Here is a 57,671-nt window from a genome sequence, read left to right as displayed (position 1 = left end):
AAAGGAATGATAAATTCATGGTCTCCTATATGGACTATACCTCACCATCCACACAATACTTTTTCGATATTAATAAAAGCAATTTAATGAAAAAAGACAATCAAAACTATATCAATGTATTAGGTATCAAACAATTGAACACACTCGAAAATGTTTCATTATTAGATATTTACCTTAGTACAGACAATGTCGTAGAACCGCATTATCACCAAAATGCAGCAGAGCTCGTGTATTGCATTTCTGGAGCGGCAACCGTTTCATTACTGAATCCTTTTACAAAACAAATACAAAATTATCCCATTAAACCCGGTCAAGTAGCCAATGTCCCACAAGGTTGGTGGCATTATGAAGTGGCTAATACGGATAATACTCATTTGCTTGCCATTTTTAATGCACCAACACCTGAGGTGATCCTCGGTTCAGATATCTTGAAATTGACGCCGGCAAATATTATGGCACATACTTATTGCATGGATGAAAACCAATGGAAAAAAGCAATTGCACCGGTTCAGCCATCAACATTCATCGGTCCGCCAGTCAACTGCCATCGAGCCGATGAAGAGATGCAGCAATATCCTCAATATATTAATCACTATGATAACCAACTATATACTGCCCCGGCATACAACTATCAATACCAGCCCAATCCCCCATATTATTATTGAAGATAGATGTTGGGAACATGATTAACGCTGTTCAAGGCCTATACACCCTTCATGGATGACGTCTAAGGGAGAACCTCTCATTACATAAGGGTTCTCCATTGCTTTTTATTACATGACCCGTTTAAAATGTCGAATTCATTTTACTGAGCAACATCTTATATTATGGTGTCCACCCAATGTGGTTTATGGGTATTTAAAAATCCATAACACGCTTGGATACAATTATCCGTTATATAATCCCCATATATTCTACCGAGTTTCTTCTTATAATATAAGAGATTCATATTGAATCCCCTCTATAACAACAAAGCATTCACTTCAATTTTGCGGTTGCCCAGAACTTTTAAAGGAACCTCCCCATATCAAAGTGTTCTATCCTAAATCTTTGTATCTTTCTGGAATTTTGTTTTTTTATATTTTCATAAGTCCTTTAAACTTCATCAGCTGACCGATTTGCAATGGTATTAACTATTTAGTTTTTTTGAAGTGGAGTGACCAAGACCAATACTTGATTCGGTCCGGTACGCTTTAATACAAAATATCCTTTCTCCGCTTTTGTTGCGACTCCATCATCATTTGGCCAGCAATATCCATGAGTTTCACATGTTCCATCATCTCGAACCCGTATTTGACCAATTAGCCCTACAGCCACCCATTCTTGTCGGTTTACACGAGAAACGTATTCTTGGTTAGGGTTCCAATCCGGATTAAGGATGGGTTGCTTTACTGTACTTTCTGGAATAATCACATTCCCTTTTTTGTCTTTTTGGGGTGGAAGAGTGACATCATGGTATTTTTTTCTTCCCCATTCATCGATTTGATATTTCCCTTGCCAGCGCAAACCTCCACTATTCCCCAATACACCAGGTGTTGCACTAGTAATGCCCAAAATAAAAGGGGCGGTTGAAGTGGCTTTCTGAATTTTGTCTTCATTTGATGCTACAACAAAGTAGCCAACATCAATTGGGTTTCCATCAGCAGTTTCAAACATCTCTGCGTAATCACCCGCCGGAGTGCCATATGCCCCATCAATGAACATATTACCGTTATTCAGAAGTTTTCCAACTAGTCCTGTAGTGTCATACGGCTCTGCTCCGAAAGCTACATTCCACGAAAAAGTTGGGTCACCATCTAAATCGTTAACAGCTCCGTTTCTTCCCATAATATGGGCTCCTTCAAAACCATTTGTTGAGGTAAAGTTACCTTCAGCATGGGAGGTATCACCACTGGCGATTGTTCCTACTCCCTCTGCATGTGAAGTAAGGCCGCTGGAGAATGTTGCAACGCCTTCTGCGTGGGAAAAGTTTCCGCTTGCTACCGGTCCTGGTAAAAAGGTTATGTCTGGAGTTCCCCCTTCCGCATGAGACGCAAATCCACTTGCTGTTGTACCAACTCCTTCCGCGTGAGCACTATTCCCACTGGCCAACGTCGGGGCTGGATTACCTACTTGATCAATTGCTCCACCCTCAGCGTGTGAGGCCCTTCCACTAGCCGTTGTACCTTCCCCTTCGGCATGGGCATTCAACCCCAGTGTCGGATCATTCGCATTTCCCGTAGTGGTTTGGAATCCTTCTGCATGCGAATTTTCCCCAAATGCTCTTGTTTCTCTCCCTTCAGCATGGGAAGCTGTTCCACTGGAGTTTGTAGTAATCCCCTCGGAATGAGAAGCTTCTCCACTGGCAGATGTACTTTGCCCTTCCGCGTGAGATCGTAGCCCACTGGAGATAGAGCCCTCCCCTTGGGCATGAGAAGAATTTCCACTGGCAATTGTGCCTAACCCTTCGGCATGAGCAGCAAATCCACTAGCAGTTGTATTTACTCCTTCCGCATGGGAAGCAACAATTCCACTGGAGATTGTACCAACTCCTTCGGCATGGGCAACAGAACCACTTGCAGATGTATTGAATCCTTCTGCGTGTGCAGCAGGTCCACTAGCTGTTGTCCCTATGCCTTCTGCGTGAGCACCATCCCCGCTTGCTAAGGTGGGAACTGGATTACCCATTTGATCTACTCCGCCTCCTTCCGCATGGGAGGCCCTGCCGCTTGCTGTATTTCCTTCTCCTTCCGCATGTGCGTTAACACCGCTGATTGTTGTTTGCGTATTCAAACCTTCTGTATGTGAATTAGCTCCGGCTGCTGTTGTATTGTTACCTTCTGCATGCGAATTATCTCCACTTGCATTCGTTGCAAAACCTTCCGCATGTGAGGCAACTCCGCTTGCTGTCGTAGTAGTTCCCTCTGCGTGTGCCGTATTAGCTGTGGCCGTTGTCCGAAACCCTTCCGCATGGGAGGAGTTTCCCGTCGCAATTGTTTCACTTCCTTCCGCATGGGAAGTATTTGCACTAGCGGTAGTCAGATATCCCTCCGCGTGGGAAGCTACCCCGCTTGCTGTCGTAGTAGTTCCCTCTGCGTGTGCCGTATCAGCTGTTGTTTCGGTATCATACCCTTCTGTGTGTGCAGCATTACCACCTGAAGTTGTGGTACTTCCTTCCGCATGAGAAGCAGTCCCGTTAACAATTGTATTCATTCCTTCAGCATGAGAGGCTGTCCCATTAGCAGTTGTATTGATTCCTTCAGCATGAGAGGCTGTCCCATTAGCAGTTGTATTGATTCCTTCCGCTTCCGAACAAGTCCCTATCGGATTTTGGTTACATCCATTTGCCATTATCGTTCTCCATTCTTATAAAATTTTTTCATATTAAAAAATCTATATTATGTTATGCATATTTCAAAAAATGGTATAGACAAGCTTCATTTACTAAATAGCCCATATAAGATTCTGACTTGATAATTGCGTTGTTGTAATAATTAGTGGTCTATCACGGAGATTATATCTTGAATACAGGACTCTTCAGCAGAAAGCTTTTCAAACGCTTTGTTTTAAAGATTATGACCCATAAATGTAATCATTTAACGAAAAAAGCAAGGAGAACCCTATTACTTTAATGTTTATCTATTGCTTTTAATTACATGATCCGTTTTTTACTTCGCCACATCCTTACATTTGGTGTCCACCCAATGTGGTTTATGGGTATTTAAAAATCCATAACACGCTTGGATACAATTATCCGTTATATAATCTAAATATATTCTACCGAGTTTCTTCTTATAATATAAGGAATTCTCAATTTCTCCCCCTAATACAGCAACAGATTATTCAGTTTGCGGTTGGCTCAGAACTACTCCTATCTTTAAAAGAACCTCCCCCTATCAAAATGCTTAGTTCTATAAAATTTAATCATCTGTGTCTTAATAGTGCATCACAGGTTCTATCTAAAAAGGAATTATTGAAATTTTTTAAAATGCAAATAAATTAAAACATTTTTTTGGATAAATATGAGAAATCACCTTACAATTGAAAAAGCCTATAAATAGTTGAGATTTTACTGTTGGATGATTTATTTGAGAAGAATGAAACTAAGTAATATGGAGAGTGTGATATTTGGAGTCTATTTTTGAAGAATTCGAAGATATGGATTTTGATGAATATAACCTAAATGAATTAACAGCAGGAGATATCCTTGATGCTGAAACAAATTTAAACATTAATCTCCCAAAAGAATATATTGAACTATTAAAAATCCAAAATGGGGGATATTTAAAATACAATGCTTTACCAGTTAGTTTTAAAAATTCCTACGCTGATGATCATATTGCTGTAGACTTTCTGTTTGGAATTAAAGAGAATGAAGGAATTTATAAATCAAAATACCTTCTTAATGAATGGGGAATTAAAGAAAAAGATTTTGTAACAATCTCCGGAGATGGACACACGTGGCTTGTATTAGATTATAGAAAAAATAAAGGTGAACCAGAAATCACTTTTATAGACACTGAAGAGAACAAAATTTCCGTTATCTTTAAGACTTTTAAAGAAATGATTGAAAATTTATATGAACCCCCAACGGAAGATTTGTCCGCATACATTGGTGGATATGAGTTATCCGTTGAACGTGCAAAAGAGTTGTGTAAAAGTATAGATACTGAGGACATTTTAGATGGTATAAGCATATGGGCATGTAGTTATAAAGATTTAACAGAACTCGCATCTACACTGATTATGTTCCTTAAAACTAACTCAGATATATATATTCAAGAAAGCGCATCTCAAAATTTAGTTGAATTAATCAGCGATGAGTTTGTAACTGATGAAATCATAATAAAAAAAGCGTTGCATATTTTAGGCTCTGTAGAAGATAGTGAAATCAATAGTGATATAAAGTATTCACACAAGTTATTACTTGACTTTATAAACAGGAACTAACTCAGTTACTTAGAATATACAGGTCTCTTATGCTGAAAACGTTTCAAAAGCACTAGAAAAAAGAGCATGGACCAATAAATGTGGTCATTTAACTAAAAAAGCAATGGAGAATCCCATTACATAAGGGTTCTCCATTGCTTTTAATTACATGATCCGCTTGAACATTTTCTCCATTTCATAAATGGAATAAGAGATGATGATAGGCCTTCCATGAGGGCATGTGAAGGGATCGGTTGTGCGCCTTAGTTCATCCAAAAGTGCTTGGATTTCATCATTGCGCAGATGACGGTTTGCCTTTATGGAGGCTTTACAGCTCATCATGATAGCTGCTTCTTCACGCAATTTCTTGATGTCGACCTTTTTCATCGAGAGCAATTGTTCAATCATTTCTTCAAGGATTTCCTGTTCAATTCCTTTAGGGAACCATTGTGGATGCGATCGGACAATATAGGCGTTGTAGCCAAACTCCTCTAAATAGACGCCGACTTTTTCCAACTCATGCCGATATTCATTTATCCGAATACATTGGTCTGTTGAAAATTCAAGGGTGATGGGAACCAGCATGTCCTGCAGCTCGTTTTCAACACGTCCGACCTTCTCTTTAAAATATTCGTATTTGATCCGTTCCTGGGCAGCATGCTGGTCTATGATATATAAACCTTTTTCGTTTTGAGCGAAAATATATGTTCCATGCATTTGCCCAATCGGGTACATGGGAGGGATGCGGTTAGCCTGTTCATCCGCCTCGATTTCTTCCTCTTGTTCGACAGTGTAGGTTGTATACTTTTCAGCTGACTCGAAATATGGTTTGCTTTCAGCATCTTGTAAGACCGGTACATAGACATCTTCCATTTGCTGCTGTTCATTGCTATAGATTATTTCCTTTATTGGTTCAAAATTGAAATCTTCATGCTCCACATAACTCTTTTGTTCCTGCTTTTCCCGAATCAAGGTATCCTTCAAGAGTGAAGCTTCTTTCTTGGCTTCTTCAAGGACCCGCTTGCCGCTTTCCACAACATGGTCCAATTCCAGCGTAGTTTGCTCACTTTTCGCCTGTTCCGGCTTTGGTGTAGGTGTATATCCACTTGGAATTAGAGACATCTTTTTAAACGAAGATTTAATCGTTTCCGATACAAGACTGAACAATTCCTGTTCCTTGCTTAGTCTTACCTCCATTTTGGACGGATGTACATTGACATCGACAAGAATCGGGTCCATTTCAATATTCAACAAAGCAATTGGAAAACGCCCAATTGGTAGAAGTGTATGGTAACCATCCAGGATTGCTTTCACGAGCGCATAGTTTTTAATGAAGCGGCCGTTTATCATGGTCGAAATATAATTCCTTGAAGCCCGGGTGACTTCGGGCATGACGATATATCCGGATAATTTGAAGTCCAGGGAGCTTGCCTGAACCGGAATCATCTTTTTGGCAATATTCGTCCCATAGATAGCGGCTAGCACCTGCCTGACATCGCCGTTACCATTCGTGTGCAGGATACGCTTCTCATTGTGTGTTAACCGTATTGAAACATCCGGGTGCGAAAGTGCGAGCCTGTTAGCGACATCCGTAATATTTCCTAACTCGGTATGAATGGTTTTCATATATTTCAACCTTGCAGGAGTATTGTAAAACAAATCGGAAACAAGGATATCCGTTCCTTTACGGCTGGATGAAGCCTCGAGTTCCTTAACCATGCCGCCTTCAAGAAGTATGCGCGTTCCTACACCTTCGCCAGTGCTGCTTTTCATTTCAAAACGGGAAACTGAAGCAATACTGGGCATTGCTTCACCGCGGAAGCCGAGTGTTCGGATTCGGAAGAGATCATTTTCATCTTTTATTTTACTTGTGGCGTGACGTTTAAATGCCGCCTCTATGTCATCAGCCAAAATCCCATCGCCATTATCCACGATCCTGATGGAACCAAGTCCAGCCTCCACCAATTCAATCTCTATAATGGTACTGTTTGCATCTATTGCGTTTTCCACAAGTTCCTTAACGACTGAGGCTGGGCGTTCAACAACTTCGCCAGCTGCGATTTTATTAGATAAAGCCTCGTCGAGCTGTTTGATTTTCCCCATTTTTATCGCCTCGCTTTATTATCTCATTTAAGTTTCTTTTGTAATTTATAAAGGGTATTCATCGCCTCAAGCGGCGTCATTTCAAGGATATCCAGTGATTTTATGTCATCGAGCACCTTTTTTTCCTTAGGCGAGGAATTCACTTTTCCTTTAGGAGCCTCTTCCCCAAAGAAGGAAAGCTGTGCCTCATTGACGGATGTCACCGGGGCTACTCCGGCAATAGGTGTTTTTACAGCAGCAGCCTGTTCAGGCATCGCCTTTGCCTGTCCATTTTCATTTTCCAGCTGCGCTAAAATGGCGGCCGCCCGATCTATTAACTGCTCCGGTAATTCAGCTAGCTTTGCCACGTGAATTCCATAGCTTTTATCTGCTGGACCTTCTTTAATTTTATGAAGGAAAACGACATTTCCATTTTGCTCAATGGCACTGACATGGATATTGTTCAATTTTGGCAGTTCCGCTGCCAGCACTGTCAATTCGTGATAATGAGTCGAAAAGAGAGTCTTTGCCCCAATTTCCTCATGAATATATTCAATTATGGCCTGGGCAAGCGCCATCCCATCGTAAGTTGATGTTCCCCGCCCGATCTCATCAAATAATATCAAACTGTTTTCTGTCGCATTCATTATGGCATTTCTTGCTTCAAGCATCTCGACCATGAATGTACTTTGACCGGAAATCAAATCATCTGCCGCGCCTATCCTAGTAAATACCTTATCAAAAATAGGCAATTCAGCTATACTTGCGGATACGAAGCATCCAATTTGCGCTAGAATCGATGTTAGCGCTATCTGACGCATATACGTACTTTTACCCGACATATTGGGCCCTGTGATCAAGAGTAACTCCCGGTCTCCATCCATGAAGCAGTCATTGGGGACATACTCCTGTGATTGAAGGACTTTCTCGACCACTGGATGTCGGCCTTCCTTCAGTACGATTCTTCGATCATCAGAAAAGACAGGCTTCACATAATGGCGTTCTTCGCTAATCGTCGCAAAGCACTGCAAGACATCCAGTTCACTGACACCTTTCGCTAAATCCTGTAAGCGCGGGATATAGCTTTTGACTTCTTCACGAAGATTGAGGAATAGGTCATATTCCAAACTGATGCTTTTTTCCTCTGCTTGTAAAATCAAAGCTTCCTTCTCTTTCAACTCAGGTGTGATATAACGTTCGGCATTCGTTAAAGTTTGCTTCCGTTCATAACGGCCTTCTTCAAGCAGATGCAAATTGGCTCGTGTGACTTCAATATAATAGCCAAAAACACGATTATATCCGATTTTCAAAGATTTGATCCCTGTGCGTTCCCGCTCTTCCCGTTCAAGCTGTGCAATCCAAGTTTTCCCGTTTCTGCTGGCATCCCTGTATGTATCCAGCTCCTTATGGAAACCGTCCTGAATGATATTTCCTTCCTTCACGGACAATGGCGGGTTTTCTACAAGCGCCGTTTCGAGCAAATCCGTCACTTCTTCGCAAGGATCCAATTTATCGGCCAGAATTGAAATATCCTGATTTGAAGCCATTGACTTCACGATTTCACGAATGATCGGCACCTGTTGCAATGAACGTTTCAGTTGAATCAAGTCCCGAGCATTTACATTACCGAAGGCCACCCTTCCGGCAAGCCGCTCCAAATCGTACACTTCCTTCAGGCGTTCACGTAAGTCCTGCCGTTCGAAGTATTGATTTTTTAGGGTTTCAACAAGGCTTTGTCTCCGCTCGATCTGTTTTTTATTAATGAGCGGTCTATCAATCCATTGTTTCAACATTCTTCCGCCCATGGCTGTTTTCGTTTCATCAAGCAGCCATAATAATGAGCCTTTTTTACCTTTGGAACGAATGGTTTCAGTTAATTCCAAATTACGTTTGCTATAATAATCAATTTTCATATATTGAGATGTTTCATATGCAAGCACTGGCTGTAAATGATCCAGGCTGCGTTTTTGGGTACGGTATAGATAATTCAATAAGCGTGAAGTCGTTGTCGCCAGTTTCTGGTCTTTTAACAAATGAAGCAGTGCAACGAATGACTCGCTTTGATCCGAATTATTCTCTAGGGATAGAGCGGCAGCGCCCCGTTCTTGCAGCTTTTTTTTCCATTCTTCATTGAAATCCTCGGCAATGACCACTTCACTCGCACCGAGGATGGCAAATTCATTCAGAACTTCCTCGAAACTCTCAATCAATGTGACCTTATTTTCCCCTGTCGATAAATCATTGTATCCAAAGCCAAACTGACCATCCGTGAAATAAGTGATCGTGGCAATATAATTATTTTCCTTTTCACGAAGACCCTTACTATCCATTTTCGTTCCCGGAGTAATCAGCTGGACAACTTCCCTGCGTACCACGCCTTTGGCTTGCTTCGGATCTTCGGTTTGTTCACAAATAGCTACTTTAAAACCTTTTTCTATCAATATATCAATATAATTAGCAGCCGAGTGATACGGAATGCCGCACATCGGAATTCGCTCTTCACTACCGCCTTCTCGGCTTGTTAATGTGATTTCGAGCTCTTGAGATGCATTCAGAGCATCGTCAAAAAACATTTCATAAAAATCGCCTAAACGAAAAAATAAAAAGGCATCCTGATACTCTGCCTTAATTTTTAAATATTGCTGTATCATTGGAGTATATCCAGCCATTCCTTCAAAACCTTTCCAAACTATAATCTATTACACATTTATGTCCTTCATTATAACATACGGGAAAGCAACATTGCCTGTATTCGAAATTGCATGGTAAATCAAATATCCTTTAAATTGTGAGCTAGCTGTATCTGCAAAGCCTTACGCACGGATATAGTAACATTGCATTCCTATTTTTTTCTCATTCCCAGCCCTGCAAGGACTTGTCCCGCTTCAAATTAAATAAGACCGGATGAAGGGAATGTCATCCGGTATTAATTTCTATATTCTATTCATCTTCGAATTCATCAAGGAAATCCGGATCTAAATCTTCGAAATCCTCATCATCGAAATCAGAGCCCCAGTCATCCTCACAGCGGCCATCTGGACTTACAGCGACACAAATTTTCGTTTCGCCGACGACTTCCACAAAGAATTCCCTTTCCACATGGACAATGATTTTTTGTCCACATGGGGAGATGCAAGCTTCTAAACAATTCGGCTGTTGGACAGCTTTTGCAACGATTTCATGGTCATCAAGACAATCGGGATCACGGTATTTCAGCGAAATAACGTCGGTATATTGCACTTTTTCAGTTACAACTTCCGTTTTTGAATTTTGGTTATAGGAATACCAGACGTTGATTTCGTAGCTGCCGTGAATTTCTACCTTTTTGCCGACTTTCTTTGCATCGTATTTATGGTTGATGATCCAACAACCTAGAATGCTAGAAGGATGATGAGCCGGGCAAATGGTGTGAGAGGACTTTGTGAATTTGCGTCCTTTTGCCACCACCGCTTTAGTAATTATCTCTCTATATTGTGACATGCTAGCGAACCCTCCTCATACAGTTTCCATTCATCCTATGCGTGGTAAAAGTCTAGTGTGCGTAGAATTTTAATTGTTTGAAAACTGCTGTAATGTTTTAAACCTAGGTTATTTTATGCGCATGTTTTGGGATATGTGTCACGAATGGGCACTGTATAAGGATTTCCGCATCTAAAAAAGCCCTTCTGAAATCAGAAGGGCTTTTTTAATATTTATGAACAGCTTCCGCCGCCTGCTTGTACCTTTGAACCTGTCTCACCGCGAAGGACGTCTCCCTCAGTCGATTCAATAATCAGGTCCGTCACCTTATTCGATACCTGTGATGAAACCATTTGTAAAAGGTCATTTACATCCACCTGGGATTGTTTGAATTCTTGCACGATCGGAAGTTCATCCAATTGTTTTTCCAGTGCATCAATCTTGGCCTGAACTTGACTGTATGCTTTTTCTTTGCCGTAATGCTGGAAGTTTACTGCCTGTTTTTGTAAGCTCTTGATACTGGCGATCATTTCACGGATTTTTTGGTTTTCATTGATGTGTGCTTCAGCCCGTTTAAAGAAATCGACTTCTTCCGTGCTTGCGATCATTTCAGCAAGCTCGGCAGCTTTGTTCAGAATGTCATCTTTAGTATATTTCGTCATATTACTCCACCTCAATCGCCGTTGCTTCTTCAACCATATCCCCATTCAGTGACCATGTTTTCGTTCCGGTGATTTTCACTTTTACGATTTGGCCAATAGCGGATTTTGGTCCTTTGAAGTTCACGAGCTTATTTTTCGTTGTATAACCTGCTAATACTTCCGCATTCTTCTTGCTTTCGCCTTCAACGAGCACTTCAACAATCTGTCCATCATACTCCTTCATTTTCAATGCACACGTTTCATTGACAAGGGCGTTCAAGCGTTGCAGACGTTCCTTTTTCACTTCCATCGGTACATTATCCTGCATTTTCGCAGCCGGTGTTCCCTCACGTGGTGAATAGATGTAAGTATATGCTGCATCGAAACCAACTTCACGGTATAAGGACATCGTTTCTTCAAAGTGCTCTTCCGTTTCATTCGGATAACCTACAATGATGTCAGTGGTTAGCGATACACTTGGGATAGCTTCCTTGATTTTTTTTACTAGCTCTAGATATTGTTCACGTGTATATTTACGGGCCATGATTTTAAGTGTGTCCGTACTACCCGATTGAACTGGAAGATGAATATGGTCAACGAGATTACCGCCCTTAGCCAATACTTCAATCAAGTGATCATCAAAATCACGGGGATGACTTGTCGTAAAACGAATACGCGGAATATCGATTTTGCGGATTTCATCCATCAAATCACCGAAACGGTATTCGATATCCGTAAAATCTTTACCATAAGCATTCACATTCTGTCCAAGCAGAGTTATTTCCTTGTAACCCTGTGCTGCTAAATGACGGACCTCCTGTATAATATCTCCAGGCCTGCGGCTTCTTTCTTTTCCTCTTGTGTACGGTACGATGCAGTATGTACAAAACTTATCGCAGCCATACATGATATTGACCCATGCCTTCGTTTTTCCTTTACGCACTTTCGGAAGGTTCTCGATTACATCACCTTCTTTAGACCAAACCTCAATGACCATTTCCTTTGAAAGATAAGCTTCATTAAGAATTTGCGGCAGGCGGTGGATATTATGCGTTCCGAAAATCATATCTACAAAATGGTGCTTCTCTAGGATCCGCTTTACAACTGACTCCTCTTGTGACATACAACCGCAAACCCCAAGCAATAGATCCGGCTTTTCCAATTTCAATGATTTTAAATGCCCCAATTCACCGAACACTTTATTCTCTGCGCCTTCCCGAATCGCACAAGTGTTAAGTAAAATGACGTTAGCATCATCCACGGTGTCTGTCGGCCGATAACCAAGTGCCATAAAGATGCCCGCCATGACTTCTGTATCATGTTCGTTCATTTGACAGCCATAAGTACGAATGTAAAACTTTTTACCTTCTCCCATTCCACGGAAACCTTCAGGAATGGCAAAGTCATCATGATATTCTACTTCTTCTTTTCCTCGCTTTTTCGCATCTTTTAAGGAAGGCGGAATATAAACGGCTTGAAAGTATTTACTGAAGTCCTTTTCGGATTTTTTGTCCGCTGGATTCTCAGCCTGTACTTGTTGTGATTCTAATCGTTGTTTCTCGTTCATAGTTAATCTCCTTTCAAAATAGTTAGTTTATTTCTTTCACCAACTATTTCAAGACCTATCTTCTAATGGTTTTATACGGATTCCTTTTTAGGAATTACCAGTAAATATTTGCTTTTAAGTGTGATATATCCACATTATTATAGTATAAAGCTTTTAACAGCAAGAAACAATCATTCTGTCATGGCTTCTTGAATTGTAAGAAATTTTTCACAAATTCGGAAAATAAGAACAGGAAAGAAGAGGCTAATTTCGTCTTAGCCTCTTCTTATCATTTTGTGGATGACGCCTTCCCCTTCAAAATTTTTCAATTGCTGACATTGTAATTTCACTTTTTAAGATGATGTTTAAGGTATCAGGAGTACCTTACCGCATTGACCTTTGATCATCAGTTCAAATCCCTTTTCAAAATCGCTTAGTGGAAAACGGTGGGTAATCATTGGTTTTACATCAACCTTGCCACTTTCAAGCAGGCTTGAAACCTGTTGCCAGGTTGAAAACATCTTCCTTCCTGTTATTCCTTGGACAGTAAGGCCCTTGAATACTATATCCTCCGTTATATTAAGGGTGACGGGCTTAGAAGGCAGACTTAAAATTGAAATTCTACCACCATTTGTCGCCATCTTAAACCCTTGTTGGATAGCAGTGGGATTACCGCTCATTTCGCAAACGACATCCACCCCATCGGCATTTGTGAGGCTTTTCGTGATTTTCAATGGATCCTGTTTAATTGAATGAATGAGGTCTGTCGCACCCATCTTTTTGGCCAGCTGAAGTCGATAATCATTAATATCAAGAGCGATTACTTTATCAGCACCTGCGGCCTTTGCTACAGCAATCGCCATCAGCCCGATTGGACCACAGCCGATTATTGCCACCGTTTTACCCAGCACCTCGCCAGCTAGCACGGAATGGACTGCATTGCCCATCGGTTCTTGTATGGTAGCCATATCAAGTGGCATATCACTTGGATTTTTCCATAAATTTTTGGCGGGCAGAGCTATATACTCTGCAAAGCATCCTTGTTTATCGACACCGATAATGTTTGTTTTTTTACAAATATGGAATTGCCCGGTTAAGCACTGCCTGCAAGTGCCGCAAACTATATGTGTTTCTGCAGATACGCAATCACCAACCGAAACATTGCTTACACTTGCTCCTATCTCCATTACTTCCCCAGCAAATTCGTGCCCAAATACGTATGGTGGATTCACTCTTCCCTGCGACCATTCATCCCAGGTGAAAATATGAATATCCGTTCCACATATCGAGGTCATCTTCACTCGAATCAAGACCTCGTCATCACGAATATCCGGTATATCGACAACTTGTAATTGGGCCCCATAACCTCGGTGGTGTTTGACGACGGCTTTCATATTACCTCTCAACATGTACATTCCCCCTGAAATAGGGCTGCTCTCTTCATCTACCTTAATATGTAAAGATATGAAAAACTAAATAAAAAAATACCATAATCACTTTTGTACCGACCTTTTCACATTAATAATGATGATTTTTAGGGCATTCGTACATTTTTGTTAAATGGGTCATGTTTCTATAGCATCTTGTCCGCTCTCGAATAAGATATCTTGTAAGACAAAATTATGAAGGAGTGACTTATATGTCATGTGGATGCAATAATCACGATCATCATGATCGGGACCGCGATCGGGACAGAGATAACGATAGAATCGCAAACAATTTTTGTCGTGCTGTGAGGGGCTGTAATAGGCGTGACCGCGATCACCATCACGATTGCGATCACCACCACGATCGGGATCGGGATCGGGATCGGGACAACGATAGAATCGCAGACGATTTTTGTCGTGCTGTGAGAGGCTGTAATAGGCGCGACCACGACCGCGACCGTGATCGGGACCGTGATCGGGACCGCCATTGTCACAGAAGGAACCGTTGTAATATCTTCGGCGGTGGATGCAATAACGGTTGGTGGTAAGCTAATTTAGAGAGTATAGTGATTCTCTATACTTGAAGCTTTCCAATTAGTCACACAAAAAGGTTCACCCCATCTTTAGGGGTGAACCTTTTAACTTTTTACATAAATTCAGCAACAAGCTTATCAAAGTGCGCTTGATCCAGTGTCAGATCTGATTTATTTAACGCTTTTTCAGCATACCCTGGCACTAATTCCTGGTACGAAGGGCGTGAAGAGTCTTGATAAATAATCCCTGTTACAAGGCTGTCATGCTGCATCAAAGTCTGCATGGCCTGTTCTTTATTTGATGAATCATAGCCTTCAATCGTGTTCAATTTAGTCAAGTTTTGTTTAAACCAATCATACGTATTGATTTTATTGTATGTTACGCAAGGAGAGAAAACATTGATAAAGGAGAACCCTTTATGATTTATCCCTGCTTCAATGATCGCCGTCAGGTCTTTCAAGTCTGTGGAAAAGCTTTGGGCAACAAACGTAGCGCCAGCTGATAATGCTAATTCCATAGGTGAAACAGCCTGTTCTATTGATCCTTCTGGAGTGGATTTTGTTTTAAATCCAGCAGCGGACCTAGGAGAAGTCTGGCCTTTTGTCAATCCATAAATTTGGTTATCCATGACAATATACGTAATGTCGATATTACGGCGGATCGCATGGATGGTGTGACCCATCCCGATTGCAAAACCATCTCCGTCACCGCCTGAAGCTATAACGGTCAATTCACGGTTGGCCATTTTTACTCCTTGGGCAATTGGCAGTGAGCGGCCATGGATACCATGGAAACCATAGGACTTGATGTAACCGGATATACGACCTGAACAGCCGATACCGGAAACAACGGCCAAATTTTCCGGCTCCAATCCTACATTGGCTGCCGCACGCTGCATGGCAGCCTGAACGGAGAAATCTCCACAGCCAGGACACCAGTTAGGTTTTACATCATTCCGAAACTCTTTAAACGTTGCCATATTCGAACATCTCCTTGCATTGTGTGTGAATTTCATGCGGGAGGAATGGGTTGCCATCATATTTTAGGATGCTTTTAATTTTATTAACATGTCCGACATTCATCTTGATGATATTAGCCAATTGTCCAGTCGCATTATTTTCAATAACTACTACTTTCTTAGCACTTTGCACCAATGATAGGACTTCATCAGCTGGGAAAGGATGAATCAAACGGATCTGCGCATGATTCACTTTCATTCCATCCGTTTCTAACCGGCCGATCGCTTCATCAATCGTCCCGCGTGTTGAGTTAAAGCCAAGAATTAATAAATCCGCTTCTTCATGCGGTGTGTTTTTGTATACTGGTGTTTGGAATGTGTTAGTTAAATTATTCAGCTTACGCATCCGTTTATCCATTTGCAATTTACGATTCAAAGCCGTCTCGGAAGGTCTTCCCGTTTCATCATGTTCAACACCCGTAACATGGTGAATTCCATTTTTCATACCAGGCACTACACGCGGTGAGACTCCGTCTTCCGTTACTTCATAACGCTTGAAGTAAGATTTGTCTTCAGCCTCTTCAATTTCAAAGTCCACCAATTTCCCGCGTCTTATCTCCACTTTGCCGTAATCAAGCGGCTGAACGGTTTGTTTACCTAATGATAGCTGTAAGTCGGATAGAACGATAACTGGACATTGATATTCCTCTGCAAGGTTGAATGCTTCCGCCGTATCATAAAAAGCTTCCTCAACAGTACTCGGAGCCATGACGATTTTAGGTATTTCACCATGTGTACCATAAATCATGGCCATTAAATCGGATTGCTCCTGTTTTGTAGGAAGACCCGTAGATGGACCGCCACGTTGAGTATCGACGATGACAATTGGCGTTTCGGTAATGCCCGCTAAACCAATCGCTTCCATTTTCAAGGAAAGTCCAGGTCCAGCTGAAGCTGTGATGGCACGTACACCGCCATAGTTTGCACCGATTGCCATTGTAGCCGCCGCGATTTCATCTTCAGTCTGGATGACCGTTCCTCCAAATTGAGGAAGTTTTTTAATTAAGTATTCCATAATTTCCGAGGCAGGAGTAATCGGATAAGCTGCCATAAAGCGGCAACCGCCTGCAACTGCTCCTAAAGCGATAGCATCGTTTCCAATCATGAACATGCGTTTTTGGCCGTCTGCCTTTTCCAGCTCCATTGCGCCCAGTTTTTCTCCAAGCAACACTTCCATTGCCTTATAGCCAGCAGTAATGGCATCCATATTCTTCTTGACGATTTCTTCACCCTTACGGCCGAATATTTCATCAACCACATCGTTGAATACGGAAATTTCCATGCCTAGAACAGCACATGTCGCACCGATGGCGACCATATTTTTCATTAATGATGTTCCTAATTCGGCTGCTATTTCCGTAAAGGGAACAATATATAATTCTGCCTTTGTATCTTCTGGGCAGACAGGTTTGAATTTTGCATCTGCAATTATGATGCCACCCTCATGTAATTCTTTATAATTGACGTCAATTGTTTCTTGGTCAAAAGCAACTAAGATGTCTAAATCATCAGAGATAGCACGAGTTTCCGTAGTACTTACACGAATTTTGTTATTCGTGTGTCCACCCTTGATTCGGGATGAGAAATGACGGTAGCCATACAAGTAATAACCTAAGCGATTGAGGGCAATACAGAATATTTCTCCTGTACTTTCAATACCTTCACCTTGTTGTCCGCCAACTTTCCATGAAAGTTGATTGATCATGTCTTACACTCCTTTAGGACGTTCGTATATAAATGCATTTAACCGCACCTCTCTTCAGAACATTCAACTATGTAAAATTATCGTTCTAATTTAGGAAAGGTGTACTAAACGCTTTCAATTCTATCGGTTAAATCATCAAATTGCAACCTTTTTGCTTTTATTTTTTATATTTTCAGAATATTTATTCATATCTTTATAGTAAGAATTGAAAATCACTTAAGATATTTCCTTTCCAAGCGGAAAATTACGAGTGAAATTATCAAAAAGGAGACCTTTTACAATCTCACTGGAATAAAGCCTGTTCAGTTCATTTATTAAGTTATGATAATCATTATATGACAATAAATTTTCTACCATATGATCGATTCCATCGAAGTCAGACCCTAATCCAATTTGTCTTTCCCCTCCCAAACTGCATATATGCTCAATATGTTTCAGGATATCCTTTATCGTAGCCGATTCACCATTTGCCAGAAATTGCGGGACAAAGGTTACGCCGATCACCCCATTTTTCTGTAAAAGGGCTTTTATCTGCCCGTCTTTTAAATTTCGCGGATGCGGACAAAGATGATAAGCATTCGAATGGGAGGCAATTGGGAATTTAGCCAAATTTAAGGTGTCCCAAAATCCCGCTTCGGATAAATGGGATAAATCGCACCAAATCGACTTCTCATTCAATTGCGCGACCACCTCGGTTCCAAACCCCGTCAAGCCGCCCCCTCTTGTTTCTAATGCCCCATCCGCTACCAAGTTGGCGTAATTCCAAGTTAGGCCTACGGAGGACACGCCAAGATGAATGAGGATTTTCAGTTTCAACAAATCATTCCCGATGCAATCACACCCCTCCAAAGTAAGCATTGCACCTATTTCCTTTTCTTTTAAAGATTCGATGTCTGCCTTGGTCTTTATAAATTTCATTTCCGGCTCTGATAAAATCTTTTCATGAAAAATATCCACCATCGCCAAAGCCGCTTGAAATCTCATATCAGGGTGGACTTTTTCAGGAATATATATTGCAAAACATTGGACCTTTCCCCCTTCATCCAATAATCCCCGCTTTGTTATATGTAATTTATCACTATTTGCAAATGAAATATCCGGATCGATGAACATCTTCATCAGTACATCACAATGGGCATCAAAAATTGTCAATGTAATCCCCCTTCCTGTGTCTTTTAATGATTCTATATTCCATTATAAAGGGATATGGATTTTTCGTCATTTGGATTTCACGACAAAAAAGAGCCTGCTCGCCTTCCGACAAACAGGGCATCCAAACATGGAGTTATCTTGGTTCAATGATTAGTTTTATTGCCGTTCGTTCTTCGCCATCAATAAGTATATCTGTAAAGGCAGGAATACAAATCAAGTCAACTCCACTAGGTGCGACAAACCCTCTTGCGATTGCTACTGCCTTGACGGCTTGATTTAACGCACCTGCACCGATTGCTTGAATTTCGGCTGCTCCTCTTTCCCTGAGCACTCCCGCTAGTGCGCCTGCTACAGAATTAGGATTAGATTTTGCTGAAACTTTTAATATTTCCATTCCTAGTCCTCCTTGTTTTCCCTGCCGATTCTAACTTGGCTCAATAGTTATAACACTTTCCACTGCTACTATATTCATCAAGTAAAACTTGTATGACAAAGAAAACCGGGATTGTCCACCATTTATTAATGAATGGAAAAAAGGATGGCCAGTTTGACTGTCCATCCTTTCCAATCAATGATAAAAGGGGTGATCTTCGTTAATCAGTATCCTTTCTATTTTTTTAGCCTTGCCAGTTTTATCATCAATTTCAAGGAGTATCCCACTTAATAGGGTCCGCCCCTCTTTTGGCACTTCAAAACGAGCAGGAAGGCTAGTTAGGAACCGATGAATGACTGCATCTCTTCCCATACCAAGGATGCCATCATATGGTCCTGTCATGCCTACATCTGATATGTAAGCGGTGCCTCCAGGCAATATACGGTTATCTGCTGTCTGGACGTGTGTGTGTGTACCGACAACGGCTGTAACCTTCCCATCCAGGAACCACCCCATAGCCTGCTTCTCACTTGTAGCTTCTCCATGAAAATCGACAAAGATGATTGGTGTCCTTTTTTGAGCCTCCGCCACGAGTTCTTCAGCTTTTTTGAACGGACAATCCAAATCCGGCATGAATGTTCTCGCTTGCAAATTGATGACCGCTATTTCATACTGGTTCAATTTTATAAATTTCATTCCTTCTCCAGGTGCCCCGTCTGGAAAGTTCGCTGGACGGACGAGATATTTCGCTTCATCAATAAAATTGAAGATTTCACGATTATCCCATGTATGGTTTCCCATGGTCACCGCCTGTGCTCCCCACTCTAAAAAACTGCGGTAAATCTTTTCTGTAATCCCCCGACCACTTGCTGCATTCTCGCCATTGATGACCGTGATGTGCGGACGATACTTTTCTTTTAACTTAGGAAGGTATTCTTGGATCATGTCACGACCAGGAGACCCCACCACATCTCCAATAAATAGCAATTTCATTGTAAAACCCTTTCTAGATTCACCTAATTATATGAATTATTCAAGTATGTATTGTAACATAATTTGGGGTAATTATAGGAATTACGCTTAACGATTAATATCCGAAAAAGAAAAAACGAAGTGGTTTGCACCACTTCGTTTTTCATTAACGATTATTTAGCGTATTCGACTGCTCTTGTTTCACGGATGACCGTGACTTTTATATGACCAGGGTAATCGAGCTCTTCTTCAATCCTTTTCCGGATATCACGTGCGAGTCGATGGGCCGAAAGATCATCAATTTGTTCTGGTTTCACTAGAATCCGCACTTCTCGTCCGGCTTGAATCGCAAATGATTTTTCCACTCCATCATAGGATTCGGAAATTTCCTCAAGTTTTTCAAGTCTTCTAATGTAATTTTCAAGCGTTTCACTTCTAGCTCCCGGTCTTGCAGCTGATAATGCATCAGCGGCAGCCACAAGCACTGAAATGATGGAAGTTGGTTCAGTATCGCCATGATGTGAAGCGATGCTGTTAATGACAGTTGGATGCTCTTTATATTTGGTTGCTAATTCAACGCCAATTTCAACGTGACTGCCTTCCACTTCATGATCAATCGCTTTCCCAATATCATGCAGTAAACCTGCACGGCGGGCAAGAACTTCATCCTCTCCAAGCTCAGCGGCCAGTAAACCTGAAAGCTGGGCCACTTCAATTGAATGTTTAAGTACGTTTTGCCCATAACTAGTACGGAACTTCAAACGTCCTAAAATTTTGATGAGATCTGGATGGAGACCGTGAACTCCAACTTCAAAAGTCGTTTGTTCACCAATTTCACGAATATGTTCATCTACCTCACGTCTTGCTTTGTCAACCATTTCTTCAATGCGGGCCGGATGGATCCTTCCGTCCTGAACAAGTTTCTCAAGAGCCAAGCGTGCCGTTTCCCGTCTAATTGGATCGAATCCAGATAAAATGACAGCTTCAGGAGTATCATCGATAATAAGGTCAATACCTGTTAGCGTTTCTAACGTCCGGATATTTCGTCCTTCACGTCCGATTATCCGTCCTTTCATTTCATCGTTTGGAAGATTTACTACAGAAACGGTGGTTTCTGCAACATGATCAGCCGCACAACGCTGAATGGCAAGAGAAAGAACTTCTTTTGCTTTTTTATCAGCTTCTTCTTTGGCACGGGTATCACTTTCTTTAATCATAAGCGCTACATCGTGAGCAAGCTCGTTTTCCATTCGGTCTATAATGATTGCTTTAGCTTCTTCACGAGTTAAACCGGAAACACGTTCAAGCTCTGTTTGCTGCTTACGAACCGTCTCGTCCACTTTGCTTTCCATCTCTTCAATATGCTGTTGTCTTTGGTTTAGAGAATCTTCTTTTTTCTCCAAAAGGCTTTCACGTTTGTCTAACGTTTCATCCTTGCGGTCCAGATTCTCTTCTCTTTGCAATAACCGATTTTCTTGTTTTTGTAATTCGTTCCTTCTTTCACGGGCTTCCCGATCCGAATCGGCACGAACTTTATGAATTTCATCTTTTGCTTCCAACAAGGCTTCTTTCTTAAGTGCTTCCGCTTCACGTTTTGCATCCTCAAGGATGTGTTCAGCAGAGCCCTTTGCCCCTGCTATTTTACTCTCAAATTTTGATTTGTGAATAAAATAACCAACAACTGCACCGACGATTAGGCCAAGCAAAGTGAAGATGATTGTCATGGGTTCCATCGTTTCACCTCCCCTTGCTATGAACTTTTTACATAAAATGTTGAACTGTCGGCAAGTACATTGCACATAAATTCAATATACAGCACTTAATTTTCAAAATTTTAGTTTGAAAAATTGTAAAATATACATATTAATTGTATAGTTGAGAATTTTTATTGTCAAGCGTTTGTCCCTTATGTATCAATGATTATTCAAGTTTTCTCAATATCAACCATCATAATGTACAGCATTCTTTATGGAAAAGTTATTTCAATGCCATTTATTCAGCTGAAAATTTCACACTTTTCTCAAAATATATAGAAAAAGCCTAAGCGAACAAGCTTAGGCCTTTTCCAAATACCATTAATCAAGCAATTCAAAATGCTCTTCTGGTTCATTTTCTTCTGGCGGTAATTCATGCTCTCCATCGAGATTATAGTGATCTCTGATTTTCTGAGAAATTTCCTGAGCGATATCCTGATTTTCTTTCAAGAACAGCTTCGCATTTTCGCGGCCTTGTCCGACACGCTCTTCATTGTATGAATACCACGAGCCGCTTTTAAGGACGATATCAAGATCTGCACCCATATCGATGATTTCACCTTCCTGGGAAATCCCTTGACCATACATGATGTCAACTTCTGCTTGACGGAATGGTGGAGCAACCTTGTTTTTTACAACTTTGATTTTCGTTTTATTACCGACGATTTCATTACCCTGTTTTAATTGTTCCGCACGGCGCACTTCCAGACGAACAGTTGAATAGAACTTCAATGCCCGGCCTCCTGGAGTCGTTTCTGGATTCCCAAACATAACACCGATTTTTTCACGGACTTGGTTAATGAAAATGGCAATGGTATTTGATTTATTAATGGCACCAGACAGTTTTCTAAGCGCCTGGGACATCATCCGCGCTTGAAGACCCATATGGGAATCTCCCATTTCGCCTTCGATTTCAGCTTTAGGAACAAGTGCTGCCACCGAATCAATGACAATGATATCTACAGCTCCACTTCGAACTAATGCTTCAGCGATCTCCAAGGCCTGTTCACCCGTATCAGGCTGTGAAAGCAGTAAATCATCTATATTCACACCAAGTTTTTCTGAATATGCTGGATCTAAAGCATGCTCTGCATCAATGAATGCAGCCGTGCCGCCAGTCTTTTGTACTTCTGCAATAGCATGTAATGCAACAGTCGTTTTACCGGAGCTTTCAGGTCCATATATCTCAATGACCCGGCCTCTTGGATATCCGCCCACTCCCAATGCTACGTCCAATGCTAAAGAACCGCTTGAAATCGTTGAAATCCTACGATCAGACTGTTCCCCAAGTTTCATAATAGAACCTTTACCAAATTGTTTTTCAATTTGTTTTAATGCCATATCTAAAGCCGCTTGACGATCACTCACTCAATTTCCTCCTCTATATTCAAATAATCGGCTGTCCGATTAAAGGTGTACTTACGTTAGCAATTATTCGAGATCAAGGTTTGCATCCTGTCTCAAAACCTATCTTTACTATATACTCTTTTTACAATTTTGCCAAGCAAAAAGTCGAACATTCATTCGTTTTTTTCTTTCGGGGTATTCTCTGTAAAAAAGCGTTTTATCTTAAGGAAATCTCCATTTCCTTTCACTTTCTCCGTAAAAAAACCATTTTCATTGAATTAACTTTTTTCTTTTTTTCCCTATTTTTCAAGAAACAAACTTGCTAAAACCAAATAAAAAGCAGAGCTGTAAATAGCTCTGCTTTTAGCGCTTATAAATCCCTTAATAGGTAATGACAGCCGTACTTCACACTCCGAATCCGGTTTTGCGCCCTGCTTCCGGAAAGATTCAACTCCTTGAAATGAGTGTTTCCATCCCGATAGGAAATGCCAATGAATACTGTGCCTACAGGCTTGCCTTCTTGTTCATCCGGACCTGCAACACCCGTAAAGCTTATGCCTACATCCGCATCGAGCTTGCTCCGGACATTAGAGGCCATTTCCATTGCACACTCACCGCTGACCACCCCATGCTTAGATATGGTATCATCGCTGACGCCAAGGACGTTCGACTTCGCATCATTCGTATAGCAGACAATTCCGCCTTTGAAGACTTTACCGGCGCCAGGTATGGTTGTCAGCTGTTCTTGGAACATCCCACCGGTCAAGCTTTCAGCTGCCGCAATTGAAAGCTTGCGGACCGTTAATTCTTTTACAAGTTCCTTTATTAGTGAAGTATTATCACTTCCATAGTGGAACTTACCGACCCTGCTAAGAATTTCTTTTTCCGCTTCTAAAATAAGCTCTTCGCATTTTTCTTTAGAAGAGTCTTTAGCGGTGATCCTTAACGTCACTTCCCCTTCGGCTGCCAGCGGAGCAATTGTCGGATTCGTTTGATTGACAAGAAGATCTTCAATCACCGTTTCCAGTTCGGCTTCACCTATACCGTAGAACCGAAGAACCTTGGAATCGATCCGTTCATGCTTTTCCAGTTTATTCATGATCTTTTCATAACCATAACTTAAAAACATCGGCTCCATTTCACTTGGCGGACCAGGGAGAAGCATATATGTAATCCCAGATTTGGACAAGACCATTCCCGGTGCCATGCCATGATCGTTTGCCAACACTTCACTGCCTTCTAAGACAAGGGCCTGTTTTTTGTTGTTTTCCGTCATCGGCCGTTCCCGTTTTTGGAAGTAAGCTTCAATGGAATGCAAAGCTTCATCATTAAAAACGAGCTTTTTCCCTATATGGCGAGCAATCGTTTCTTTCGTTAAATCATCTTTGGTAGGACCGAGTCCACCGGTAAAGACAATCAAGTTCGCCCTAGATTCAGCGATTTCTATAGCCTGTTGTAAACGGCGATCGTTATCCCCGACCACAGTATGGTAAAAAACGTTGATCCCCATTTCCGCAAACTGCTGCGATAAGAACCTTCCATTAGTGTTATTGATTTGTCCTAAAAGAAGCTCTGAGCCCACTGCAATGATTTCTGCATCCATCTTTTCAAAACCACCATTCGTTTTTACTTTGAATTAACAAATACTTCTTTGTTTTTTATAAAATAATCCAAGCCTGACCAGATTGTAAAGATTAATGCAATCCACAATGCGATATTGGCAAATGGAAGTGAAATTAGGGCAAATGGGAGGTTATGCAGCAATAAAGCCGAAATAGAAACAATTTGTGCCCATGTTTTTATTTTACCAAGCTGGTTCGCTGCAACCACTTCCCCTGTACCCGCTAGCACCAAACGCAATCCGGTGACTGCAAACTCGCGACTTATGATCACGATGGCGATCCATGATTGACCGTACATTAAATCTAGATCAACCAAAACGATTAAGGCAGCCGAAACCAGAAGCTTATCAGCCAGTGGATCTAAAAATTTCCCTAAATCAGTAATCATATTATATTTTCTGGCAAAATGGCCATCGATCCAATCCGTAGTGGAAGCGATAATAAAGAGGATGGCTCCAGCTAAGTGTGCCACTGGCAAACTGTATTCTCCCCAAGTCAGCGTCCCCCATGAAAAAGGAACGAGCATGATGATTAAAAATACTGGTATTAAACAGATTCTTGCTACTGTAATCTTATTAGGCAGATTCAAAACTTTTACCTCCAAAATTTACGCCTGCCATTCGGGCCTGCGTCTTAGATCTAAAATACGCTTTTATGTATAATTTAACTCAAAATCCAATCTTATATGCCGGGTAATCCATTTCCCCGTCGCCTTACCATTAAATAGAGCAAAAATAGTCATCTATAAGATGACTATTCGGCTTTCGTAAATTGTATCGTAACCAATTGCGTATTCACTTCAGTCGGTGAAATGGAATACTCCAGCTTCTCATCATTCACATAAATCTCAGTTTCATATGCTCTGCCTATATTGATGACAGCTTCTTTTTCATTGGTGAAATCAATTTCCTGGCTTTTGTCCTTGTCGATAGTGCCCTGGAATAGTAATTTACCTTCACCATTTTTTATGCCGACCCATGGTGAGCCTTTTGAGGTCACCTTTAATTTAAAGGTATCGGTATTTTTTAACTCATACGTACTATTTTTACCGCTGGAACTTGTGACGGCAAGTTTTTGCTCTTTCTTTTCATCTTTGACAACTGCATCATCTTCATTCTTCTCATCAGATGACTCAGATTTTTCTTCCTGTTTTTTGTCTGCATTCTCTTTTTCTTCGTTAAACCCATCACTTTTATTGTAGCCCACAGCTTCATTCTCTTTAGCGTTCTTTTTATCATCATTATCAGGGTTACTCATATAATTCGATACCAGTACCCATATCAAAACGGCCGCACCAATTACTAAAACGACAGCCAGGATCTTCGGTAACATTTCAACAACCTTTGAATCTCCTGCCGGTATAGTTTTCCGGGATTGGACCCTTGAAAGCTGTTCTGGCAATTCCTCGCTATAGACTGATGGCACTTCACTTTTATATTGTTCGAAAATCTCTTCTGAATCCAGTCCGACCGCTTCACAATATTGCTTTATGAATGCCCGTACATAGAACTTTCCAGGCATCATACTGTAATTTCCCTCTTCAATGCCTATAAGGTAACGCTTTTGGATCTTCGTTAATTCCTGCAAATCTTCTAAGCTAAGGCCTTTGGCTTCCCTAGCTTCCTTTAATCGATTACCTAACTCAGTCAAATAAAACACCTGCCATTTTAAAAGTCAAAGGAACCAAAATCGGACCCTGAAAACTGGTCTTTTTGGTCGACAACTTCATATGTTATTTCTTCTTCAGGATTGTTTCGCAATTCAATAATATAATCAAAGTCTTCGAGGGTATACTCTGTATTTTGGACAAAAACATCCGGATGTTCGATTACTTTGACAGCATCAAGCCTCATTATTTCGCGAATCAACTGCCAATGACGCTCATTTGCACGGCGAGTGGAAACAATTCCATCTAAAATGAACAAATTATCATTATTATATTCATCCTCAATAAGCTGACTGCGGATAGTCTGCTTTAAAAGGGTCGATGACACAAACAACCATCTCTTATTAGCACATACACTCGAGGCTACGATGGATTCAGTTTTCCCGACACGAGGCATCCCTCGTATCCCGATCAATTTATGTCCTTCCTGTTTAAACAGCTCGGCCAGGAAATCGACAAGCAAGCCCAGTTCATCACGGACAAACCTAAAGGTGTTTTTCTCATCGGCATCGCGCTGAATATAACGTCCATGCCTGACTGCGAGGCGATCACGCAATTTAGGTTCCCTCAGCTTAATGACCTTTATCGTATCCATCGTACGGAGAATTGACTCGAATCTTTCTATATTACGGCTGTCTTTCGCCAACAAAAGTAAACCACGCCTGCCTTCATCGACCCCGTTAATGGTGATGATATTAATGGAAAGCATCCCCAGAAGGGATGAAATATCCCCTAATAAACCAGGACGGTTGACTTGGATTTCATATTCAAAATACCATTCTTTATTATCCACGATAACACTCCTTAAGCCTAAAAGCTTTTACCCTACTCAGGGGCAAAAAACTTATCCATCGTAAATTTCAAGGTCTGAACACTTTATATTAATTGTCTAGCTTCTATAATATAGCATTTCTTGATAAGTTAAAAGGAAAAACCCTAGAAAAATATTCATTTTTATATAAGAGGATAAATAATCATCCACTTAAATCCAAAAGGCCCTGTTATTTAATAACAGGGCCTTTGGAGGGATATTTTACTTCGTTCCATTGTTCTCGACTAACTTGACCATGACACTTGCCATAGCGTGTTTTTCTTGATCGCTTGCAACTGACCAAAGATCAGCAAGCACTTTCTCTTGATCATTCTGGGGCTCAACCTGATTAGCCAGGTAATCACCGATTTCGAAAGCCAAGTTGTTAACAGCGCCTTCTGACAAGCCTTGTTGTTCACCTTGATGTAATCTGTCGCCTAAAAAGTTTTTCCATTGATCCCAATTGTCCAGTACAGACATGAATGGTCACCCTTTCCTTCAAAATAGTACATAGATATTTTGTGAAGGAACCGAGAAAATTATACATGCCTTTAAAAAAATCATGTGTACCATCCGCCATTTACGCCTAAAATTTGCCCGGTTATATAGGATGACTTGTCGGAAAGCAAATAGTATACGGCCTCCGCGACTTCTTTGGAATGCCCCATCCTGCCCATCGGGATATCTCCTTTGATGATTTCCAGATCTTCTGCACTGAAAGATTCGAGCATGGAAGTGGAAATCGCTCCGGGGGCAACGGCATTCACCCGGATTCCATTAAGTGAGACTTCTTTACTAAGCGCCTTGATAAAAGCATTTTGACTGCCCTTGACCATTGAATATAATACTTCACAGGATGCACCTGTCTGCCCCCAAATCGATGTGACCGCAACGATGGCAGCCTGTTCTTGGTACATAAGCTTTGGAAGCAGTTCCTTTGTTAATTGGAAAGGGCTCGTTACATGCAGCTGCACCATTTCATTAACGATTTTCTCATCCATGTCAGATATTAGCCCATAATAGCTATTGCCGCTATTGAGGACGATTGCATGGAGGGCAAAGATATTTTCCGCCAATTTCCTGTATCCATCCGGTGCAGCCAAATCCGCTTGAATCGGAATAAGTTCGACTTGATGGGGCTTCAGTTCTTCAATCAATTCAAGTATCGCTTCTTCATTGCTGTTATAATGTAAATAAAGTGAATAATTTTCCTCGGCGAGCTTTATAGCTATTTCCCGGCCGATGCCTCCACTGGCTCCAGTAATAAGGGCAAAACGTTTCCCCACATTCGAGCCCCCTTTATATTATTTAGGAAGTACCTGACAGACTGTCATCCGTTCATCGGATATTAAGTCCTTGGCGACCTCCCTGATATCTTCGATCGTTAGTTTTTCCAATACTGATACAACATCGAACAAGTTCATATCATTGAATGTATATCTGGTGAATTGATTCGCTATATATTCCGGCGAATTCAGAGAACGAAGGAAAGAACCGATTTTTTTCTTGATTGTCCTTTGCAGGCTTTCTTCATTCAGGCCGGTTCCGGCTTTTGATTTTTGCAGGATACCAAATAAAGACTCCGTCAACTCATCAGGTTTGGCACTATCCCCGCCAATTAACGCAAATCCAAAACCTTGTTCCTGTGTATAATCATATGAGAAGCTTTGATCGATCAACCCTTCCTCATATAGCTCCTCATGCAAAGGTGAACTTTTGCCGAACAGCATTTCCAGATAAATATTGGTTGCCAATTCCCTTTTCAAAAGCTGTGAACCGGATTGATGGACATTGGTCGCCTTGATTCCCAGCATAACTTTTGGTGTCTGGACATTCATTCTTAAGACTTCCTTGTCCTTGGCAACAAGTTCAGGCTCTTGGTCAAACTTACGTTCCACCTCAGGTTGTTCGTTGTACCCTTTATTATTTTGATTATCCCGGATCAGCTTCATGGTGCTTTCGACATCAACCGGTCCTACAACGAATAGGAGCATGTTGCTAGGATGATAAAACGTATTATAACATTCGTAAAGCATATCCTTCGTAATATCTGCAATGGATTCCACAGTACCGGCAATATCGATTTTCACGGGATGCTGATGATACATATTGGCTATCGTTCCGAAATATAATCGCCAGTCCGAATTATCATCATACATATTGATTTCCTGCCCAATGATTCCTTTTTCCTTCTCTACCGTCTTTTCCGAAAAATAAGGATCCTGGACAAAGTCGATTAAGGTAGTAAGATTCCTATCGAAGTCGGACGTACTGGAAAATAAATAAGCTGTACGAGTGAAAGAAGTAAAGGCATTTGCAGATGCTCCCTGCTTTGAAAATTGCTGAAAAACATCTCCATCTTCCTTTTCAAAAAGCTTATGTTCAAGAAAATGGGCAATTCCATCAGGTACTTTAGTGAATTCCGTTTCATTCAAAGGTTTGAAATGGTTGTCGATCGAACCATAATTCGTCGTGAAAGTGGCAAATGATTTATTGAAGCCACTTTTCGGAAGAATATACACTTCTAGGCCATTATCCATTTTTTCATGGAAAAGTTCTTCTTTCAATTGAGTGAATGCTATTTTTTCCATTACCCTTGCACCTCCTCTTCCGTTAGGAAATAAATCGTATCAAGCTGAATCTTTTGACCAACTGCAATGATTTCTTCCTTTGTCGTCCGCTCTGTGTTTGCAAACCACTCGTCGAGTGATATATCCTGCCCGGAAACCACATTATGATATAAAATTTCCACAAGCCCTCTCGAAACGTCAATGGTTTCAAGTAGTTGATTCTTAACGACCGCCTTTGTCTGTGCGAGCTCTTCTTCGGAAAAATTCCCTTGCTTCATTTCCTTCATTTGTGCATGAATGATATCCAATGCCTGCTTGTAGTTGGCATTTTCAATGCCGGCCATGACCATTAATAGACCTTTATGACTTTCGAGCCTCGAAGCTGCATAATAAGCAAGGCTGGCTTTCTCCCGGACATTGATGAAAAGTTTTGAATGTGAAAAGCCACCAAAAATCCCATTGAAAAGCTGAAGTGCATAATAATCCGGATCACCGTAGGCACCTTGGGTTCGATAACCGATATTCAATTTCCCTTGCTTCACATCCGAATTCTCAATGATTTCTTTTTCCTTCTCCACTACCTTGCCCGTCTTCCCGGGCAGTCTCACAGGCACTCGTTCTTGCAATGAAACATACTTGTCAGCCAGAGCCTGCACTTCCGATTCATCGATGTCACCGATTACATATAAATCGATTTCATCCTCCGCCAGCACTTTTTTGTAATAAGTGAAAAGGGACTCAGGAGTTATCGTTTCCAAGTCTTGTAGATTACCGCTCGCTTCTAAAGCATATGGTTCGTTTTTGCACATTTCCTCTACAAGGCGTATAGCTGAATATCGCATTTTGTCATCGGAAATGGATTGAATCCGCTGTTTTAAAGAACGGATTTCATTGGAAACCGTTTTAGAGTCAAAGGCCTCGCCATTCTTCTTCGGATTAAAGATCACCTCTGATAATAACCCAAAAGCCTTTTCAAGAAGCGGGGTTGAATCACTAAGGAATTTTTCATTGACGATATCGATAGTAAAACTTATGATTTGATATTCCCCTTTTTTAGCTACATCGACATAAAACCCTGCTCCATATAAATCATCAAGATAAGATCGAAGCTCGGGTGTTGTAGGATATTTACTTGTATTGCTTTGTAACACATATGGCAGCAATGCACGATATGTAACGTCCTCTTTTGTCAACGGGGCTTTCATCTTCAGCACGAGAGTATTCGTTTTATATTTATCCGTCCGGACCACATGAAGTTTGTAGCCGTTTTTTTCCGTAATTGTATCGGAAGCAATAGACATGAATAATCCTCCTCATTATATAAATCACCTTTATTAGCTTATTGTTTGTAGATTGGAACCCTTTTAAACATCTACTTAAAATATACATGTGAAAGGAAAAATCATGCAAGTTACAGCTACTTTTTTTGGTTTTTCACCAGCTCACCATCACTTACGGCTAAATCTCGAAGGAAAAAAACCGGCCAGCATAGTTTGCTGACCGGTTATAACCTTATCTTTTTCCTTTGATGTATGGCTGTCCGGATGCTTTAGGAGCATCTGCACGACCAATGAAACCAGTTAATGCAATGATAGTCAGAACATAAGGAGCGATCAATAGGTAAACCGAAGGAATATCCTTGAAGAAGGGAAGGCTCGAGCCAACGATACTTAAACTTTGAGCCAAACCAAAGAATAACGCTGCACCCATTGCCCCGATCGGGTGCCATTTACCAAAAATCATTGCGGCAATGGCCATGAAACCTTGACCATTAATTGTCGCATGATTGAATTCATTCGAAAAGATGGTAGCATATATCGCTCCGCCGATACCTCCAAAAGCACCTGATAATAAAACGGCGGCATATCGGATTTTCGTAACATTGACACCCATCGTATCAGCTGCCATCGGATGCTCACCCACTGCTCGGATCCTTAACCCGAATGGTGTTTTATAAAGTACATACCAGACGACAAAGGAAATAAGAATCGCTATATATACGATATAATATCCATTTGCGAAAAAGATGGGTCCTATAAATGGAATATCACTTAGTAAAGGAACATCAATCCTTGGGAATGTTTCCGTGATTCTATCAGTTTGACCTTTGTCAAAAATCAGTTTCACCAAAAACATGGTCAGACCTACTGCCAACAAGTTGATGGCTACCCCACTAACCGTTTGGTCCGCCCTGAAGGTAATGCATGCCACAGCGTGCAGAATGGAAAACAGCAAGCCGGCAATCATTGCCGCTAGCACAGCAAGCCAAGGAGTCCATTCCCCAAAAACATCAGCAAACATTAAGTTAAAAACGATCCCTGTAAAGGCACCGATGACCATCAACCCTTCTAAACCGATGTTTATGACACCTGCCCGTTCAGAAAACACTCCTCCGAGTGAAGTAAAAATAAGTGGTGCAGCTAGAGCAATCATAGATGGAATAATAATTTGTAATACTTGGTAAAAATCCACTTATTTCACCCCTTTCTTAAATCGAGCGGCAATCCAACGAATAAAATAACTGGATGCGACGAAGAAAATGATCAAAGCTATGACAATATCTACAATTTCACTAGGTATGCCGGTTTCTAGCGGCATATTTAACGCCCCTGCTTTCAGTCCCCCAAATAATAAGGCTGCCAGCACTACACCAATAGCCGTATTCGCTCCTAGTAAGGCTACTGCAATCCCATCAAAGCCCATACCTGTGAACCCGCCTTTGACTGCGGCATAACCGAAAGTTCCAAGGCCTTCCATCGCACCCGCAAGCCCTGCAAACGCACCTGAAATAACCATCGAAAGTATGATGTTCTTATTTACACTCATTCCTGCATATTCGGAAGCGTGCTGATTGAAACCTACCGCTTTCAGTTCAAAGCCGGTTTTTGTCCTTTCAAGAAGGAACCACATGATGATCACGCAAATAATCGCTACCACTATTCCCCAATGCATCCGGGAAAAATCCGTAATGCTTTCAAAAAAAGGAGACCGCAATGATGCTGTATCAGCAACTCTTTCTGTTTTATCCAGCTTGTCAGTCATTACATTCCGAATTAAATAATTCGTCACATATAATGCTGTATAATTCAACATGATCGAAACGATTACTTCATGTACACGGAACTTAGCTTTTAGATAACCAGGGATAAATGCCCACAGGGCACCAGCAGCTGCACCAGCTAATATGGCAAACGGCAAATGGATGATCCTTGGTAGGTCAAAAGCTATTCCGACCCAAACTGCCGCCAGCCAGCCTACAATTAATTGCCCCTCTACACCGATATTGAATAGGCCCGTACGGAAAGCAAAAGCCACTGCCAAACCAGCAAGGATATAAGGAATGATTGTCCTGACGGATTCCCCTACATAATAAGAATCCCCAATAATTCCATTTATCATGGAGCCATAGCCGGCAACAGGGTCATAGCCGCTTACTAACATGATTATGGCCCCAACGACTAAGCCGAGGATAACTGCTATTAACGGACTCGTTAATTTAGATAAATACTTAGACATTTTGTTTTCCCCCTGCTTCCGTCCGTTTACTGCCAGCCATAAGAAGGCCAAGCTCCTGTTCAGTCGTTTCTTTCGGATCGACTATTGCGACGATTTCCCCTTCATATATAACGGCAATTCTATCGCTCACATTCATGATTTCTTCCAATTCAAATGATATGAGGAGTACCGCTTTTCCTGCATCTCGCTGTTCTATCAGACGTTTATGGATAAACTCGATCGCCCCTACATCAAGGCCGCGTGTCGGCTGTGCGGCAATCAATAAATCCGGGTTCCTATCAACTTCCCGGCCGATGATCGCTTTTTGCTGATTCCCTCCAGAAAGCGCCCTTGCCGGGGTATATTCACTCGGAGTGCGAACATCGTAACTTTTGATCAGTGAACGGGCCTTTTCAAATATTTTCTTTGAGTTCAAGATACCAGCTTTTGAAAAAGGCTTTTGATAATAGGTTTGCAAGACAATATTTTCCCCAATGCTGTAATCGAGAACCAAACCATGCTTATGTCTGTCTTCTGGAATATGTCCGACACCTGCTTCAGTGATTTTACGCGGCTTCAAATTCCTGATTTCTTTTCCATTTAGCTTTATCGAACCTGCGGTTGTCTTCCTTAGGCCAGCCAATGCTTCAATTAGTTCGGATTGTCCATTTCCATCAACACCGGCGATACCGACAATTTCTCCTGCACGGACAGTTAAATCCAAGTTCCGAACAGCTGAAACGCCCCGGGAATCCTTGACTTCCAATTCCCGGACCTCGAGAACTACATCCGAAGGAATAGCTGCCGTTTTTTCCGTCTTGAACAGAACTTCCCTACCGACCATTAAGCTGGCCAATTCGTTAGGATTCGTTTCGTTGACATTCACTGTACCAATTCCTTGGCCTTTGCGTATTACCGTTACCCGGTCACAAACCTCCATGATTTCCTTAAGTTTGTGTGTAATTAAAATGATGGATTTCCCCTCTTTGATAAGGGCTTTCATAATATAAATCAATTCCTTGATTTCTTGAGGAGTCAATACAGCTGTCGGCTCATCAAAAATCAATATCTCCGCACCACGGTATAGCGTTTTAAGAATCTCGACACGCTGCTGCATCCCTATTGAAATATCGGCAATTTTCGCATAGGGGTCAACACGAAGCTGATATTGTTCCGATAGTTTCCTAACTTCCTCGCTAGCTTCTTTTAAATCGATTTTACCCGCTTTTGATGGTTCTTTTCCTAAAATGATATTTTCTGTTACTGTAAAGGGGTCTACGAGCATAAAATGCTGATGGACCATCCCAATCCCTAAATCATTGGCAATGTTAGGACTGGTAATCTTGACTGGCTTGCCGTTCACACGGATTTCTCCCTGTTCAGGCTGGTATAAGCCGAATAAAACATTCATCAATGTGGATTTCCCCGCGCCATTTTCACCTAATAATGCGTGAATCTCCCCTTTTTTAACCTGAAGGGTAACGTTATCATTTGCGACGATGCCGGGGAATTCCTTACGGATATTAAGCATCTCAATTACATATTCCACGTATTATCAACTCCTAAAATGAGTGTAAATATTCTTAAAATCATTTAATTGCATCTACTAGCTTATTGATTTTTTTAAAAAAACCAAATGAAAAACTACGATTCTATCATAGTTTTTCATTCGATATTTTTCAGTTGCAAAGACCAATTGGGAAAAGAAAGAATAGAGGGCAATTCGCCTCCCTATTCTTTCTGGCATTAGAGATTATAAATCAAGTTTTTTGAATTCTTCATCCGTTCCCGGAACTACGAATTCACCTGATTTAATTTTTTCTGTCCACTCTTCGACCGCTTTTAAAGATTCTTCTGTTACGTTATCTTTTGTATCGGAAATGCCTACACCATTTTCTTCGATACCGTACTCAATTACTTTTCCGCCTGGGAAGTTTCCTTCTTTCGCTTTCTCGGAAAGGTCTTTAACTGCCACGTCAACACGTTTTAGCATGGAAGTAAGTGTGATGTTGTCGTCAGTTCCAGGAACTGCCCCTAATTTAGCTTGGTCGCTATCTACACCGATAACATAGATTTCCCTCTTAGGATCTTTTTGCTTTTGCTCGACTGCTTCAGTGAATACACCTTTTCCAGTTCCGCCAGCAGCATGATAAATGATATCGATGCCTGAAGAATACATGGAGCCTGCTGTGGATTTACCGATATCAGCTTTATTGAAATCTCCGGCATATTTAACTTCAACTTTCGCATCCGGATTTACAGATAAAACCCCAGCCTTAAAGCCAACTTCGAATTTCTTGATTAATTCAGATTCAACTCCGCCGATAAAACCGACCTTGTTTGTTTTCGTTTGCAGACCGGCAATTACACCTACAAGGAATGAACCTTGCTGCTCTTTAAAATTGATGCTGGCTACATTCTTTTTATCTACAACTGTATCCACGATGGCAAAGTTTGAATCCGGACGTTGGTCGGCCACTTCACCAACAGCTTCGGCTAAAAGAAAACCGATACCATAGATTAGTTGGTAATCTTCACGTACAAGCGTATTCAGGTTTTTAGCGTAATCTGCATCAGATTTAGATTGCAGGTAGTTGTAGCCATCCTTACCTTTTTCCAGACCATTATCCTTACCGAATTCCTGAATGCCCTTCCAAGCGGATTGGTTGAACGACTCGTCATCCACGCCGCCAGTATCAGTTACCATTGCAACAGTGAAGTTATCTTTGTTTTTCCCATTTGAAGATTCTTTATCATCATTCTCTGAATTACCACATGCTCCCAGTAGCGTACCGGCTGCAAGAACAAGTGAAAGAGCTAGTCCTAATTTGCGCTTTTTCAATTTTTATCCCCCTAGTTTTACATAGTTTTTTGAGCAGGAATGTTCTGAAAAGTCATTCATGTTTGCGTTTTCACTTCTCGTTAATTTTTTTTGCATCCGCTTGATCGACTTTTTCGGAATCGAAACAAACGCTTGCATTCACCCGTATGCAGAGTCAAGACCTACACACGTTTACGAAGAACATGAAAGCTGAACATATTGGCTTTAAAGTAGTTTACAGAATACAGGATAGGCTGGTCCCAATCATCCAGATGCATCTGCTTTAGAACGAGTAGTGCGGCTTCTGGCGAGCATTTAAGGATAGGAGAAACTTTCTCATGATATCCAATAGGCTCAATCTCTGCTACGGCATGCGTAATTTTTCGATGCGCATCTCTTTCCAAAATATCTAAAAGAGACTCATCATTACGGTCAAAATTTTCTGATAGTATAGATTCAGGAATTTTGTCAATACAGTAGACAACTGGCTCCCCATTCGCAGTCCTTACTCGTTCGATGATGACGATGCGTTCATCTGTGGAACACGAAAACCTGCGTATATCCTCTTCTGTAGGTTCTTGGGCCGTCGAGCTTAAGAAAATCGTACCCGGTTTCATTCCTGCCTCTTCAATCATGTTCGTGACACTTTTTAATTGCTCGATACCTGAAGTGAACCGAGGTTTCGGATTGACGAAAGTCCCAACTCCATGGCGGCGAATGATGATGTTTTCTTCTTCTAAAATTCGCAGCGCTTCTCGAAGTGTCGCCCTACTAACTCCCAATTTTTTTGCAAGATCGAATTCTGAAGGGAATTTTTCATTTTCCTGATAGACTCCAGCTTCAATATCCTGCTTCAGGTAATCAATGACCTGCAAATATAAATGTCGACTATCTGATTTTATTGACATACAGTTTCCCCCAGCTAATTTCTTAAGACATCAGACCTCTGATGTTGAATCATTCCTACTAATCGAAAATAATATAACATTTTTTTTGACATAAATAAATAGTGTTTTACTATTTACTTTAAAAGAATTTAGGAGAAATTACCCTTCCCTGTGTCTTTTAATCTAGAAAAGGCCCCGGAATTTGTACGATTATTCTCCTAAATCAGATAAATTTTTTTTGAAAATGCAAAATGAATGCAGCTCTGTTCAAGATGCTGTTTTCCTGTATAATAGGATTTATCTTCTTTGAAGGGATGTACACAAGATGTTAAAGATTACAGAATACACGATCGAAAAATTGAATGATCCATTTGGTATTTTGTCCGGGGAACGTTACGAGTTGTTCTTGGATATTGAAGTGCCTGAAGAGGATGAGCTCTTTTCAGAAAATGGTTTATATATCCGGGTGCTTTTTGCAGCGGAAGAGCAAGTAGGAAAATTGATTAAATATGATATTTTTGAAAAAGGTAATGAGGGCGCACTCGAATTCGATTTAGAAGAAGATGAAGAAGCGATGATTACCGACTTCTGCCTTAAACATTTAGACGAGGCGATGAATAATTAAAAAACCGGGCTGCTGCCCGGTTTTTTAATTATGATGAATGCGCTTCATCCTGTTCATCTTTAGTGACCAATACATTTCGTGGTTTACTGCCTTCATATGGACCGACAATTCCCCTCGCTTCCATTTCATCAATCAATCTCGCTGCCCGCGTATAGCCAATCCGGAAACGGCGCTGCAGCATGGAAACCGATGCAGTCTGCATTTCTACGATCAAGGACACGGCATCCCCATATAAATCATCTTCGACTTCACCATTTGAAGTTTCTGCAATTTCATCGGGTATCATCTCTTCGTTGTATTGTGCTTTTTGCTGTGAAATGACATATGTGACAACTTCCTCGACTTCATTGTCGGATAAAAAGGCACCTTGGACGCGAACCGGTTTTGAAGCTCCTGCAGGCAGGAAGAGCATGTCACCCCGGCCTAACAGTTTTTCAGCTCCGCCCATGTCGAGGATCGTTCTCGAATCAGTCATTGATGAGACACTAAAAGCAATCCGAGATGGGATGTTCGCTTTAATGACCCCTGTAATTACATCTACGGATGGCCGCTGAGTGGCAATTATCAAGTGGATGCCCGCGGCACGTGCCATTTGCGCAAGCCGTGTGATGGCATCCTCTACATCATTTGAGGCGACCATCATTAAATCCGCCAGCTCATCGACAATGACTACGATATAAGGCAAGAGCGGTTGTTTGGCATCTTCTTCGATGTTATATCGGTTAATATAATCATTGTAGCCTTCAATATTACGCGTACCGGAATGAGAAAATAGCTCATAGCGCCTTTCCATTTCACTGACCACTTTTTGCAAAGCCTGTGCAGCTTTCTTTGGATTTGTCACTACAGGTGCGAGTAAGTGGGGAATTCCATTATAGACATTCAGCTCCACCATTTTTGGATCGATCATCATCATTTTCACTTCATGCGGTTTTGCCCGCATCAGGATGCTCGTGATAATCCCGTTGATACAAACGGATTTCCCGCTGCCAGTAGCACCAGCCACTAGTAAATGCGGCATTTTATTGAGCTCCGCCTTAACCGCTTCACCGGAAATGTTCCGACCTAGGCCTATTTGCAGTTTTGCGTCAGGCTTGTCAACTTCCTTGGCCTCTAAAACTTCCCTTAATGACACCATCGCCACTTCGGAGTTGGGCACTTCTATTCCGATAGCCGATTTTCCGGGAATCGGAGCTTCGATTCTAATATCCTTTGCGGCCAGTGCAAGGGCCAAGTCATCGGATAGGCTGACAATTTTACTTACCTTCACCCCTACGTCCGGATGAACTTCGTATTTGGTTACGGCTGGGCCTAAATGAACTTGAGTGACCCTCGCTTTCACTCCAAAGCTATGAAAGGTGCGCTCAAGCTTAGCCGCATTTTCATGGATCAATTGGTATTCTCCGCTTTGGTCCGTTTTTTTGGGCTGCAATAATAAAGAAAGAGGCGGTAAAAGATATTCTTTATTCTCCACTTCCGTAAAATTCATAGGCGGAACGGCATCATCCTGGTCCTCTTTATTATCAGCGGCAGGTTCCGTAACGACCGGAATTATTTCGTCTTCGTCGCTATAGGCTTTATCAGCAAAGCTGGAAATGATCCGCTCCGTCGCCATTTGCTGTGTATCCTCTTCTTGCAGAAGGGGCTGATCCGTTTCTTCAACCGGTTCTTTTTCCCGTTTCTTCTTTTTAACCGGATTCTTTTTCTTTTCTTTTTTGTCTTCATTCCACGTTCTCATATCATCAATGAATGCAGACCATTGCTTTTTGAAAAAGCCGCCAAGACCCATGAAAAACTTCCCGAGGGTTTCACCTAACGTTTTCCCGGTCAATAGGACGGCACCTACAATGATAAAAAGGAATGAAACAATTTTCGATCCAGCTTCGTCGAATAAAAAGTATGAGGCTGCAAATAATATCGCCCCAATCATACCGCCCCCAAGGTCCTTTGTGCTGGCCTTGCCGGTCACTTCCATCCAGAATAGCTCCCATGTATTCGAAATGACGCTGGGCTTCGTGAACGGTCCTCCATCTGCAAGCATGTTGAACAGCGTCACATGACTTAGTAAGAGCATGCTCGCAACAAGGAAATACATCCCGACGAATTGCCGTTTTAACAGGTAAGGGACCTCCCTCTTTATCATCAAATAGAACCCAGCTGCGATTGCTCCCAACAAAAAGAGGATATACCATTCCCCCATGAAGAAGCGGATTAAAAAGACCGTCCCATTCCCAACTGCTCCAAGCTTGGCAATGGCAATGATGGCCAAGCCTATTAAAGTGAGGCCGATCAATTCATATTTAAGCGTTAGTTTTAACTTCTCTGTACTATTCTTTTTTCTGCGTTTCTTCTTTGCCATAATATCACCTGATTCTTCATGAAACTATTCTAACTTTCCTATTCAACATCACTACATGATTTCCCTTCAGGAAACAAACGTTCGCTCACTGATTATACCAAATAAATTTGAGCCTGTCCTTGATATATGTACCATTTATTCTTAGCGGACAATTTGCCACATAATGAATAAAGCAGCCAAGCGGCTGCTGATTTTCATTCCAGTATATCATAATTTACCTCAGTTAGTCTTTTTTACTAAGGATTCATCTGTTCGAACACATTTATGACAGCTCCTGGCTGAATGTGTACATTCATATAATCTTCAGGATCCGTGCTCACAATTCGATCAATGCGAAATGTGCGGCCCCCGTCATGCTCAACCATAACATGTACACCATTATAGATCATTTCTATTAAATTTGCCGTCTTCTCATGATGATGAGGAAAAATTATTTCTTCAGGAACGATCGTATAAAGCGTCATTGCAGAAGCCCCTCCTCTTCCCCGGCAATTTTGGGCCTTCTTTCTTCCATGAAGCTATTCAGTTTTCTCATGGCCTGGCCTACTCCTCCTACATCATCGATCATTCCGATTTCAACTGCCTCGGCCCCAATGACATTCGTACCGATATCTCGAGTTAAATTTCCTTTAGCAAACATTAAATCCTTAAAACTTTCTTCCGTAACATTGGAGTGCCGCGTAACAAACTTGATGACTCTTTCCTGCATTTTATCCAAGTATTCAAAGGTTTGAGGCACGCCAATGACCAGACCTGTCAAACGAATGGGATGAATCGTCATCGTTGCTGTTTCAGCAATATAGCTATGGTCACACGAAACTGCAATCGGCACACCGATCGAGTGACCTCCCCCAAGCACAATCGAAACGGATGGCTTTGAAAGCGAAGCCAGCATTTCTGCGATGGCTAGTCCCGCTTCGACATCTCCTCCGACTGTATTTAAAATGACAAGCAGCCCCTCTATATTGGGATTTTGTTCAATTGCCACAATTTGCGGAATAACATGTTCATATTTGGTCGTTTTATTTTGAGGCGGCAGCTGCATATGTCCTTCAATTTGTCCAATGATCGTCAAACAATGGATTTTTGAGTCCTGAGATAGTTGTGGAACATTGGTAGCTCCCAGCTGCTGAATTTTCTCGATTAAAGTTGAATTCTTACCTTCCTGCTTGCCTTCATTTTCATTTGGTAATGGTGCATTATCCACTATGCCAACCCCTTTCTCTTATAGCCTATAGCTTTATTATGTCTCGAGACTCGGACTTCATTCTTCAAGATATTAGAGGTTTGAAACAGAAAAAGAACCCCTGACTGTTAAATCAGGGGTTCCTTACTTAATATTCCATGATGATCGGTAAAATCATTGGACGGCGTTTCGTTTTTTCATAGAAGAATTGGTTTAACGCATCACGCATTTCCTGCTTCAGCGTGGACCAATCAAATGGTTGGCGCGACCCATTTTTCTTTACGATTTCACTTACTATTTCAGTTGCTTCGCCGATCATTTTCTCTGATTCGCGAACATATACGAAGCCCCTTGAAATGATTTCAGGGCCAGCGGCAATGCTTTTATCCTGACGGTTCAACGTGACCACTACAATCAAAATGCCATCCTGGGATAACAAGCGCCGATCACGAAGAACGATATTACCCACATCTCCTACACCGCTGCCATCTATCAAGATATTTCCTGCAGAGACTTTGCCGGAAAGGCCCATTTTATTGCCCTTAAGTTCGATGACATCACCTTTTTCGGCAATGATGATGTTTTCACGCTTAATCCCCGCTGCAATCCCAACTTTTTGATGGGCATATAAATGGCGGTATTCCCCATGTACAGGGATGAGGAATTTAGGATTCATCAAATTGATCATCATTTTCAGTTCTTCCTGGCTGCCATGACCCGTTACGTGCACTTTATATTTATTAGCAGATACCACTTCCGCACCTACCCTGTATAGCAAATCGACGGTTTTGGATAAAATAAGTTCGCCGCCCTGTAAGGGTGATGCACTGATCAAAACTGTGTCTCCCTTTTTGATGGTCACCTGCTTATGGGTCTGTTTTGCCATTTTTTGAAGTGCCGCGATAGGCTCCCCCTGATGACCAGTCGATAACACGACGATTTCACGGTCGTCATACTGGCTAATTTCATTAATTGGGATTATCAGCTCTTCTTCGACCTTTAAGTAGCCAAGGTTCAAGGCTGTTTCATAAACGCGTTGCAGGCTTTTCCCTACGACTGCCACTTTTCTGCGACTTGCTGCCGCTGCATTGAAAACATGTTGAATCCGGTTGATATTCGAAGCGAAGCACGCAACGATGATCCTTCCGGAGGCAGCATGAAATACCTCTGTAATATCTTTGGCCACAACTGCTTCTGATGTCGTATAACCTGGCCTCTCGGCTCCGGTACTATCCGAAAGCAAGCATAAGACACCTTCTTCACCGATACCGGCCATTTTACCGATTTCCGGTTTATATAGATCTGTTGCTGCTTGATCGAATTTGAAATCCCCTGTATAAACGATTGCACCTTCACGAGTGTGGATCACGACTCCGACGGAATCAGGAATACTATGATTTGTCCGGAAAAAAGACACAGCTGCTTGAGGGAAACTTAAAAGAGAATCCGAATCGATTTCAGTGAATGTCGCCCGGCCGTTAAAGCCATCTTCCTTTAATTTCGTTTTGATTAAAGCAAGAGTAAGCTTTGTTCCATAAACAGGGACCGGCAAATATTTCAAGACATAAGCAAGCGCTCCCATATGGTCTTCATGACCATGGGAAATGAATATTCCCTGCACCCGTTCCTTATTATCCATCAAATACGAAATATCTGGGATAACCGCATCGATTCCGAGCATTTCGTCTTCTGGCAGCATTAACCCTGCATCAAGAAGATAGATGTCCTCGTTCACCTCAATGACGTACATATTTTTACCAAGTTCCCCTTGTCCTCCAAGAGAAATCACTTTTATTCCATTATTTTTATCTTTACCCAATCGAATATCCTCCTTAAAAAATCCCGTTCATAATTTCCCAATGAATTCATTATAACCGATGTTCAAAAAACATGACAACACTTACCATTTTCAGAGGGACTTTTCATTTAATCAAATAAAACATAAAACAACCTATTATGTAAGAGATTCCTTAGTACTTTTATCCAGTTTCGATTGATTATAAAAAAATTCAATTATTTTTTATCCGAAATCGGAAAGTATATCCCATTCATATACATCTTTATGTAAAAACAAGCCAATCTTCAACGATCAGCTTGTTCCGTGTCTTTTTATTTTTTTAATACCTTGGTTAATGCAAGGCGCTCCTTCTCAGTCAATGGCACGATTGGAAGTCTCACCGATCCAACGTCAATTCCATATAACTGAAGCGCTGTTTTGACAGGTGCAGGGCTTGGCGCTGCAAACAAACCTTTTATAAGCGGTAACAGTTCCTGATGCAGCCTGGCTGCCTCTTTCAAGTCCCCGCTGATGAAGGCCTCCACTATTTTCTGCAACTCATTACCTGCAATATGTGAAGCAACCGAAACTACACCTACACCACCAATAGCCAATACTGGGAGTGTTAAAGCGTCGTCCCCACTATATAATGCAAAATCTTCATCCGTGCCGGCTATGATTTGGGTCATAGCGTTTAAATCCCCGCTCGCTTCCTTAACGGCAACGATATTAGGAATTTTTGAAAGGCGGATGATCGTTTCCGGTTCAATGTTAACCGAAGCGCGCCCAGGGATATTATATACCATGACAGGGAGGGCCGTACTAGCTGCAATAGCCTTAAAATGCTGGTACAGACCTTCTTGATTAGATTTACTATAATACGGGGCAACCAGCATTATCGCATCGGCGCCATTTTGTTCCGCTTTTTTTGTCAACTCGATGGACGCATACGTATTGTTGCTTCCTGTACCCATGATGATGGGAACACGTTTTTCAACAACCTTTGAAACATGACGCAATAATGCAATTTTCTCCTCCGAAGATAAAGTTGGGGATTCCCCTGTCGTTCCCGAAAGCACAAGCGAATCGGTTCCATTCGCTAATAAGTAATTAACCAATGAAGTCGTCTTTTGAAAATCAACATTTCCCTTGCTATCGAAAGGGGTGACCATTGCGGTTGATACTCTACCAAATATCATTTCTAACACCTCTTTAATTTTTAAAACCTTTATTTATTAAAAAACCTGATTATTGGACTTCCCTTTCATGCAATTGAAACGCATAGTGCAGGGAATTAACAGCTTCTATTAAATCTTCCTCTTTTACGAGTACCCAAATTGTCGTATGGCTGTCCGCTGACTGGAGAATGGCAATTTCCTTTTCGGATAGTGCTGTGACAATCTTCGCTGCAACGCCTGGCACTCCATTGATGCCTGCACCGACTACTGAAACCTTGGCACAATTCCGTTCAATGACCGGTTCATGACCAAGCTCGGCCAAAATCGTGAGGGCAAGTTCAGTCATCTCCTCGGAAACGGTATAAACAACGCCACTTGGATATATATTTATAAAGTCCACTGAAATGGAGGCATTGGCCATTGCTTTGAAAACTTCTGCCTGCAGATTATATTGATCTTTTTTCGCACGGACCTTGATTTGAGTGATCTTTGGTACATGGGCAATCCCGGTCACGAGCCTTTCACGTATGTCACTGCCCTGACTTCCCTTGTTCATGCTAGTAACAAGTGTTCCCAAACCTTCGCTGTACGTTGACCTTATCCGAATCGGGACTTTCGCCTGCATCGCAATTTCAACAGCTCTCGGATGAATGACCTTCGCCCCTTGATATGCCATATTGCAAACTTCCGTATATGAAACGATTGATAATGGACGAGCTTGATCGGCAATACGTGGATCTGCCGTCATGATTCCTTCCACATCCGTAAATATATCGACACGTTCAGCTTGCAATGCCGCACCTAATGCTGCGGCTGAAGTATCACTTCCACCACGGCCTATGGTCGTGATGTCCCCGTTTTTAGCCGCTCCCTGGAAACCCGCTACAACGACGACATCCTTCACCTCAAGTTCTTTCATGAGACGGTCGCATTTCATTTCGATAATTTTCGCACTTGAATAGTCGGTATTCGTCAAGAATCCCGCTTGAGCTCCAGTATATGCGACCGCATCAATACCATGCTCCAAGAGCATGTTCGTAAATACGACAGATGATATCGTTTCCCCTACTGACATAAGTAAATCCTGTTCTCGTTTTGAAAGGCAGGCTTTCGCTCCATTTACCAGGGAAAGTAAGGTATCCGTTGCATAAGGATCGCCTTTTCTTCCCATTGCTGAAACCACAACCACCACTTTATAGCCTTCTTTAATCGCATTTTCAATATGCCCCTTGGCGAATGAACGGCTTTCCTCATCACGAACGGATGTCCCACCGTATTTCTGGACGATAATTTTCATAATATGCACCCCAAATATAAGCCAGCTTCCCAATCCGGGAAGCTGACAAAAACTCTCTATCCTATTGGAATTTAATTTTCTGTCGAGTTCATTAAGAATAAAATTTTTACTTAACGGTAACCAAACCTAATTTCAAAAGGCTCTCAGCAATTTGAACGGAATTCCAAGCTGCTCCTTTTAATAGATTATCGGAAACCACCCATAAATGGAAGCCTTTATCTTCATCCAAATCTTTGCGAATCCGACCGACGAATACATCATTCTTGCCGACGGATGAAGCAGGCGTAGGGTAAACTTGTTGTTCCGGTTCATCTTCTAACACTATTCCAGGTGCCGTTTTCATTAGCTCTTTGATCTGAGAAGCCGCTATGCCTTCTTTTTCAACTTCAATGTATACAGATTCCGAATGACCTGTTACAACAGGAAGCCTCACGCAAGTTGCAGCCACTGGAAGGTTTTGCATATGCATGATTTTCTTTGTTTCATTAATCATTTTCATCTCTTCGAATGTGTACCCGTTATCTTGGAATTTATCGATTTGGGGAATGACGTTAAAAGCGATTTGATAATGCTTTTCGTCCCCTTTTACCGGTAAAATTTTCGGATCTATTTCTTTTTCATCAAGCAAGTCGCGAGCTTGTTCCTTTAATTCATTTATCGCAGCTGCACCTGCACCCGAAACAGCCTGATAGGTAGAAACAACAATTTTTGATAAGCCGTATGTCTTGCGAATAGGTTCCAATGCCACAACCATTTGGATAGTTGAACAATTCGGATTTGCAATGATCCCATTATGCTGTTTCAAGTCTTCTTCATTTACTTCAGGAACGACTAACGGCACATTTTCATCCATGCGGAATGCGCTTGTATTATCCACTACTATCGCACCGCGTTTAACTGCTTCTGGAGCCAATTCCTTAGACACGCTTCCACCAGCACTGAATAAAGCGATATCGATGCCTTCAAAGCTTTCAGGTTTTGCTTCCTGCACTTCGATTTCTTCGCCCTTAAACGTAAGTTTGATTCCTGCGGAACGAGCCGATGATAAAAAGATGATTTTCTTAATCGGTAAGTCCCTTTGTTCGAGTGTTGAAATCATTTGTTGTCCTACTGCCCCAGTTGCTCCCACAACTGCAATACGCAATCCCTGTGTCTCAGTCATTTATACATACTCCTTTTCTATCTCTTAAATTAGTTATTTATTGGATTTACTGCTTCTTTTTCAGAATATCATTTATTTTAACACATTAACATTCCAAAGGGTCGCACTTCAACAAAATATTCTGGTAGTGGAGTGGTTTTTCATAACTTCAACCTACAAATTTATGCATATATGTCAGTCGTTAGAAAGCTGGTTTGAGCCAGTAATACTTGTTCAGACTAAATCATCCTTGAACCTTTCGACGATGACAGGTTGAATCTGTTCCCTTTCCAATGCCGCTATGATCGTATCCCTTATCATGCTCATCCTCGCAACCATGGAACTTGGTTTTCCTTTGGGATTATCCTGGCCATATGGAACGAAATAAATGTCTTTAGCTGCCATCAGCCTCATTAGATTGACACCATTTAACCCAAGTGCATCATTAGTTGATATCGCGACCACGACTGGACGGTGATTTCTCATCGTCGCTTTTGCAGCCATAAGTACTGGCGAATCGGTAAGTGCATTTGCCATTTTACTCATTGAGTTACCCGTTAAAGGAGCGATCACCATGCAATCAAGTGGCAATTTAGGTCCTAAAGGCTCTGCTTTGACGATTGTATCAACGACATGGTTTCCCGTCAATTTTTCTATTCTTTCGACCCAGTCCTCTCCCTTTCCAAAACGGGTTTCCGTGTTTTGGACAGTCGATGTTACGATTGGAATGACTTCCGCACCTTCGTTTACAAGTTTTTCTATTTCCGGAAACACTTCATCATATGTGCAATGTGATCCTGTTAATCCGAAACCAATACGTTTCCCTTTGAGACTCATATCATTTTCCCCTTCCTTTTCAAGAACTCGCCTTGAATCAATAGTCCCAGTGCATTCGCTAATATCTGACCAGCTGTTTTCGGGGCAACTATACCCGGTAGGCTCGGTGCCAACAGCGCCTTAATTCCCCTTTTTTCAGCGTAACGAAAATCCGTTCCCCCCGGTTTTGAAGCAAGGTCGATGATTAATGTATGAACGGGCATATTGGCTATAACTTTTGCGGTAATTATCGGAAAAGGAATCGTATTGATACATATATCAACATCTTTCATTTCTGCAGCGAGTTCATTTAAATGAAAAGGGGCTAATGCCATTTCACTGATCCTCGCAATATCTTCGCTTTTTCTTGCCCCCACCTTCACTTTTGCTCCAAGTGCATGGAATGACCGGGCTACACTCATTCCGACCCTTCCCAGACCGAGAACGGCTACATTCGATCCATGGATAGTAAAATCCGTATGTTGAATGGCCATCATGATTGTACCCTCAACAGTGGGAATCGAATTATAAATAGCCACATCATCACGTTCGAACAATAGAACGAGTTTGCGATCCACTTTCTTGAATATCTCATTAAGGTAGTCGTTACTGATTCCTGCATAAAAAATGCAATGAGCCGGGGTATTTTTTATCATTTCTTCAGTCAAAACAACCTCTTCACTGGAAAAGATCGTTTCTACTTTCCCATCTGAATCCGTGCCCCGGACAGGTAAAATAACTGAATCTAATTCCTTGAAGTTTATATCTTCCATTTTTTCCTTAACCGCTCCGGTAAAAGCATGGTCGAGCTGTTCAAAACCTACCAATAATAGCTTTGCATCCAGCTCCGTCAGTTTACGGACAACTTCAAGCTGACGCGCATCTCCACCAATTACAGCGATTTGCATGCCTGTGAGCATTAAAACCGTCACCTTCTTTATATAAAAGATCCTAAACATTCCTTGCCTCATGATATACAATTCCTTCAGGAAGCAATTCGGTTTTTGCTACATTCTCTAGTTACCCTGCCATCTTATGTTTTCACTTAAAAAACGGTGATAAGAAAAGAAAAAACGCCATAGCTATTGCCAGCTAAGGCGTTTTCGAGCTTGTATTCCGTGAAGTTCAAGGAGCCTGGCGCGAGCGTGATCATCCGTCCATATGCTCTCCGTCTTTAAGTGAAAGTCCTTCCTGAAAGTCAATGATGACCATATCCGCACCGATTTTTTTTATATGTTCCCAAGGAACTCTTATTTCACTGCCATTCCTTAAAAAGCCGAACCATTTGACAGATGGGATGATCAATGAGGTAATTTGTCCAGTTTCATCTATTTCCAAATCGGTCTGACCAAGGATCCCTAATCTTTCCGCCCTATTCACATCGACTATTTCCTTACCGCTCAATTCGCTCAACCTCAAATTTGGTTCCCCCTTTTTGGCCTTCTATTCAATCTATATCCGAAAAAGGTAAACTTAGAAGGCATTTATCCAAATATTGTCCATAACATTGGACCCTCCCGCATTCAAAGAAAAAAAGCCTGCCCCCCCATTAATTAAAGGAAGGTGCAGACTTGTCCGTCATTATTTATCCCAGTTTTCCAACGGGCTCACTAATGACAATGAATGTTCCGTAAAGATCTGGTTTGCCAATTCATTGACGGTATCCTCCGTCACCTCGTCAATCTTGATGATGATATCATCAAGGGAACGGTGCTCACCTAACATCAGCTCATTTTTTCCGTTCCGGCTCATGCGGCTATTCGTGCTTTCAAGGCTAAGCATCAAGCTGCCTTTAAGTTGCTCTTTACTATTCCGTAATTCCTTTTCCGTAATGCCATCCCTTTTTAGAGTATCCAGTGTTTCCTGAATGGTTTCATACAGGCTGTCAAGCTGATTTGTGCCTGTCCCCCCATATACCGTCACCATACCGCTATCTTGATAGCTGGAATGATAGGAATATACGGAATAGGCAAGGCCTCGTTGCTCCCTGACGTCCTGGAATAAGCGGCTGCTCATGCTTCCTCCAAGAATATTATTCAAAGTAATCAGGCTGTATGTTTTATCATTGCCAATTTCCAACCCTTTGTAGCCAAGGCATAAATGGGCTTGTTCCGTATCTTTTTTACGGGTGATCCTATTTTCATGGAAGGTAGGCTTGACCAATTCAAGACGATCTTCCCCTCCTTGATACGAGCCAAAGTAGCTTTCGACTTCCTTAATCATTTTTTCATCTACATTCCCAGCAATGGATACAACTACTTTATCTGGTGTATACATGTCATGGACGTATTTTTTTAATGTATCACTATTGAACGTTTCAAGCGTATTTTCCGTGCCAAGTATCGGATAGCCAAGGGGATGATTTTCATATACCGCCTTGCTTAAGAGGTCATGGACAATGTCATCTGGTGTGTCTTCGTACATTTTGATTTCTTCGTAGACGACATTTTTTTCTTTTTTCAATTCTTCACCATCAAATGTTGAGTTGAAGAACATATCAGCAAGGATTTCAAGCGCATAGCTTGCATGGTTATCCATTACTTTAGCATAATAGCATGTATACTCTTTTGAAGTGAATGCATTCACCTGTCCGCCAATACTATCGAATGACTCGGCAATTTCACGCGCATTTCTCGTAGCTGTCCCTTTGAAGAACATATGCTCCAAGAAATGTGATACCCCATTCAATTCCGGTGTTTCATTTCTTGAACCTGTTTTGATCCATACTCCAATTGCTGCAGAGCGTACAGTTGGAATATTTTCCAATACAATTCTAACTCCATTTTGACACGTGTATTTCTTAATCAACTAACATTCCTCCCAATCATTCTATGCTGCTATCGTAACCAATACTTTATGGATTCGATCGCTCTTCATCTACTGCTTCCGAAACGGTAACAACATCTAAGTTTTTCTTTTTCATTTCAATTATTAACGTTTCCAATGATTTTGCAGTAGATTCCGTCGGATGCATCAATATAAATGCTCCGGGGTGTACCTTAGAAAGCACTCTTTGTTGAAGGACTTCAGGGCTTGGCTTTTGCCAGTCGATCGTATCCACACTCCACATGACGGTCTCCATACCGAAAGAATCCGCGATTTTCACCGTTTCGTCCCGGTAGCTTCCACTTGGTGGTGCGAACCATTTCATTTTCAAACCCGTCACCGCTTCAATGACTTCGTTCGTTTTTCGAATTTCCTCACGTGTAGCTTGTGCGGAGATGTTTTTCATATCGGGATGTGAATAAGAATGATTTCCAATTTCATGTCCGCCACCCTTGATCATTTTGGCTAAATCTGGGTTTTTCTTGGTCCAATTGCCTTCCAGGAAAAAAGTGGCCTTGACATTATGCTTTTTTAACACGGCCAACATATCTTGTAAGTATTCATTCCCCCAGGCTACATTGATCAAAAATGAAACGACTGGCTTTTCGGGATGGGCCCGGTAGATCGGAGCCGGATCCAGATCCTCCATATGTATCTTCGCAGGAACCTGCTGAAACACCAGCTTATCCTTATCGAACACGCCCTCCTTCTTCATGGCTTTATACGAATCATCAATATTTACCTTCAGGCCGTTATATGCAGGAACGGTTTTCCAGACAGAATCTATTCGTGCATCCTGTGGTGCAATCTCATATTTTTTTGTTGATTCTTTTATTTGTAAAAGAAGCTCGTCTTCTTGCTTCATTGAAGCAACTGAATCATCGGTTAATTGGGTCAAATAAATTTGTGTATATGGATTTTGCACTAATAACCATGATATACCTGCAATGGCACTTATCGCAACTATCTGCTTCCATTTATTATTCATTTTTTACGCCCCCTTCATACCAAAATGTATGAAGAAAACGGACAAGGTAGAACTTGACATCCTTTTAACGCCATTCACACTATGGATATTCCCATACATTAAACAAAAAAAGCATGCAGATTCACAAGGAACCGCATGCCGGATTTCATTTTTCATTACGATTGAGACGGGTTGGCTGCCTCTTTTTGCTCTTTCAAGACCGCTTTACGGGAAAGGTTTACCCTTCCTTGCTTATCGATCTCAGTAACTTTGACCAATAATTCATCACCAAGTGAAACGACATCTTCCACTTTTCCGACTCTTTCTTCAGCCAGTTCAGAAATATGTACCAAACCGTCTTTACCGTTGAAGATTTCAACGAAGGCACCGAACTTTTCGATACGTTTAACTTTACCTAAGTATAGTTCGCCCACTACGACTTCACGTACGATATCCTCAATGATTTTCTTAGCTTTTTGAATCATTGGTTCATCAGTAGAAGATATGAATACCGTTCCATCTTGTTCGATGTCGATTTTCACGCCAGTTTCTTCAATGATTTTGTTGATATGTTTTCCGCTCGGTCCAATCACATCACGGATCTTATCCGGATTTATGGACATCGTAACGATTTTTGGAGCATATTTGGATAACTGCTCACGCGGTTGATTGATTGTTGACATCATTGATTCCAAAATATGCATCCGGCCATGTTTGGCTTGAAGTAAAGCTTCTTCAAGGATCTCTCTTGAAAGACCCTCAATCTTAATATCCATTTGCAGGGCAGTAACACCTTTTGAAGTACCTGCGACTTTAAAGTCCATGTCTCCCAGATGGTCTTCCATGCCTTGAATATCCGTTAAGATTGTATAGTGCTCACCTGATTTGACAAGACCCATGGCAATACCGGCAACTGGAGCCTTCAATGGAACGCCTGCATCCATCATTGCCAACGTGCTTGCACAAATACTTGCTTGTGATGTTGAACCGTTTGATTCAAGCACTTCAGAAACAAGTCTGATTGTATAAGGGAAGTCTTTATCGTTTGGAATAACAGGCTCCAATGCCCTTTCACCAAGTGCACCATGACCGATTTCACGGCGTCCTGCCCCACGGATAGGGCCAGTTTCACCGACACTGAAATGCGGGAAGTTATAGTGGTGCATAAAACGTTTTGACTCTTCGGTTCCAAGTCCGTCCAGAATCTGCACATCACCAAGCGCACCTAATGTACAGATGGATAGAGCTTGGGTTTGTCCGCGTGTGAACAATCCGGAACCATGTGTACGAGGCAGAATCGTAACTTCTGATGATAATGGTCTGATTTCGTCAGGATTACGGCCATCCGGACGCACTTTTTCTTCCGTGATTAAACGGCGGACTTCGGATTTGACCAATTTATTCAGGATTTCTTTGATTTGCTTTAATTTTTCTTCATCAGTTTCTTCCTCATAATGACCCAATACACGATCTTTTACATCTTTGATCGCGTCTTCACGAGCATGCTTTTCCTGAACTTGTACAGCTTTGTTCAAGTCTGCTTCACATAGGCCTTTCACTTCTGCTTCCAGTTCTGCATCCACTTGATATAAAGTGACCTGCATTTTTACCTTGCCGATTTCAGCAACGATTTTCTCTTGGAATGCAATGATCTTCTTGATTTCATCATGTCCAAACATGATTGCTTCAAGCATCGTTTCCTCTGGTACTTCATTTGCTCCGGCTTCAACCATGTTGATAGCATCTTTAGTGCCGGCAACCGTCAGATTGATGTCACTTTTAGCTAGTTGGTCGACAGTAGGGTTAATAATGAATTCATTATTGATCCTCCCCACTACAACTCCGGCAATTGGACCTTCAAACGGAATATCGGAAACTGAAAGTGCAAGTGAAGAACCTAGCATAGCTGCCATTTCCGTAGAACAATCCTGATCGACACTCATGACCATGCTGATGATCTGAACATCATTCCTGAAGCCATCGGCGAAAAGCGGACGGATTGGACGGTCAATCAAGCGGCTTGCAAGAATTGCCCTTTCACTCGGTCGTCCTTCACGTTTAATGAAGCCTCCCGGAATTTTACCGACTGCATATAGTCTTTCTTCGTAGTTGACTGTTAAAGGGAAAAAGTCGACATTTCTAGGTTCCTTTGAAGCCGTCGCTGTACTTAATACAGCAGTTTCTCCATAACGGACTAAAACTGCCCCGTTCGCTTGTTTGGCCAATTGCCCTATCTCTACCGTTACATTACGGCCGGCCCAGTCAAATGAATACGTATGTTTTTCCTGTCCCATTTATTAAACCCCTCTCTGAATCTTCACTTAGAGGCTTAGTTTACCTAAACCTGTATTGGATAAATCATTTATATGTGAAAAGTAACTGAACTCGAGTTAAAACCAAACTATTCCTATTATGCACGAAAAAAACAAGCATTAACAGTAAAATGAATAAAAATTTCATTCATTTGATTATGTATATCCCGATCATTTATAAATGGAAAAGGACCCGGCTCCTGCCGAGTCCCAAGGACGAAGGCCCAGCCTTAAGTAGAATACGTCCAAATCATTTGATTAACATCAAAAAAGCGGGAAATTTCCCGCCTTCCTGAAAAAATTATCTACGTAGACCTAATTTGTTAATTAGTGTACGGTAACGAGTAACGTCTTTGTTACGTAGGTAAGTTAAAAGATTACGACGTTTACCTACCATTTTTAGAAGACCGCGACGTGAATGGTGGTCTTTTTTGTGTGTGCGTAAGTGACCGTTCAAGTTGTTGATTTCTTCTGTTAATACTGCGATTTGAACTTCTGGAGACCCAGTGTCAGTATCGTGAGTTCTGAACTCAGCGATAAGTTCGTTTTTGCGTACTTGTGTAATTGCCATGTTATTATTCCTCCTAAAATTCTGTAAAATCACCTATTACCGAGCCAGCGTCGGAGTCTCGACTAGCCAAGCAATGGTTATTTTCATACATACAATAGAATACATGTTTTTCATTAAAATTGCAAGTCTTGTCTTTTATCCTTCAAGCTTTGCAAAATAGGCTATGGCATTTTGCTTATCCGTTTCGATCTGAGCGACCAATGCTTCAAGCCCGGAAAATTTCTGCTCACTCCGAAGTCTTATATGCCACTCAACCGAGACTTGATTGCCATAAATATCTCCCGAGAACTCCAAGGCATGAACCTCTACAGTCGGATATTTAGGTTTTTCTTCGTGGAATGTAGGTTTGTAACCGACATTGCACACCCCTTTATACCATTTACCGCTTATTTTGATCCTGACGGCATATACGCCGGCAGCAGGAAAAATATAATCATCACCCACATCAATATTAGCGGTGGGGAAACCCAATTTCCTGCCCCGCTTTTCACCGTGAACGACATGACCTTTCGTTAAATAGCGGCGGCCAGCCAAATGATAAAAGTCGGTAAAGCTGCCGTTACCGAGAGTTTCCCTGATTCTCGTCGAGCTAACCTTTTCATCTTCAATTGTCTGTTTTGCGACGACTGTCTGTGAAAATCTGCCCTGTGCATAAACAGGCAAATCTTCCATCGATCCTTGACCATAGCGACCGTAGGAATAATCAAAGCCTGCAACTACGTGACGGACATTCAGCCCGGCAATGTATTCGTCCACGAACCGCTGCGGCAGAACCGAAGCAAATTCCTTGCTGAAATGGACAATGAATAAATAATCTATCTCCATCGACTCTATGATATCCACCTTATCTTCAAGTGGAGTGATATAGCGGATATTTTCCGTTTTCCTACCCAGTACTGCAGAAGGATGCGGGTCAAATGTCATTACTGCTGACTTAAGATTCATTTCATCGGCTTTTTGCTTGGCGGTCTGAATAACAATCTGATGACCTTTATGTATACCATCAAAAAATCCAAGCGCCATTACAAGCTCGGGAAAATCATCCGAATTAAATTGATGAGGATGCTCTATTGCGATCACTTTCACCTTTCAATCTCCTCTTTCCGACGGTAAAACGGTCTATAATTCTTGTGCCAATACTTTTACAGGTTTAATTAATCCCTCTTTTGTCGGATGTATTTGATAAATGGCAATGGCCTTATCTGCTGGGTCGACCATAACAAAAGGCATCCCTTTATCAACAACAACATCCTTTGTTTGTTCCAATACCGCACCGTTAAGTACTTTCTTTGCTACTTTATCACTAATCTGAAATTTGGGCAAATGAAATAATCCCCGTTCCAAAGGCAGCAGAAATTTATCCGTTTGTCCACTTTCCATGAAGTCTTCCACTTCAGCAAATGTGAAACAATCCTCCTGCTTAAAACCTGCTGATTCAATACGTGTCAAGTCTGACATATGGGCAGGAAAACCCAATTCTTCCCCCATCATGACTGCAAGCGTCCGAATATACGTTCCTTTGCTGCATTTGACGCGAAACCGAAAAGAGATGGTTTCCCCTTTAAATTCAGAACGATCATCGAGAAGACTAATATCATAAATGGTGACCTCCCTTGTCGGCCTCTCCACTTCCACCCCTGCACGGGCATATTCATATAACTTCTTCCCGTTTACCTTTACTGCTGAATACATTGGCGGCGTCTGTTCAATCTTTCCAGTCAGTGATTCCAGCACTTCCAGAATCCGTTTACGCTGAATCACTTGATCAACCTTTTTCTCTTCCACTTTTTCACCGCTTGCGTCTTCAGTTGTCGTGGAAAAACCAAGGGTCACTTCCCCTTCATACGCTTTACCGGCTTCTGTCAAATATTCGGCTATTTTGGTTGCCCTGCCAATACAAATAGGTAAAACCCCTGTTACATCAGGATCTAAAGTACCTGTGTGCCCAACTTTTTTAGTCTTTAGGATCTTTCTTAATTTAAAAACACAATCATGGGATGTCAATCCCTTGGGTTTCCATAATGGAAGAATACCGTTCACGCTTTCACCTCATCATTTATAAAACACCCTAAATTACTATCATAAAGCAAAATGAATTCCAATTTCGATAGGTGTTTTTCGCTTTTTTACATATCCATTTTTCAAAAAAAAGAGACCGACTTCAAGAAGTGCAAAGCACTTATTGAGTCGGCCTCCTTTTACTGCTTGCTTATTCCTCGTCTTTTTCAGCCGGTTTATTGATTTGGGAAATCAACGACTCGATACGATTACCATAATCGACCGATTCATCAAATTCAAAAAACAGCTCAGGGGTTTTGCGAAGGCGGATCCGCTGCCCAATTTCTGAACGCATGAATCCTTTCGCCTTAGCTAGACCTTGCAGGGTTTTCTCCCTTTGTTCCTGGTCACCCAAAACGGAAATATAAACTGTTGCCTGTTGTAAATCGCCTGTAACCGCGACATCCGTCACAGTAACAAATCCGATTCTTGGATCTTTAATTTTTCGGCCGATAATTTCACTCAGCTCTTTTTTCATTTGTTCGCCAACACGATTTGAACGAAGGCTCATAATATCACCTCGATAGCCTAAAGCCAGTCTATATCTGTTATTGTTCGCTCTAGTTCCGGAAAAGAATCTAGAAATTTAAGGGCATTTTGAAGTTCCCGTTCAGTAGCCTTCCGTGAGGATGTTACGGTAACGATAGTAATCGTTGTCCGCTGCCATAAATCCTGAAAATCGGTTTCTGCTACAGAAATATTGAACTTCTGCTTAAGCCGTGTCATGACACGCTGAAGCACGGCCCGTTTTTCTTTCAAAGAATGGGTGTCATGGATGATGCATTCACATTGGACAGAGCCAACGATCATTTACGTTCAATCTCTTCCATAACATACGCTTCAATTACATCGCCTTCTTTAAGGTCGTTGTAATTTTTAATCGTAATACCGCACTCATAGTTCGTTGCCACTTCTTTTACATCATCTTTAAAGCGTTTCAATGCATCAATTTCACCTTCGAAAATGACGACACCTTGACGAATTAAGCGAATTCCGCTGTCACGAGTGATTTTTCCTTCTGTAACGTAAGAACCGGCAATCGTACCCACCTTGGATACTTTGAAAGTCGTACGTACTTCAGCCTGACCGATAATTTTTTCTTCGAATTCAGGGTCAAGCATCCCTTTCATAGCTGACTCGATCTCTTCGATCGCTTTATAGATGATGCGGTGAAGGCGGACATCAACATTTTCTGATTCAGCTGCACGCTTCGCATTCACGTCAGGACGGACGTTGAATCCGATGACGATTGCATTCGAAGCTGTAGCAAGGATGATGTCAGACTCTGTGATAGCACCGACGCCAGTGTGTATGATTTTTACTTTAGCGCCTTCCACTTCTATTTTATTCAGGGAAGCGGCTACTGCTTCCGCAGAACCTTGAACATCAGCCTTTAAAATGATGTTCAATTCTTTAATTTCCCCTTCTTTCATTTGTTCGAACAATGTATCCAGGGTTACACGGGATTTTTCATTACGTTGTGAAGCAAGTTGCCTTTGTGCACGCACTTCCCCAACTTGACGGGCTGTTTTCTCATCTTCAAAGACGATGAAACGATCGCCGGCCTGTGGCACTTCGTTCAATCCTGTGATTTCAACCGGTGTTGATGGACCTGCATCCTTAACACGGCGTCCAAGATCGTTAACCATAGCACGGACACGTCCGAATGTATTACCGATAACAATCGGATCGCCGATTTTCAACGTTCCGTTTTGAACTAGCAAAGTGGCAACCGATCCGCGCCCTTTATCCAGACGTGCTTCGATGA

At 41.6% G+C, this 57,671-nt stretch carries 50 protein-coding genes (1 of these 50 cut by a window edge); 3 read left to right on the top strand and 47 right to left on the bottom strand.

The window, feature by feature from the left end; all coding sequences use genetic code 11:
• Positions 1-17 precede the first annotated feature (17 nt).
• Complete coding sequence (locus ACQKMF_RS17095) at positions 18-665, top strand: cupin domain-containing protein (RefSeq protein ID WP_101224714.1); 648 nt, start codon at positions 18-20, stop codon at positions 663-665.
• Between the two features lie 472 nt (positions 666-1,137).
• On the opposite strand, the gene ACQKMF_RS17090 is transcribed toward ACQKMF_RS17095, so the two are convergent.
• Positions 1,138-3,330 carry a peptidase G2 autoproteolytic cleavage domain-containing protein gene (locus ACQKMF_RS17090; RefSeq protein WP_427574152.1) on the bottom strand — a complete coding sequence of 731 codons (2,193 nt, stop codon included), beginning with the start codon at positions 3,328-3,330 and terminating at the stop codon, positions 1,138-1,140.
• A 777-nt stretch (positions 3,331-4,107) separates the two neighbouring features.
• Between ACQKMF_RS17090 and ACQKMF_RS17085 the strand changes: the two genes are divergently transcribed.
• Positions 4,108-4,929 (top strand): SMI1/KNR4 family protein, encoded by an 822-nt coding sequence (locus tag ACQKMF_RS17085; protein WP_427574150.1) that lies wholly within the window; start codon positions 4,108-4,110, stop codon positions 4,927-4,929.
• Positions 4,930-5,073: 144 nt separating this feature from the next.
• Here ACQKMF_RS17085 and mutL read toward each other — a convergent pair whose 3' ends face one another.
• The 27 genes from mutL to ACQKMF_RS16950 all read right to left on the bottom strand — a co-directional run bounded on the left by mutL (position 5,074) and on the right by ACQKMF_RS16950 (position 36,811).
• Positions 5,074-7,011 carry a DNA mismatch repair endonuclease MutL gene (gene mutL / locus ACQKMF_RS17080; RefSeq protein WP_427574148.1) on the bottom strand — a complete coding sequence of 646 codons (1,938 nt, stop codon included), beginning with the start codon at positions 7,009-7,011 and terminating at the stop codon, positions 5,074-5,076.
• Between the two features lie 23 nt (positions 7,012-7,034).
• Positions 7,035-9,659, bottom strand: a complete 2,625-nt coding sequence (gene mutS / locus ACQKMF_RS17075; protein ID WP_427574146.1) for a DNA mismatch repair protein MutS — start codon at positions 9,657-9,659, stop codon at positions 7,035-7,037.
• Between the two features lie 271 nt (positions 9,660-9,930).
• A complete protein-coding gene (locus tag ACQKMF_RS17070) occupies positions 9,931-10,470 on the bottom strand; it encodes an outer spore coat protein CotE (RefSeq protein ID WP_034313495.1) in 540 nt (179 codons plus the stop codon).
• A 212-nt stretch (positions 10,471-10,682) separates the two neighbouring features.
• A complete protein-coding gene (locus tag ACQKMF_RS17065; protein WP_101224709.1) occupies positions 10,683-11,111 on the bottom strand; it encodes a RicAFT regulatory complex protein RicA family protein in 429 nt (142 codons plus the stop codon).
• Between the two features lies 1 nt (position 11,112).
• Positions 11,113-12,657: a tRNA (N6-isopentenyl adenosine(37)-C2)-methylthiotransferase MiaB gene (miaB, locus tag ACQKMF_RS17060; RefSeq protein WP_101224708.1), complete on the bottom strand. Its 1,545-nt coding sequence runs from the start codon at positions 12,655-12,657 to the stop codon at positions 11,113-11,115.
• Positions 12,658-13,001: 344 nt separating this feature from the next.
• Complete coding sequence (gene tdh / locus ACQKMF_RS17055; protein WP_427574183.1) at positions 13,002-14,042, bottom strand: L-threonine 3-dehydrogenase; 1,041 nt, start codon at positions 14,040-14,042, stop codon at positions 13,002-13,004.
• Positions 14,043-14,278: 236 nt separating this feature from the next.
• On the bottom strand, positions 14,279-14,407 hold the full coding sequence (locus ACQKMF_RS17050; RefSeq protein WP_427574143.1) for a hypothetical protein: 129 nt from the start codon (positions 14,405-14,407) through the stop codon (positions 14,279-14,281).
• 302 nt (positions 14,408-14,709) lie between these two features.
• Positions 14,710-15,576 carry a 2-oxoacid:ferredoxin oxidoreductase subunit beta gene (locus ACQKMF_RS17045; protein ID WP_057278380.1) on the bottom strand — a complete coding sequence of 289 codons (867 nt, stop codon included), beginning with the start codon at positions 15,574-15,576 and terminating at the stop codon, positions 14,710-14,712.
• On the bottom strand, positions 15,563-17,320 hold the full coding sequence (locus ACQKMF_RS17040; protein ID WP_101224707.1) for a 2-oxoacid:acceptor oxidoreductase subunit alpha: 1,758 nt from the start codon (positions 17,318-17,320) through the stop codon (positions 15,563-15,565). The genes ACQKMF_RS17045 and ACQKMF_RS17040 overlap by 14 nt, the downstream gene beginning before the upstream one ends.
• 216 nt (positions 17,321-17,536) lie before the next feature.
• On the bottom strand, positions 17,537-18,472 hold the full coding sequence (locus tag ACQKMF_RS17035) for a dipeptidase (RefSeq protein WP_402941876.1): 936 nt from the start codon (positions 18,470-18,472) through the stop codon (positions 17,537-17,539).
• Positions 18,473-18,605: 133 nt separating this feature from the next.
• Positions 18,606-18,866: a stage V sporulation protein SpoVS gene (gene spoVS / locus ACQKMF_RS17030; RefSeq protein WP_029281188.1), complete on the bottom strand. Its 261-nt coding sequence runs from the start codon at positions 18,864-18,866 to the stop codon at positions 18,606-18,608.
• A gap of 174 nt (positions 18,867-19,040) precedes the next feature.
• Entirely contained in the window at positions 19,041-19,838 is a 798-nt protein-coding gene (locus ACQKMF_RS17025) for a TIGR00282 family metallophosphoesterase (protein ID WP_402941875.1), read from the bottom strand.
• A gap of 152 nt (positions 19,839-19,990) precedes the next feature.
• Positions 19,991-21,550 carry a ribonuclease Y gene (rny, locus tag ACQKMF_RS17020; RefSeq protein ID WP_063231807.1) on the bottom strand — a complete coding sequence of 520 codons (1,560 nt, stop codon included), beginning with the start codon at positions 21,548-21,550 and terminating at the stop codon, positions 19,991-19,993.
• 342 nt (positions 21,551-21,892) lie between these two features.
• Positions 21,893-22,939, bottom strand: a complete 1,047-nt coding sequence (recA, locus tag ACQKMF_RS17015; RefSeq protein WP_101224704.1) for a recombinase RecA — start codon at positions 22,937-22,939, stop codon at positions 21,893-21,895.
• A 349-nt stretch (positions 22,940-23,288) separates the two neighbouring features.
• Positions 23,289-24,521, bottom strand: a complete 1,233-nt coding sequence (locus ACQKMF_RS17010) for a competence/damage-inducible protein A (protein ID WP_402941873.1) — start codon at positions 24,519-24,521, stop codon at positions 23,289-23,291.
• A 23-nt stretch (positions 24,522-24,544) separates the two neighbouring features.
• Positions 24,545-25,129: a CDP-diacylglycerol--glycerol-3-phosphate 3-phosphatidyltransferase gene (gene pgsA, locus ACQKMF_RS17005; RefSeq protein WP_034313524.1), complete on the bottom strand. Its 585-nt coding sequence runs from the start codon at positions 25,127-25,129 to the stop codon at positions 24,545-24,547.
• Positions 25,130-25,293: 164 nt separating this feature from the next.
• Positions 25,294-26,199 carry a helix-turn-helix domain-containing protein gene (locus ACQKMF_RS17000; protein WP_232782996.1) on the bottom strand — a complete coding sequence of 302 codons (906 nt, stop codon included), beginning with the start codon at positions 26,197-26,199 and terminating at the stop codon, positions 25,294-25,296.
• 8 nt (positions 26,200-26,207) lie between these two features.
• The gene (locus ACQKMF_RS16995; protein WP_034313530.1) at positions 26,208-26,999 is read right to left on the bottom strand and encodes a DUF3388 domain-containing protein; all 792 of its coding nucleotides are present in this window, start codon (positions 26,997-26,999) and stop codon (positions 26,208-26,210) included.
• Between the two features lie 240 nt (positions 27,000-27,239).
• Positions 27,240-27,497 carry a DUF3243 domain-containing protein gene (locus ACQKMF_RS16990; RefSeq protein ID WP_101224701.1) on the bottom strand — a complete coding sequence of 86 codons (258 nt, stop codon included), beginning with the start codon at positions 27,495-27,497 and terminating at the stop codon, positions 27,240-27,242.
• Between the two features lie 80 nt (positions 27,498-27,577).
• Positions 27,578-28,303, bottom strand: a complete 726-nt coding sequence (gene ymfI, locus ACQKMF_RS16985) for an elongation factor P 5-aminopentanone reductase (protein WP_137019699.1) — start codon at positions 28,301-28,303, stop codon at positions 27,578-27,580.
• An 18-nt stretch (positions 28,304-28,321) separates the two neighbouring features.
• On the bottom strand, positions 28,322-29,608 hold the full coding sequence (gene yfmH / locus ACQKMF_RS16980; RefSeq protein ID WP_427574138.1) for an EF-P 5-aminopentanol modification-associated protein YfmH: 1,287 nt from the start codon (positions 29,606-29,608) through the stop codon (positions 28,322-28,324).
• Positions 29,608-30,888, bottom strand: a complete 1,281-nt coding sequence (yfmF, locus tag ACQKMF_RS16975; RefSeq protein WP_427574136.1) for an EF-P 5-aminopentanol modification-associated protein YfmF — start codon at positions 30,886-30,888, stop codon at positions 29,608-29,610. The genes yfmH and yfmF overlap by 1 nt, the downstream gene beginning before the upstream one ends.
• Before the next feature lie 211 nt (positions 30,889-31,099).
• Positions 31,100-32,059, bottom strand: a complete 960-nt coding sequence (locus ACQKMF_RS16970) for an ABC transporter permease (protein ID WP_094246576.1) — start codon at positions 32,057-32,059, stop codon at positions 31,100-31,102.
• A complete protein-coding gene (locus ACQKMF_RS16965) occupies positions 32,060-33,103 on the bottom strand; it encodes an ABC transporter permease (protein WP_101224696.1) in 1,044 nt (347 codons plus the stop codon).
• On the bottom strand, positions 33,096-34,631 hold the full coding sequence (locus ACQKMF_RS16960; RefSeq protein ID WP_101224695.1) for an ABC transporter ATP-binding protein: 1,536 nt from the start codon (positions 34,629-34,631) through the stop codon (positions 33,096-33,098). The genes ACQKMF_RS16965 and ACQKMF_RS16960 overlap by 8 nt, the downstream gene beginning before the upstream one ends.
• A gap of 204 nt (positions 34,632-34,835) precedes the next feature.
• The gene (locus ACQKMF_RS16955) at positions 34,836-35,924 is read right to left on the bottom strand and encodes a BMP family lipoprotein (protein WP_095678836.1); all 1,089 of its coding nucleotides are present in this window, start codon (positions 35,922-35,924) and stop codon (positions 34,836-34,838) included.
• Positions 35,925-36,085: 161 nt separating this feature from the next.
• Positions 36,086-36,811 (bottom strand): GntR family transcriptional regulator, encoded by a 726-nt coding sequence (locus ACQKMF_RS16950; protein WP_101224693.1) that lies wholly within the window; start codon positions 36,809-36,811, stop codon positions 36,086-36,088.
• Positions 36,812-37,115: 304 nt separating this feature from the next.
• Here ACQKMF_RS16950 and ACQKMF_RS16945 point away from each other — a divergent pair, with 304 nt between their 5' ends.
• Positions 37,116-37,415, top strand: a complete 300-nt coding sequence (locus ACQKMF_RS16945) for a DUF6509 family protein (protein ID WP_101224692.1) — start codon at positions 37,116-37,118, stop codon at positions 37,413-37,415.
• A 28-nt stretch (positions 37,416-37,443) separates the two neighbouring features.
• Here the strand turns inward: ACQKMF_RS16945 and ACQKMF_RS16940 are convergent, their stop codons facing one another.
• The 19 genes from ACQKMF_RS16940 to infB form a co-directional block, all read right to left on the bottom strand.
• On the bottom strand, positions 37,444-39,774 hold the full coding sequence (locus tag ACQKMF_RS16940; RefSeq protein ID WP_101224691.1) for a DNA translocase FtsK: 2,331 nt from the start codon (positions 39,772-39,774) through the stop codon (positions 37,444-37,446).
• Between the two features lie 236 nt (positions 39,775-40,010).
• A complete protein-coding gene (locus ACQKMF_RS16935) occupies positions 40,011-40,238 on the bottom strand; it encodes a YlzJ-like family protein (RefSeq protein ID WP_063231821.1) in 228 nt (75 codons plus the stop codon).
• On the bottom strand, positions 40,235-40,981 hold the full coding sequence (locus ACQKMF_RS16930) for a ClpP family protease (protein ID WP_034313566.1): 747 nt from the start codon (positions 40,979-40,981) through the stop codon (positions 40,235-40,237). Before ACQKMF_RS16930 ends, ACQKMF_RS16935 begins: the two co-directional genes overlap by 4 nt.
• A 127-nt stretch (positions 40,982-41,108) precedes the next feature.
• Complete coding sequence (locus tag ACQKMF_RS16925; protein WP_101224690.1) at positions 41,109-42,779, bottom strand: ribonuclease J; 1,671 nt, start codon at positions 42,777-42,779, stop codon at positions 41,109-41,111.
• A 290-nt stretch (positions 42,780-43,069) separates the two neighbouring features.
• The gene (gene dapA / locus ACQKMF_RS16920; RefSeq protein ID WP_427574131.1) at positions 43,070-43,936 is read right to left on the bottom strand and encodes a 4-hydroxy-tetrahydrodipicolinate synthase; all 867 of its coding nucleotides are present in this window, start codon (positions 43,934-43,936) and stop codon (positions 43,070-43,072) included.
• Between the two features lie 49 nt (positions 43,937-43,985).
• Entirely contained in the window at positions 43,986-45,212 is a 1,227-nt protein-coding gene (gene dapG, locus ACQKMF_RS16915) for an aspartate kinase (RefSeq protein ID WP_230177473.1), read from the bottom strand.
• Between the two features lie 106 nt (positions 45,213-45,318).
• Complete coding sequence (asd, locus tag ACQKMF_RS16910; protein ID WP_101224687.1) at positions 45,319-46,374, bottom strand: aspartate-semialdehyde dehydrogenase; 1,056 nt, start codon at positions 46,372-46,374, stop codon at positions 45,319-45,321.
• Positions 46,375-46,587: 213 nt separating this feature from the next.
• A complete protein-coding gene (locus tag ACQKMF_RS16905) occupies positions 46,588-47,190 on the bottom strand; it encodes a dipicolinate synthase subunit B (RefSeq protein WP_101224686.1) in 603 nt (200 codons plus the stop codon).
• Positions 47,187-48,089, bottom strand: coding sequence for a dipicolinic acid synthetase subunit A (gene dpaA / locus ACQKMF_RS16900; protein WP_101224744.1), 903 nt, complete (start codon positions 48,087-48,089; stop codon positions 47,187-47,189). The genes ACQKMF_RS16905 and dpaA overlap by 4 nt, the downstream gene beginning before the upstream one ends.
• Before the next feature lie 229 nt (positions 48,090-48,318).
• Positions 48,319-48,588 carry a YlmC/YmxH family sporulation protein gene (locus ACQKMF_RS16895; RefSeq protein ID WP_402941861.1) on the bottom strand — a complete coding sequence of 90 codons (270 nt, stop codon included), beginning with the start codon at positions 48,586-48,588 and terminating at the stop codon, positions 48,319-48,321.
• A 162-nt stretch (positions 48,589-48,750) separates the two neighbouring features.
• Positions 48,751-49,977, bottom strand: coding sequence for a M16 family metallopeptidase (locus tag ACQKMF_RS16890; protein ID WP_230177475.1), 1,227 nt, complete (start codon positions 49,975-49,977; stop codon positions 48,751-48,753).
• Positions 49,978-50,023: 46 nt separating this feature from the next.
• Positions 50,024-50,983 carry a polysaccharide deacetylase family protein gene (locus tag ACQKMF_RS16885; RefSeq protein ID WP_260357104.1) on the bottom strand — a complete coding sequence of 320 codons (960 nt, stop codon included), beginning with the start codon at positions 50,981-50,983 and terminating at the stop codon, positions 50,024-50,026.
• A 155-nt stretch (positions 50,984-51,138) separates the two neighbouring features.
• Complete coding sequence (pnp, locus tag ACQKMF_RS16880; protein ID WP_402941857.1) at positions 51,139-53,256, bottom strand: polyribonucleotide nucleotidyltransferase; 2,118 nt, start codon at positions 53,254-53,256, stop codon at positions 51,139-51,141.
• A 319-nt stretch (positions 53,257-53,575) separates the two neighbouring features.
• Positions 53,576-53,845 carry a 30S ribosomal protein S15 gene (gene rpsO, locus ACQKMF_RS16875; protein ID WP_053345367.1) on the bottom strand — a complete coding sequence of 90 codons (270 nt, stop codon included), beginning with the start codon at positions 53,843-53,845 and terminating at the stop codon, positions 53,576-53,578.
• A gap of 135 nt (positions 53,846-53,980) precedes the next feature.
• Positions 53,981-54,931, bottom strand: a complete 951-nt coding sequence (gene ribF / locus ACQKMF_RS16870; protein ID WP_101224682.1) for a bifunctional riboflavin kinase/FAD synthetase — start codon at positions 54,929-54,931, stop codon at positions 53,981-53,983.
• A gap of 33 nt (positions 54,932-54,964) precedes the next feature.
• The gene (gene truB / locus ACQKMF_RS16865) at positions 54,965-55,885 is read right to left on the bottom strand and encodes a tRNA pseudouridine(55) synthase TruB (protein WP_101224681.1); all 921 of its coding nucleotides are present in this window, start codon (positions 55,883-55,885) and stop codon (positions 54,965-54,967) included.
• Between the two features lie 169 nt (positions 55,886-56,054).
• The gene (gene rbfA / locus ACQKMF_RS16860) at positions 56,055-56,414 is read right to left on the bottom strand and encodes a 30S ribosome-binding factor RbfA (RefSeq protein ID WP_101224680.1); all 360 of its coding nucleotides are present in this window, start codon (positions 56,412-56,414) and stop codon (positions 56,055-56,057) included.
• Between the two features lie 17 nt (positions 56,415-56,431).
• Positions 56,432-56,713: a DUF503 domain-containing protein gene (locus ACQKMF_RS16855; protein ID WP_101224679.1), complete on the bottom strand. Its 282-nt coding sequence runs from the start codon at positions 56,711-56,713 to the stop codon at positions 56,432-56,434.
• Positions 56,710-57,671, bottom strand: the 3' portion of a protein-coding gene (gene infB, locus ACQKMF_RS16850; RefSeq protein ID WP_101224678.1) for a translation initiation factor IF-2. The gene runs 1,189 nt beyond the window's last position; only the last 962 of its 2,151 coding nucleotides appear in the window; its start codon lies beyond the right edge, outside the window; the stop codon is at positions 56,710-56,712. The genes ACQKMF_RS16855 and infB overlap by 4 nt, the downstream gene beginning before the upstream one ends.

Source organism: Peribacillus sp. NPDC101480 (assembly GCF_050277335.1).
Taxonomy (GTDB): Bacteria; Bacillota; Bacilli; order Bacillales; family DSM-1321; genus Peribacillus.
The sequence above is the reverse complement of the archived record's forward strand: the minus strand, read 5'-3'. Positions and strand labels throughout refer to the sequence as shown.

Coding starts and splice junctions, on each gene's coding strand:
- ACQKMF_RS17045 (WP_057278380.1), bottom strand. CDS start 15,576: ATGGCAACGTTTAAAGAGTTTCGGAATGATGTAAAACCTAACTGGTGT.
- asd (WP_101224687.1), bottom strand. CDS start 46,374: ATGACTGAGACACAGGGATTGCGTATTGCAGTTGTGGGAGCAACTGGG.
- ACQKMF_RS17025 (WP_402941875.1), bottom strand. CDS start 19,838: ATGAAATTGCTATTTATTGGAGATGTGGTGGGGTCTCCTGGTCGTGAC.
- ACQKMF_RS17095 (WP_101224714.1), top strand. CDS start 18: ATGGTCTCCTATATGGACTATACCTCACCATCCACACAATACTTTTTC.
- ACQKMF_RS16965 (WP_101224696.1), bottom strand. CDS start 33,103: ATGTCTAAGTATTTATCTAAATTAACGAGTCCGTTAATAGCAGTTATC.
- ACQKMF_RS17065 (WP_101224709.1), bottom strand. CDS start 11,111: ATGACGAAATATACTAAAGATGACATTCTGAACAAAGCTGCCGAGCTT.
- ACQKMF_RS16990 (WP_101224701.1), bottom strand. CDS start 27,497: ATGTCTGTACTGGACAATTGGGATCAATGGAAAAACTTTTTAGGCGAC.
- rpsO (WP_053345367.1), bottom strand. CDS start 53,845: ATGGCAATTACACAAGTACGCAAAAACGAACTTATCGCTGAGTTCAGA.
- rny (WP_063231807.1), bottom strand. CDS start 21,550: ATGGAACCCATGACAATCATCTTCACTTTGCTTGGCCTAATCGTCGGT.
- ACQKMF_RS16950 (WP_101224693.1), bottom strand. CDS start 36,811: ATGTCAATAAAATCAGATAGTCGACATTTATATTTGCAGGTCATTGAT.
- pnp (WP_402941857.1), bottom strand. CDS start 53,256: ATGGGACAGGAAAAACATACGTATTCATTTGACTGGGCCGGCCGTAAT.
- yfmH (WP_427574138.1), bottom strand. CDS start 29,608: ATGGAAAAAATAGCATTCACTCAATTGAAAGAAGAACTTTTCCATGAA.
- spoVS (WP_029281188.1), bottom strand. CDS start 18,866: ATGGAAATATTAAAAGTTTCAGCAAAATCTAATCCTAATTCTGTAGCA.
- ACQKMF_RS16905 (WP_101224686.1), bottom strand. CDS start 47,190: ATGAGTCTCAAAGGGAAACGTATTGGTTTCGGATTAACAGGATCACAT.
- ACQKMF_RS16945 (WP_101224692.1), top strand. CDS start 37,116: ATGTTAAAGATTACAGAATACACGATCGAAAAATTGAATGATCCATTT.
- mutS (WP_427574146.1), bottom strand. CDS start 9,659: ATGGCTGGATATACTCCAATGATACAGCAATATTTAAAAATTAAGGCA.
- ACQKMF_RS16855 (WP_101224679.1), bottom strand. CDS start 56,713: ATGATCGTTGGCTCTGTCCAATGTGAATGCATCATCCATGACACCCAT.
- yfmF (WP_427574136.1), bottom strand. CDS start 30,888: ATGTCTATTGCTTCCGATACAATTACGGAAAAAAACGGCTACAAACTT.
- rbfA (WP_101224680.1), bottom strand. CDS start 56,414: ATGAGCCTTCGTTCAAATCGTGTTGGCGAACAAATGAAAAAAGAGCTG.
- dapG (WP_230177473.1), bottom strand. CDS start 45,212: ATGAAAATTATCGTCCAGAAATACGGTGGGACATCCGTTCGTGATGAG.
- miaB (WP_101224708.1), bottom strand. CDS start 12,657: ATGAACGAGAAACAACGATTAGAATCACAACAAGTACAGGCTGAGAAT.
- ACQKMF_RS16935 (WP_063231821.1), bottom strand. CDS start 40,238: ATGACGCTTTATACGATCGTTCCTGAAGAAATAATTTTTCCTCATCAT.
- ACQKMF_RS17040 (WP_101224707.1), bottom strand. CDS start 17,320: ATGATCAATCAACTTTCATGGAAAGTTGGCGGACAACAAGGTGAAGGT.
- ACQKMF_RS17010 (WP_402941873.1), bottom strand. CDS start 24,521: ATGGATGCAGAAATCATTGCAGTGGGCTCAGAGCTTCTTTTAGGACAA.
- ACQKMF_RS17070 (WP_034313495.1), bottom strand. CDS start 10,470: ATGTCACAATATAGAGAGATAATTACTAAAGCGGTGGTGGCAAAAGGA.
- dapA (WP_427574131.1), bottom strand. CDS start 43,936: ATGATATTTGGTAGAGTATCAACCGCAATGGTCACCCCTTTCGATAGC.
- dpaA (WP_101224744.1), bottom strand. CDS start 48,089: ATGCTCACAGGCATGCAAATCGCTGTAATTGGTGGAGATGCGCGTCAG.
- mutL (WP_427574148.1), bottom strand. CDS start 7,011: ATGGGGAAAATCAAACAGCTCGACGAGGCTTTATCTAATAAAATCGCA.
- ACQKMF_RS17090 (WP_427574152.1), bottom strand. CDS start 3,330: ATGGCAAATGGATGTAACCAAAATCCGATAGGGACTTGTTCGGAAGCG.
- ACQKMF_RS16885 (WP_260357104.1), bottom strand. CDS start 50,983: ATGAATAATAAATGGAAGCAGATAGTTGCGATAAGTGCCATTGCAGGT.
- ACQKMF_RS16940 (WP_101224691.1), bottom strand. CDS start 39,774: ATGGCAAAGAAGAAACGCAGAAAAAAGAATAGTACAGAGAAGTTAAAA.